Source organism: Microcoleus sp. A003_D6 (genome assembly GCF_036702825.1).
Classification (GTDB): domain Bacteria; phylum Cyanobacteriota; class Cyanobacteriia; order Cyanobacteriales; family Microcoleaceae; genus Microcoleus.
Map to the genome: position 1 here is coordinate 1 of NZ_JAUBWA010000017.1, position 57671 is coordinate 57671.

Here is a 57671-nt window from a genome sequence, read left to right on the forward strand (position 1 = left end):
ATTGGTCGTCTTCGATATTTAAGATTTTTTCCTGAGCTGATTTTATACTTAAAGGAACTCTAGTTATCCATTTCATTCCTCTCATCGCGATGATATTATCTTTGGTATATAAGGCACTATCTGCTACATTTATTCCTTCAAATGTCCAGGATTTTTTGAATTCTTTTAATCGCTCTACAAACACACTTTTGTCATCGATATTTCCCGAGTCTATTTTCAGATATAATGGTACGTCTCCGTCTCCTGTACAAATCATGTCAATTATAAATTGCTTGAGGTCTGGTCGATGATCCCTCGAATATCCATGTTTGAGCTCTATGGCTTTCATGTCTGATTCAGGCTCAGATTCTTGAATTTTCTCGAAGGGCTCTATCTTGACTGAATCCACTTCTTTTTCTGACGCTTTTGTGTACTCTCCATGTACATACATTGAAGTTCCATCCAAATGTATGCCCCACATTTTTACTTGAAATTTTTCGGCAGCTTTTAGGGCGATTGCTGTAAATAGTTCTGTTGTGCCTACTGCATGATATTTGTCTAATGCTCTCGCTAGTCGGTCATCATTTAAATGTGATGGTAATACTCCTTCCCCAATCAGATGTTCTGTTGCTTTGCCGATAAAAAACTGCTCAAATAAGTATAAAGGGGCGCTTAAAAACCCTAATCCATTCAAAATCATGGCTTTCATTATTTGTCCAGGAGTTAACATCTCTTTTTCTTTGATGCCCACTTGTTGATTCACTATTTCTACCAGTTCCATTTCATCGATAATTCCGGCTATTATTCCTAAATGATCTATATCTAGGGTTTGAATTTCGAGTGGGGGCTGATTCATGATTTTTTACACCTAGGTTGCTGACTCTATTATCTAATCTTAGCAAAATTTGAAATTTTTGCTAGGTATTTATTTCAGGGTTTCATGCCTCCAAATTTAAAATGATTAAATTTGTCTGAATATCTGCGGAATGTGGGTTTAAAATTAGCAGAAAATATGTTGTGGCAAGGCAAAATAGATGAAGTTATAAATCTATTTAAAGAGATGAGGAAAAAAGAATTTAAAACATTTTGTAATTATTTAGAGACCCATCGCTGCCGAATAGTCAACTACCAATACTATAAAGAAGAATCCATAAGTTCGATTGGTTCTGGAACAGTTGAATCAATTATTAAACGAATTGGATTCAGGGTCAAAATATCAGGAGCGCAATGGAATATTGAGAGTGTTCCCTCTATCCTTTCTCTTCGCTGTGCTTACCTCAACGGTCAACTTTCAATTTGATGTATTTGCCAAAGTGAGATGCACCCGACTGTAGCTCTCCCATGCCATCGATGTGACCGAAATTTCTTTTGATATATTGGAGTTGTTTCTTGATGGCTTTTTTTCGTGTTTTTCGTGAGGGCTTCCGGTTTTTCGCTACTGTTAAATATTCTTTTCTGGCTGTGTTTCTATACGTTCTTGGTTTTTTTTTGCTGGTGACTGGATTTGAGTATGTAGAGCGTCTATAATTTTTTCGGTATGTTCTCTGGCTTGATTTAATAGTCCTAAGTCTGTCGGATATTTAATGTCGGCTGGCGCTACCGTTGCATCTAATATTAATTTTCCTTGATTTTTAGGCTCATTTATTTCTGATGACTTTTTTTCGACTACTTCACCTGGTACTTCGGTCTGCTCTTTGACCATTTTTTCGTTGATTTTATTGACCAGGTTCACACCTATTCTCTGCCTAAAATGAACGAATATCAATGAGTCGAATGGTGCTTGACTACTATAGGTGGTCATGCCTATAAAGTATTTTAGGTATGGGTTTTCTCTGATTTGTTCGAGTGTTTCTTTATCGCTGGTTCCTAACCTTTCTTTAATTATTAATGCTCGATGATGCCATCCGAAAAGATTTAGCTGGAGCTCCCATATCTACGGAAAGATTTTGAGCATATTCTACTTCAAATTCTGACCAGGGAATTAGTTTTGCCATGATTACCCAACGATTATCATCTGACAATTGCCCCTCGAAGGGGAGGTCAAAGTTGGATGGCTCTTTTGGGGCCCTAGTCAACTTTTCGGTACATTACGAAAGTGATGGTGTGCTGGGATTTTGACTCATTTTAGCTCAGAGTCTTACACACGATCAGCGCCTAAACGAGCCAAAGTCTTTTGCTGTAAGGGTTTTAGGCTTATTCAGCAAGCCCTACGTACTAAAGCACCGTGTTATCCCACTGTGAAAAAACGGATTTCAAGGGCGCAAAAAGTCTTCAAAATTAGTTGTTTAATCTCTTCCTTATTGAGTTTTTGAGCAACAGCTTCCCGGATATTCAAAGGCAGCCACTTTTAGATGCACTCATTTTTTAGTCTAAACTACAGAAACTTAAGGCTAAACTTAAACTTTGAAAAAATAGTCCACACTATATCCCCTATGGGTTTCAGATATTCGATTATGCCTAAAACTGTCCGAAGTATTGTAGCTTGTGGACTAGCAGTTATTTTGTGAGTACGGCCGGCAACGTCAGCAGTGAGGTAATCCGAAAATACATTGAAGATCCTCATCATGCGTTAAACTGACGGAAAGATTGAAGGCGGTTCAAACCGCCGAGTCGCTTTCCTCTCAAGACTAAAGTCGCGCTCGTTTCACGCATTCGGCTATTCTTTTTATGAATCTTGAAGGCAAACGGATTAGCGAAAATTGGGCGAGGGTGGACAGGGAGCAGTATACTCCGCAAAAGGCGGAAAACGAGCGAGCAAAATCCTATTTTATAGCTCTAGCAAGAGTCAGCGTGAGTTGCTCCGAGGACAGTTGCAGAATATCCGTCGAATGCCTGAGCTACGGGATCTGGCGATCGCCAGACCTCTGGAAATGCTCCAAGCACCTCACTTGGGATATGTAATGGAACTTATTACGGGATTGAAGGATTCAATCTCCTGAAATACTTGCTTTCCTCGTTAGCGATCGGTCGGGCCAATTTCTTTAACCGAGAGGTATTGCGTAAGTCCTGACCTCTTGCTTTGGCTAGCCACATAATTTATTATGTGAACATCTTTCGTAAAACCCGTTAAGGACGCTACAAAACTCATGCGCACACCTCTACAAGTCAGCAAGGAAATTAAGCGAATTATCACGTTCGAGACCAACTCCATGGGCGAACCGATGTCGGTCGTGGTTTACAAAAAAAAGGGTGTCACAGCCCCCACAGCCCCCACAGCCATCACTATGGAAACAGCGACGACGAAAGCCAAGAGTATCCTTGAACAGGTAGTGGATTCCCAAATCCAGGCGGCGAATGAATTTAAAGCATTGAACGAGAAGGCAGGGCCTGACTGGCTCAAGGAACTCGGCAAGAACATCACGCTTGCTGTAGTCAAGGGTGGAAGTGCATTCGAGAGCAAGTAGCGCGGCACCACCGTCAGCAGGCAATAATAAGTAGAAGGCGAATAGAAAAAGGGGAACGCTATCCATGTCTTTACCTTTAAGTTTTGCCGCGTCTGCTCAAGATCGTATGCATTTCATTAACCTCGGCACTTGCAACGCCGTGGTTCAATGCGTTTTCTCGCTAGAAGACTGTCTTGATGAAACGCTACTTTCTAAAAGCGTGGACCTGGTACTCGAATCAGAACCAATTTTAAAATGCCAGTGGGTTGATGGCTTACTATCTCCTAAGTGGGAGCAAGCCAAATCAGACCATCAGGAGCGATTTGGGCTAATTCAGGCGGTCAATTTTAAGCAAGAGCTAGATGACTTTATGTCTGCTCCACTCGATCCTAAGACTGATAGTCTTACCCAAACCAGAATCTTTCGCTCCCAAGATCCTGATGGGGCAAATGATACATTATGCGTCAAGATGTCCCATGTGGTGTCTGACGTAAGCGGTCTACGCTATTTTATGTACAAGCTGGCAGAGACATATGGAAAACTGCGAGAGGATACCGTTTACCAGCCCCCTAAAACAGTCCCTAATCGCAGCAGTTGGCAAATTTTTCTTCGACTGCCCTTCAAACAAAAAGTCCGGCTCTTTCAGAAAGGTAAAAAAGATTTCGTCAAGAAGGGACAGTGGCGGATTCCTTTCAACAGCCCGACAAGCGGCGGGATGACGTATGTAACTCGAACCTTTGACCAGGAAAAGTTCTCAGCTTTGTCCCGGTACGCGACAGAGAACGGTACTTCACTGAATCAGGTGATGCTAACTGGGTATGCGCGAGCGTTGCGCCGTTTCACTCATGCAGAGCTAAATACTTCCCTGCCCCTGATCAATACCTTTGACCTGCGGCATTATCTGCGGCGTGAGGGGACTCCGGGTATCTGCAATCTCTCTGTACCACTGGTTCTGGATGTTATTTTCCAAGCAGAGGACTCATTTGAGCAGACCTTAGCTCAGTTGAAGTCAGAAATGCTCAAACAAAAAAAAAGCGTTCCAGGAGTTTTCCAAGGGCTGGCGATGGAAATGCTTTTTCTCGCACCGTTCTCTTACTTACAAAAGCTGTTCAATAAATTCTTTGCGGAAGCTTCCTTGTCCGGTGTCAGCATTCCGGTCTTTTCCGATGGTGGAAATGCAAATGTGGAGATTCCTGGTCATAACGTTCTAAATGTTTATGGTGTAGGTCCGGTCGCCTTTGCACCTACTTTCATGGTCACAGCTTCGACATACAAAAACACCCTGACTTTCGCGACTGGATTCTGCGAGGAGTCAATATCCCGTCAGTCAATCGCACATTTCTTTGACTTAATGGAGGAGGAACTTCCATTCCCCAGCGTTGTCGCAGCCGGAATCAGTTCCGTTCCCAAGAATTTAATCTCCTAACCAACTGAATTGTAAGAAAAATTTATGATTCGGTCTGTTGCGTTGTTTCCAGGGCAAGGTTCTCAGTTTCGCGGCATGGGCAGCGAGTTGTTTCCACGATACCCGCACCTGCTTCAGCAGTCGCACGAAATTCTCGGTTTCTCCGTCGAGAAACTTTGCCTCGACGATCCCGGGGGCGATCTCATCAAGACACAATTCACCCAAGTCGCCCTATTCGTCGTCAACGCCCTATCTTGGCAGGCTAAGTTTGGCGACACGGGTCGTCTCCCCGATGCGGCGTGCGGGCATTCCTTGGGCGAATATAATGCGTTGTTCGCAGCCGGTGTTTTTGACTTCGCCACCGGACTTAAACTTGTCAAGAAGCGTGGCGAGTTGATGAGTAGTCAGAATGGCGGCGGAATGGCGGCGGTAATCGGCTGCGATGCGGAACGTATCCGCAAAATTCTTGACGATTTCGCTTTCGATACACTCGACATCGCCAACTACAATTCCCCCAATCAGGTCGTCATTTCTGGGCCCAAGCGGGATATCGAAGATGTTGCGGCTGTGTTTGCGGAAGTCCCTGAATCGAGATACGTGGTCTTGGGCGTTGGAGGGGCGTTTCATTCGCGCTATATGCGCGAAGCTGGCGACGAGTTTGGAGCTTTCATCAGGACCATGCGCTTCAATGCTCCCCGTTTTCCCGTGATATCCAATTTTCTGGCCCGTCCTTACACTTCCACAGACTTGATTACGACCCTCACGAGTCAAGTTTCGAGCCCCGTGCGCTGGATGGATAGCATGAGCTACCTACTAGGACAGGGGGCTTGCGATTTCCACGAACTCGGACCGGGTACGACGCTCACGCGGTTACTGAACAAGATCGCCCCGGGCGTAGTTCAGGGGGGGCCGACAAAATGAATGCACGGATTGTGTTCATGTTTTCTGGGCAGGGCTCTCAGTATGCGGGGATGGGGCGCGAGCTTTACGATCGAAATCTTGTTTTCCGTCGGTGCATGGACGAGTTTTCCGAAGTGGCATTCCCGTTGCTAGGTGTTCATCTTTCAGATAAGATTTGTTCTTCTAGCGAGCCTGAATCCGACGTATTTGTAAAAACGAGGTATACAAATCCAGCCTTGTATATGTTCAACTACGCCGTCGCGGCAACACTCGAATCTTCTGGTGTAATACCCGATGAGCTGCTCGGCTACAGCTTGGGTGAGTTGACGGCAGCGGCCTACAGCGGGAATGTAGACCGATTCGATTTGTTCGTAAGGTTAATTCGGGCATCCTTCGCCCTTGAAAAGCATTCGCCCAGTGGCGGAATGCTGGCTGTACTAGATTCTCGTCAGTTGTGGGATCTCCACCCGGAGTGGTTTGGCAGTACATATCTAGCCAGCGTGAACTGTAGCCGGAGCTTCGTTGTCAGTGGCCCGGCTCACGTTTTGGACGAGTTGCAAGGCCGCTTAAAAGCCAGCGGCGTTCTCTTTCAGCGTTTGCCCGTGATGCAGGCCTTTCACTCGCCCTTGATCGACACGGCAAAGCCGTCAGTCTTGAAAGAAATTGATAATCTTTCCTTCACCGCCCAAGGTCGCTTCCCGATCCATTCCTGCGTCGCACCCGGAATGGTCGAGGAAGACTTAAGCAGTCCCCGGAGATTCTGGGACGCGATGCGCCAGCCTGTGTTTTTTGAAACGGCGTTGCAGCACATCGAGGCAGGTAAGCCGAGGCTATATATTGATGTCGGTCCTAGCGGAACGCTGGCGGCCTTTGCGAAACTTTCGGTTGGCGCTTTGTCGAGGTCGGAAGCTTTACCCGTAGTTGACCGATTCGGGCTCAACGAGAGGGGACTGCAAAACGCATTGATCAAGGCGGCAGCATGGCGTACTTCCTAACCCCTCCGGCACGTAGCGCGACGAATGTGACTCTGAGAAGGTCTGATTGTACGGTTCCCTGCCGTTTCAGCTCAGTCTCTGCATCCGAATATCCAGCGCTGGCGGAGCGGCGATCCAGCATTTTGTCAGATTCGGAGTTGGCGTATTTTGAAGGTCTGCCCGTTTTGAGACGGCGTACTTCCTATCTCTTGGGGCGTTTTGCCGCCAAGAACGCCCTCGCCTCCCTGGTTGGCGAAGACGATTACCGCTCCATTTCGATCGAACCCGGCATATTTGGTCAGCCCATCGTCCATCACCGGTGTTCGATAGGTTACGACATTAGCATTTCCCATAATAGCCAACAAGCCATAGCGATCGCGTTCGATGCCGGACATCCGATGGGGATCGATATTGAAAAGTTTGATTACACCCTTTACCAGACTCTGCTAAGCGCTGTCCCAGACGAAGAAGCGAGATTCTTGGATGGCAGCGACAACGCGAGCCCCCAACTGCTACTCGTTCTGTGGACGGCGAAGGAGGCACTTTCAAAAGCGCTCCGCTGCGGAATGATGACACCCGCCTCGGTATTGGCGATCGAATCGCTTGAGCGATCGCCAAGCTGTAGGTATCAGTCAGTGTTCCGTAACTTTGGTCAGTACAAAGCGCTTTCGTGGGTATCCGAAGCCACGGTAATTTCGATTGTTTTGCCGCTTCGCACCGAAATTGAGTTCGATCCATTTAAGTAGAAAGACGGTTAAAAAAGCATGACAAAGGACATAGCTGCGATCGGCCTCGCTTGCCGCTTCCCGGGGGCCTCCAATGCCGAAGTATTCTGGTCAAATCTGGTATCCGGATTGAACTCGATCGTGGAAATTCCGCTCGATCGATGGGATCGCGAGGCCTACGCTGACCAGATGGCGAGCAAATGGGGCGGATTCATCAATGGAATTGCGGAGTTCGACGCTGGGTTCTTTGCGATTTCTCCACGAGAGGCCCGCAATATGGATCCGCAGCAGCGGTTGCTTCTTGAGGTTGCGTGGCACTGCATCGAGGATTCCGGTGTTGCGCCTGCCCTGCTCCGGAGCAAGGGAACTGGCGTTTACATCGGCGCAATGACGCTCGACTACCTACAGACTGCCACAGCAACTGGCGTTGAAGTTGATGGATTTTCGTGTCTTGGCGGTTACAGTTGCATTCTTTCCAATCGTATTTCTCATGCCTTTGGTCTGAGCGGCCCTAGCGTGACCATTGACACTGCCTGCTCGTCTTCACTGGTAGCACTTCATCTAGCACGGCAAGCACTGCTCGCCGGCGATTGCGACATGGCCTTCGTCGGTGGAGTTTGCTTGAATCACAGACCGTGGAAACACCTATCTTTTTCGCGGGCCCGAATGCTGAGTCCTACCGGCCAATGCCGAACTTTCGACGCGAGCGCGGATGGCTATGTTCCAGGTGAGGGTTGTGGAGTGGTGCTGCTTCAACCCCTAGAAAAAGCGATTGCCGAAAATAACAGAATCCTCGGAGTTATCAAGGGATCGGCAGTAAACCATTCGGCTGTCGCGGAATCGATTACAGCTCCCAGCGCGGACAGGCAGACGGCGCTGTTGGTTTCCGCATACAAAAATGCGGCTGTTGACCCCGCGACAGTCACCTACATCGAAACGCACGGTACCGGGACTTCTCTGGGAGATCCGATCGAAATGGAGGCGTTAACGCGAGCCTTCAGTCCGCACTCAGAACGTAAAAGTTACTGCAAGGTGGGGTCGGTCAAGACAAACATCGGACATCTGGAAGCTGCGGCAGGAATCGCTGGCTTGGTGAAGGTGCTTCTAATGATGAGAGCGAAGGCGATCCCGCCGAGTCTGAATCTCGTTACGCCGAATCCACTCATCGATTTTGCTTCGTCCCCATTTGTTCCAGCGTTGGAACTCGCGCCCTGGACTCCGGCAGGGGAGGGCCTTCCCTTACGGGCTGGAGTTAGTTCCTTCGGATTCGGCGGCAGTAACGCCCACGTCATTCTCGAAGCACCGCCAGAAAGCTGTGTTTCTCCAGCTTTCCGTAGTCTCGGCAAACCCTCAGCACAGATGCCGTTCCTTTTGTCAGCGAAATCCGCGAGTAGTCTTGAGCAGCTTGTGACAATCTGGCGGGCATCAGCGGAACACTTCTCCCAGGAAATCGAGCTTTGGGACGTTTGTGCCAATCTCGCTTTGTCACGAGAGAGCTTTCCCTGGCGATTCGGGTTAACCGCTTCCAGTTGGGCTGAAGTCAAGCTTGCCCTCGAAAGGTTCGAGCCACTCCGCGCCAGCGAATCGGTGAATCACCCACCGCAGTCTCGAACGTTAACAATCGATTCGGAGTCGGTGAAGCCTCTAGTTGAGGGAATTGCTCTGACCGATGCCGACTTTGAAAGTGTTCTACAGCACGCCCGGGTCTTGTGGAGCCGACAGATCACTTTTACACGCTTTGTCGAAGCTTGGCGGGCCGTACTCCGAGAAGTAGGCCTCGAACTTGAAGATATATTTGCAGGAATAAACCCTAACGAGGGAAATAGAATTCCAGTATTTATTGCCATCCGAAGCAGCCTGCGCCGCCTCTGCCAGAAATGGAATTTGACCGATCGCTATCCCTCTGGCTCGTCGCAACTCGATGAACTCGTACAATTATTCGCCGAAGGTGTGTTCGAGCCGACAGATATATTAGGGCTGTTATCGGGAGAAACCTTCGCGATCGCTCGCACTTGGGTTAAAAGTACGGATCGCCAAACCTTAATGGGGACAGCTTCCTCTGTAAACGATACCTTGTCGCTGTGGCTGGCGGGGAGTGATGTGGATTGGCATGAGTGCTTCCCGGACAAATACCAAAAGCTCTCCCTGCCACTTTATCCCTTCGATAGGCAGGCATACTGGCTGCATCCCGAAGGGGAGCGATCGGCCTCGGCACCGCATCCTGTTTCGCGCACTTTCCGAGCGGATGACCCGATCGTTGAGGCACACTTCCTTAACGGTCGGTTGATTTTGCTAGCGGCCAGTATGATCTGTTTGGCTTTGGATTCCGCCCAACAAGCAACCGGAATATCTGTGCGAACTTTGTCGGACTTTGAAATTCACCATGCGGTGCAGATATCCCCTGGCGAGTCAGCGAACGATGCTGGGAAGGTTGAGTTGTCGGCCTCGGTTAATCTCTCCGACTCCACGCTACAGTTGATCCTTAAAGACAGAACTGTAGCCAGTGCAAAGATTTCAGCGATTGAAGATACCGATGGCGATCGCCAGTTAACACCGCAGAACTGGCTCCGCAAGTTTGAGGCTCCCGCGATTTATGCTACCCTCCGCGCCCGCGGATATCAGTACGGCAGGGCTCTACAGGTCATCCGCTCGATGTCTGTGAATGATGAGATGGCAGAGTTCCTAATAGAAACCGACAATTGGACAGCTCTGCTGGATAGTATCCTCCAGGCAGCGGTTTACCTGCGTACAATCTGGGAACCTACACAGGCACCTATATTCGAGGTACCAGCCAAGATACGTAATCTCTTAGCCCGCGATGTGGCTGGACCTTTCCAGGTGAGAGTCGAACGGCAACGGTGCAAGTTCTCGGCATCAGGCAGCGATGTCAGTGCCGAAGCCACGGACAAATCAGGATCGCTGGTAGCAGCAGTTTACGGTCTAAAACTCTCTGCCGCCCCGCTACTGTCACCCGAGATTTCTTACTTCGAGCCACATTGGATTGCGACCCCGCTAGTATCGCAGAACAGCTATGAAGGTCAAGGGCTGTCGATGATCTTCGCGGGTTCTGCGGCCCTTGGATTATCTCTTTTCCAGGCACTGCGATCCAGTTCGGCGGAATGCTGCCTAATCGTGACCGGGGAAAGCTTTGAACCGCTGGGCGGCGGGATGTATCAGATGGACTTCACAGAAGTCGGAAATTACGATCGCCTGCTGGAAGCGATCGCCCCAGGGCTTGCCGCATATAGCCCTGAAACACCGGTCACTGTGTACTGGGTAACGCACCAGACGGAACAAAAACAGCCCCTTGTTTCTACCGTTGCCGATCGGGTTGCACACGGTGTCCGCGGAGTTTTCCTCCTTACGCAGGCATGGACTAGGTTGTTTCCATCGATCCCTCTGCGCTTGGTGGCGATTACGTCCGACGCGCAAGCGGTAACGGAACACGATCGAGCTTTTGGATTCGCTTCAGCCGGGATCGAAGCGCTAGGGCGCACTGCGTCAATCGAGATCCCGCAGATCCGCTTTAAATCTGTCGATTTGGAATCTGCGATGTCCATTGGGGAGCGAAGCCGCGTTATCCTTGCCGAGGTAGCAGCTTCTTTCGACGGTGATGCTGTGGCATACCGGGGCGGTCTCCGTTACACCAGAAACATTAGCGAACTGACCGAACGGGCGGGCGAAGAGACCATCATTCCCGGAGGCGCTTGCATCTTAGTTACCGGGGGGAATGGGGCGCTGGCTGCCGAAGCTGCGCGCGCGATCGCATTGCAGACTCAGGTTCGCCTCATCCTGGTGGCACGTTCTCCAGCCAACAAAGACACAGACCGTCTGATTGCCGATATCTCAGACCTCGGATCGATCGCGGAGTACCATCAAGGCGACGTTTCCGATGCGGGAGCATTGGACATCTTATTCTCCCATTGGCAAGAAACTGGCATCAAGCTCCACGGAGTGATTCACACTGCCGGACAGATCGAAGATAGCCTCCTGCACAACCAGAGCGCGGCAGCTTTCGATCGCACCGTTGCGCCCAAGCTTGTAGCTGCGGTTTTAATCGGTGAAAGGCTGCGCGACCACCCAGTAGAGTTCTTCGTAGCTTTCTCCTCCACAACTCCGCTGACGGGAAACGCGGGACAGGCAAATTACGCTGCCGCGAACGCGCTTCTCGACTCATTTTGTGCCTATCGTTCCCGCAACTCTCCAGGGCGATGCACTGCCATCAACTGGGGGCTTTGGAAATCGAGGGGCATGGGGGCTGCGGCAAACCTTTCAGATCGATTTCGCAGTCTGGGGATTGAGCCGTTGACTGCTGCATCCGGCAGGTTCGCACTAATGGAAATCCTGACCCGTGAATTTCCTCTTCAAGTTGCTGTTACCGGGAAAGGAACCGCAAAGGATGTATTTGCGGGCTCTGCGGTCGGGTATCATCCTTCTTTGCCTCAACCAGTAGCGGCGATCGCCGCTAAAAGTGACAGCACTGCGATCGAGAGCATCGAGCAAGAGTTAGTCGAGTTAATCGCACGAACGCTCAATGCGGAGCCGGAGAATATCTCTCGACAAGAAGGGTTCTTCAGCCTTGGAGTCGAGTCCTTAACGATCGAAGAGATCGTGGCTGAATTGGGAAAGCGCTATACGGGTCTGCGACCTACGCTCTTGTTTGACTACCCCAATATCACCGTGCTTGCCGCGTATTTAGGAAGCCTTGCGCCCAGGGCAGCCGAATCCGGCGAGGTCAAAACCCTCAAGCTCCCCGCTCCGAAGGTTCCCCCCGCGCCCAGCGCAGCCGAGTCCGGTGAGGTTAAACCCCTCAAGCTCCCTGCTCCGGCAGTCCGCCGCGCGTCGGGCTATGAGATCGCGATCGTCGGTATTGATGGGCGGTATCCGAAATCCCCGGATCTCGAAACATACTGGAACAACCTCCTATCGGGCAGATCGTGTGTCGAGGAGATTCCAGCCTCGCGCTGGGATCATGCGCCTTATTTTTCGGAGACGAGACAGCCCAACCGCACACATGGCAAATGGGGCGGTTTCGTCGAAGGGGTCGATCTTTTCGATCCGCTATTTTTCAATATCTCTCCGAAAGAGGCTGAACAGACCGATCCGCAGCAGCGACTTTTCCTGGAAAGCGTTTGGCATACGATGGAGAACGCTGGGTACGGGAGCAGGAAATCGCGACAAGGGCAGCGCGTGGGAATGTTTGCTGGCGTAATGTGGCACGACTATTCCCACGTCGCGCGGGATCTGAGCGTGAACAACGACCAGTCAAGCGGTGCGGGCGCACTTTTCTGGGCAATTGCAAATCGAGTTTCTCATTTCCTCGATTTCACGGGGCCGAGCTTGGCGATCGACACGGCCTGTTCGTCTTCGTTGACGGCAATTCATCTGGCGTGCCAGAGCATCCTGATGGGCGATTGTGACATGGCCGTGGCCGGTGGTGTCAATCTAAGTTTGCATCCGTTCCGCTATCTTTATCTCAGCCAAGCAGGATTTCTGTCAAAGGACGGACTCTGCCGGAGTTTTGGACAAGGAGGCGAAGGCTACGTTCCGGGCGAAGGCGTGGGAGCCTTGCTGCTCAAGCCGCTGGAACGCGCACTGGCTGATGGCGACACCATTCAGGGCGTGGTACGCGGCAGCAGCATCAACCACGGCGGCCGCGCCAACGGTTTCACAGTCCCGAATGCGGGAGCGCAGAGCGATCTGATTGAACAGTCCTTGCGGAGGGCCGGTGTACGGTTCAGCGACCTTCAGTACATTGAGTGTCATGGAACTGGAACTGCCCTGGGAGATCCAATCGAGATCGGCGCATTGTGGGAGTTGGCCAAACGGGAAGGTTACTCCGGCGACAGGATTGCGATCGGCTCCGTAAAGTCGAACATCGGTCATCTGGAAGCCGCAGCCGGGATTGCTGGTGTCACTAAAGTGCTGCTGGCAATGCGCCACGGCGTGATTCCAGCGACGCTGCATTGCCAACCGCCAAACCCGAACATTCAATTTTCAGAGACACCCTTTGAAGTCACTGCGCGCAATCTAGCCTGGGTTCCAGGAGAACAGCCACGTATCGCTTGCGTTAGTAGCTTCGGCGCCGGCGGAGCGAATGCCCATGTTGTCCTCGAAGACTGGCGAAACCCATCGGCTGCCGCACCAAAAACTGGCCCCCAGACGATCGTCTTAAGTGCCAGGACGAACGATCGCCTCGTGGAGATGGCGAACAAGCTTCGCAGTTTTATTGAGTCCCACCACTCTTCCTTGGAAGACTTGGCATGGACGTTACAAGCGGGACGGGAACCGATGCGCGAACGACTCGCGATCGTGTCGCAGTCCTTGGAAGAGCTAAAAGACCAACTCCATGCTTTCGCCACCGGAAGTCTGCGTCGGGGCTGTTTCAGTGCTAGGGCATCCAATACTCCGGGTTCCTACTCTCCCTCCAACCCGAGCGGTGGCAAGCTGAGCAACGACGAGATTGCCTCGCTATGGACAAAAGGAGCTGATATCGATTGGGCTACCCACCGCGCGCCCGGCAGCCGCCGAATTCCTCTACCGGTGTATCCTTTCGCCCGGGAGCGATACTGGCTTGCACCTGCGAAGGATTTGAATACCCGGGAACCTGCTCGCCCGGAAGTCAAGGTCACTGACAACAGTCGATTATTTGCCAAGGTCTGGATTCAGGAAGAAGGCCAGGAGGAGACGCGCGGACGAGAACGGCTCCGGATCGGGGTGCTGTTTTCCGGTGAGTCTGGAACAGAAATCTATCAGCAATTGTGCAACTTTCCTGGGATCGAGTGCGTGAGGTTCCAGGAAACCGACTTCCCAGCGTCGGTGGAGCGCATGAACGAGATCGACGCGTTTGTAGACGCGCTCGACTTTGAACGAGAGCGGAACCTGCGTCCCTTTCCTCAAGCCAGTCGCTTGGCGATATACCAGTCACTCCTCGATTCTGTAGCTCAGCGTTCATTCCGACTGCTGCATCTTACCTGGGAACATGGTCAGTCAAATGACAAGACTCCCAATCTTGAAGGCTCGTGGATCGTGAGTTTGTTTCCGGTGTTGTGTTGCGAACATCGGTCTATGCGTGCCCGGACGGTAAAATTCTCAAGCGGCATGACTGCCCGGGAAGTCGCAGAGGCCCTGCGACGAGAACTGCGGCTCGACGGCGCGCGTGCCGAAGTCCGCTACCGGGAGGGCATCCGCACAGTTGCGGATTGGGAAGCTCTCCCCGTTCCACGTTCCCAGTGGCAGCTTGATGCAGCAAAGGTTTACGTTGTGACGGGGGGTACAAGCGGCATCGGAGCGCAAGTGGCTGCATGGCTCGCCACGAGGGGCGCGAGAAAGCTGCTGCTGCTAGGCGTTACTGCGTTGCCTCCGCGGGAGAAATGGTCCACCAGCCAGACCCAGGGCTATTCCGAAGCGGTTCAGGAAAGAATACGGCACGTCCAGGAACTGGAGAAATCCGGTGTTCAAGTGCGGCTCTTTTCGGGGAAGCTGACGGAAAGTTCGCGATTGCGGAGCTTTTTTGAAAGCAGTTCGCGGGAATTAGGCAAAATCAGTGGAGTTGTGCACTGCGCGGGCGTTACACCTTCGGGTGTTGGCTCTTTTGTCCGCAAGAACGTCGATGAAATCCTGCGGACATTGGAGCCAAAGGTAGACGGCCTGATCGCGCTGGCGGAACTCGTGCCACCCGTTAGCGTAGACTTCTTTCACTTGTTTAGCTCGGTGTCTGCTTCTGTGCCCGCTCTGGGCGCGGGGATATCCGATTACGCCTGTGCGAACGGCTTCTTAAATGCCTTCGCGGAGGTCTACAGGTCGGCGGGGGCAAACATTACCGCCATAAACTGGCCTAACTGGAGCGGTGCTGGTTCGGCCAGGGGGGAGTCCACCCGGTACCGGCAACTTGGCTTCAAGACACTGAGCGTCGGTGAGGCTTTAACTTTCTACGAGAGCATTGCCAGTTCATCCGTGCCTCCGATCGTACTTCCGTGTACGGTCGATGAGCAACTATTTCGTGTTGGGCAATTGGGAATGGCGCTCCCCTCCGATACGCTTCCAGTCACAAGGGCTGCCTCGCCGTCTGTGCCATCTACGCCGCCTGGGGCTGCTGTTGGCGCGTGGAGTTGGTTGGCAGACTGGTTTTCGAGGGAACTTAAGATCCCCCGCGAACGGCTTGATGGAACCACGAACTTCGCCGAATATGGGGTCGATTCCATTGTGCTCGCAGATCTCGCCCAGGCGATCGAGAAGCGAGCCGGATCGCCGATGGACCCGTCCCAATTGCTAGAACTCAGCAACCTGGACAGTCTGAGCGATTATCTGGCAGCCCGCTGGCCGGCGGAGTTCGGCTCGGCATCGGCTGCCGAACTAACGGAGTTCAGTGAGGCATCTGCCGCCCAGCCAGCCGTAGAGATCCGCCCGGCCGCCGCTCACGTATGGCAACCCACTTCTGGGCGCGAAGTCGCGGTGATCGGTATCGGCTGCCATTTCCCGGGAGCTGGCAATGCTACCGATTTCTGGGCAAATCTGATCGCGGGGGTCAACAGTATCCGCGAAGTACCAGCATCGCGATGGGATCACCGACTTTTGTACGGCAATGGAGAAGTCGGGAAGCTGACGAGCAAGTGGGGGGGGTTCCTCGAAGGTATTGAGATGTTCGATGCAGATTATTTCGGAATCCGGGATGTCGAAGCCGCACAAGTTGATCCTTCTATACGTCAGATACTGGAAGTCTTTGCCGAAACAGTTCGTCACGCTGGATATGAGGAAGCCGAGTTGCGGGGCAAGCAGGTAGGCGTATTCGTTGGAGCCCGCGCTGGAAGCTATCCGCAACGCTACGAGAACTGGTCGAAGAATAGCATTGTCGGCGCGGGCCAAAACTTCATCGCCAGCCTGTCTTCCCACGTCTTTGATTGGAAAGGGCCAAGTCTGGCGATCGATTCAGCGTGTTCTTCGTCACTGGTCGCTGTCCATCTGGCTTGCAGGAGCCTGATGGACGGGGAATGCAGTATGGCGGTTGCCGGAGGTGTAGACCTGCTGCTTGACGAACAGCCATACAGAATTCTGAGCGAAGCCAAGGCTTTGTCACCTGACGGACGTTGTTACACCTTCGATCTGCGCGCCAACGGGTTCGTTCCTGGCGAAGGGTGCGGGGCCGTGCTGCTCAAGCGCCTAGACCAAGCATTGGCGGACGGCGATCGCATCTATGCCGTCATCGAAGGCTCTGCGATCAATAACGACGGACGCACAATGGGAACCACAACACCCAGCCTCGAAGGGCAACAGCGGGTGATTGAAGCCGCTTTGGCCTCCGCCGGAGTCGATGGAGGTTCTATAAGTTTCGTTGAGGCTCATGGGACTGGAACAATGATCGGCGACCCGATTGAGCTGAAAGCGCTATCGAGGGCGATCGGGAAATACACCGCAGACAAAGGCTTCTGCGCCGTCGGCAGCGTAAAGACGAATTTTGGACACCTGTTGAGCGCAGCGGGCATCGCCGGTTTGATCAAGTCAGTGCTGGCCGCTTGGCACGGTCAAATACCGCCGACATTGCACTGCGATCGCCCGAATCCAAGATTTGATTTCGCGAACTCCCCCCTATTTCCGTGCGTGCGGGCGCAATTATGGAATCCAAGGCAGGAAGTCCGGAGAGCGGGAATCAGTTCCTTCGGGTTCGGGGGCACAAATTGTCACGTTGTCTTGCGTTCTCACAGCGATTGGGACTCAAAAACGCCACGGCGCACGCCCCTAGCTCCGCCCGAGTACCAGCGGAAATACGTGTGGATTGAGAAGAAACCATCTCAATCTGTTGCCCGATCCTCCATTGAAAGCCGTGCTACCATGCTCGGATTTGAAGAGATTTTGATGCTTTAAGAACTCGGAACGAGCAGGAATAAACTATCATTTGATTCAAATGGACGACAAAAGGGTGATGGATCAAAAAAACCTTACCGAACGGCAGTATCAAACGATTGTCCGGCATGAAGATCCCGTTGTGGGGGATCATCGTGTGTTCGATGTCCGCATTCTGCCAGGCGTATGTCTGGTAGACCTCATCTGCCGAATCGCTGTCAGCAGAGGTATCGATCTTTCTGAAATCGAGGTTCGGAATATCCTCTTCATAGAACCCGTAGCAACTACGGAGTCCTTCGACCGACGACTGCGAATCTCATTCCGGAGCATGGGCGAAGAGTCTGACGTTACGGTTGAGAGTCAGGCGGAAAAGGATGGCAAAGCTCTCGAAGAGGAATGGCGAGTCCATGCGCGCTGCAAGGTAATTCGCGTGTCATCTGGTGCGCCCCCTGCACTCAATGAAGAGGCGCGTTCGGTAAGTGGCGATCGCGTTGTCTTGCAGGCTAGTAGTATGTACGAGGTCGCCCGCACAGCCGGAATCGTACATGGCGAGTTCTACCAGCCGCTGGGATTATTGCACAGAAAACCGAGAGCGGTAGTCGCGCAGTTTCACTTGAGTGAGGTTTCTCAGTCTTACGAAAGCGATTTTTTGATCCATCCCGCCTATCTGGACGGTTCCACTCTAGTCCCCTTTTTCTTGAATGAAGAGGAAACGGAGCGTCTGGCGGGAAGCCCTTACGTACCCTTTTATATCGAGTCGTTCCGAATCTGGAAACGTGGGCCACAGACCTGCTACGTTTTCGTTCCTATGCCAGACTTGGATGCGGCGAGTTCATCAACGGTAAGCGAAGCGTTCAGTCGCGATATCTTTCTTTTCGATGGAGATGGCAATCCGGTTGCGGCGATGCACAACTGTTTATTAAAGCGCATTCGCGATGCCTCCGCGATCAGTCGATTGACCGAGTTGAAGCGGGAAGCGCCTACTCAAATAATGCCTCAGCCACTGGAGCAGACGAACCCTTATGGAGACTGGACTGACTATTTGCGGCATCGGGTCGCAGAGTTGGTGGGTAAGCAGACGACCCAGATTCCCGAACAGACCGGATTTTACGATCTAGGTCTCGACTCAACGCAATTGCTTCAGCTCGCTCATACCATTGAGCAGCAAACGGGGAAAGAGATATATCCGACGCTACTGTTTGAATACCCAAACATAGAGGCGCTGGCTGGCTATCTGGGCGAGCATTTTGGGAGGATGAGCCTCCTGGTATCAGAACAGGCGGCGGAAAACGAGCTTTCAGACGAACCAGTAAACTGCGTGCCTGCCCTTAGAGTCTTCGATTGGGAACCTTACCGAGGTGCGGGACGCAAGAGTGCGGATTCGATCGCGCCTCTGCTTGTTTTTGCTCGGCCGGAGCAATGGATGCGCCTGCGAAATACCCCAGCTTTCGATGCGACAAATCGTCTGGTGCTGTGGGCGGAACCGGGGCCGCGTTTTGTCGCGATCGGCGAGGGTCACTACCAGGTAAATCCTGCTCGTCGCATCGATTTCGACAAGTTTCTGGCAGTGGCGGGGGCGCTGAAACAACTGCATATAGTCCATCTTTGGAACCATGACATCCCTACCAGCGAAATGCCCGGGAGTTTGTCGGATTGGATGGTGACTGGATTCGAGAGTCTTGTATTGCTCGAACAGTCGATATTGGCCATGCGTCCGGTGCCGCGAGTCACGGTACTCTATGGGGCAGATCCGGATGGCCCCCCACAAGAAACCGCGATCGCCGCCCATTTTCGGACTGTGGCGATCGAGTATCCATCTCTTGCAGGCAGAGTTATAGAGGTTGGTTCCGCAGATCTGGCCAATGCCGTTTTGGAGGAATTCCAGTTCGGCGAAGCAGACCAGCCGTTTGAAGTTCGCTACCAGGCGGGAATTCGCCTTTGCAGAAATGCCCGTATCCTCTCTGAAGGCGACGGGCAGGTTGGTGATATTCAGATTCGACCAGATGCCGTCTATTGGATCGCCGGAGGTGGAAGCGGGCTGGGTCTGTTATTTGCCCAGCGGTTCGTGGAAGCAGGAGCAAGAGTCCTAATTACGGCGCGATCGCCAGCCAGTGCGGAATTGCAACGGGAACTGGATACCTTCGCGAAATCCCTTGTTTACCGTCAAGTCGATGTTACAGACTCCAGCGCGTTGCAGACCTGCCTGAGCGAGACGCAAGAGTCATTGGGCCCGATTCGAGGCATAATTCACGCCGCAGGGATCAAGGAAGATAGAATTCTTGGGAACAAGGATCTCGCGTCGATTGGGCGCGTGCTCGCTCCGAAACTGATAGGCACTTTGCAGTTAGACGCGGTGACGAGCAACCAGCCGCTCGACTTCTTCGTTCTATTCAGTTCGATTTCGGCAATGGTCGGAAACATCGGGCAGAGCGACTACGCTTATGCGAACGGGTTTCTCGATCGGTTTGCCGAACATCGCGAACAGCTACGGGCTAAGGGGTTGAGGAAAGGTAGAACCATCTCTATCGCTTGGCCGCCATGGACAAGTGGCGGTATGAAGATTTCCCCAGATAAGCAGCGGGAGATCCGTAAGCGCCACGGATTGGAAGTGCTACAAACGGAGGCTGGTATCCAGGCTCTGGAACGAATACTCAGATGCCCAGAGGCGCACGGGCAGGTGGTCGTCTGGAGCGGTGCGATCGCCGACGCAGAATCTGTCGCTGGTCAGATGCCGCGATCGCGCATTGAAGGTACGAGTGGTAAAGACCCAGAGCCGATGCCGCGATCGCGCATTAAAAGTACGGGTAATAAAGACCCAGAGCCAATTGCCATCATCGGGGTAAATGGGCGGTTTCCAAAGGCCACCAATCTGCGCGAGTTTTGGCGCAATCTGGAAGCCGGGCGAGACTGTATCACAGAAGTTCCAGCCGGCCGCTGGCAGAATGAATCCGGTGGACTTGTTACTCCTGGAAGGCAATGGGGCGGATTTATTGACGATTTCGATTGTTTCGATCCTCTCTTTTTTCAGATTTCACCTCGCGATGCCCGGTTAATGGACCCACAGGAACGGCTCTTCCTTGAGGTGGCCTGGGCGGCCCTCGAAGATGCCGGTTATTGCCGGGACAGGCTCAAGGAACTACATTCTGAAAGATCCGGCGGCGGCGTGGGAGTGTTCGCTGGCGTGATGTGGAACGAGTACCAGCTTTTCCGCCAGCAAACGGGGATGCTCCCCGCTTCTTGGTCGTTTTCAGTGGCCAATCGAGTCAGTCACTTCTTCGATTTCCATGGGCCAAGCGTTACTCTGGACACGGCGTGTTCATCTTCACTCCTTGCCATACACATGGCCTGCGAGAGTATTCGTCGCGGGGATTGTTCGCTAGCGCTTGCGGGTGGTGTGAATCTGAGTTTGCACCCTGATAAGTATCAACTGCTCGGACAGATGCAGATGTTGTCGCGCAGCGGGCGCTGTCGGAGTTTCGGAGCAGGAGCAGACGGTTACGTGGCGGGTGAGGGTGTAGGCGCTGTAGTGCTTTGCTCCTTGGCGCAAGCACTTGAGAACGATGACACTATCTACGGAGTAATACGCGGGTCGGCGACAAACCACAACGGAAGAACAGGCGGATATACCGTGCCTCATCCCGGGTTCCAGGCAAGAGCGATCGAGGAGGCCCTCCGGCGCGCGGGCGTTAGCGCGCGGCAAGTCTCTCACATTGAGGCGCACGGAACTGGAACGGCTCTTGGCGATCCGATCGAAATCGCCGGTTTGACGGCTGCGTTTTCCCGCTACACAGCCGACCGAGGCTTTTGTACCGTCTCCTCGGTGAAGTCAAACATCGGTCATTTGGAGGCTGCGGCGGGAGTCGCGGCGCTGATTAAAGTCCTGCTTGAGATGCGACACAAAACGCTGGTTCCGTCGCTGCATTGCTTGGAAACAAATCCGGAAATCAGGTTCGACTCTACACCATTCTATTTGCAGCGGGAAACGGCTCCGTGGGAAGTCGAAGGGGAACGAATCGCGGGAATCAGTTCGTTTGGCGCGGGTGGAGTAAACGTTCACCTGATCGTTTCGGAACCACCAGTAAGTTCCATTAGCAGTATCCGAAGGGAAGAGGGTACTCATGAAATAGTGCTTTCAGCCCGCACTCCGGAAGCGCTTCGGCGCTACGCTACAGCTATGGCGGAGGCGCTGACCTCATCAGATGTAACTCTTGCGAATCTTGCTTTTACGCTCCAGAGCCGCCGGGAATGGATGGAGGAAAAGATTCGATTCGCGGCATCATCCATTGTCGAATGTCGCGAAAGGCTAGAGGCGATCGCCCAAAATGAATCTCTGCCTCTGTGGAACGGGGAAATTGCGGAAATCCCGAAGGCCACGGGCACTCACGTCACCGGTTTGCCCACCTATCCTTTTGAACGTCAGCGCTATTGGGTTGCAGAAACGCCATCGGTCCAGGAAGACACCAACCGCCGGACGGCTACTTTCACCGAAAAAGACCAGATGCTGCAAGACCACCGCGTTGATTCGCGGATGGTGGTTCCGGGGGGCGCGTTTTTAACGATGCTGTTTGCCGCAGTGGGCAAAGGGACATCTCAACAGTGGAGCGGGTTGACTTTCCTCGAACCCGCGATCGTCTCGAAGGAGCCGTTGGAGGCTACTGTCGCCCTCGCAAACCAAGTTCCAGAAGGCTTGGTTTACCACATCGTCGGTGCGGATGGCCGCCAATTCTGCCGAGCTACCTGCGTCGGCGATTCCGCCAGAACATCACCCATTCCCGATATTGACAAGACGTTGGGTGTCAAAGATTCCTCTGCGATAGAGCTTGACACCATTGAAATCGATCGCCTATTTTCGCGACGTGGCATTGAATACGGGCCGTCATGTCGGCTGCTTGAATCTATTCGCGTGGAGGAGTCTCAAGCCCTGGGCAAGCTCCGCGCAGCCGGAGGAGAAGACTGGGCAATTATTGACGCTGCCTTGCAGGTGACAGGGGCGCTGTTCGTCGATTCCGGAAACCAGTTATTCGTACCCTATTCGGTGAACTGGCTGTGGCTTGATGGAGAACTCGCGTCGGTTCGCTATATCCGCGCCCACCGGATCGCTCAGACTGCCGAATCGGCACGGTTTGACATCTCGGCCACAGATTCTCAAGGCGCGGTCATCCTTCAGCTTGACGGCGTTTGCCTAATGACGGAGCGATGGAAGTCCGGCAGTCCAGACTTACAGTCCATTTCTTTGCCCGCTGCAGAGTTAGTGTCTCCAGAAGACCGACTGCGGTATTTCCAGCCCGTGTGGCGATCGCTTCCCCAACAGCGGATTGCATTTCCCGCCGTTTCGGGGCAAGGTGGAGTCGCGATCGTTTCGGCTGTCGGCAGTATTCCTGACTGTGTGCGCGAAGCAGCATCGATCGCACACGGAGCGATCGCGGAAAGTCTAGACGAGTCAAAACCTTCTGCTGTTTGGTACTTAGCGGACACGGGCGACAATGCCGCGATCGGTCTTTTCCGCTTAATCCTCAACCTGCGGAAGTTAGTCCCGGCTCCGGAACCACTGGAACTGCGGGTCCTGACGCTAGACGCAGGGGCGGTTTCCAAAACCGATGTACCTGTTCCCGGCTCCGCCAGTGTAGCAGGACTAGCCCGCACGATCGCCGCCGAGAACCCCCATTGGCGTGTATGTTGCTTGGATGTAAGCTCGCAATGGCTGCAAACCGGAAAGGCACAGATCCTGGTGGATGCGTTCGGGGAAGCATTAGGAGATTCCCGACGGTTTCGTGAACTCTCCTTAGATAAAAACGGTATCCGTGAACGGGTACTCGAAGCCGTGGAAGTCCCCCAAAGACAGGTGACTCTACGCCGTGGGGGTGTCTACGCGATCGCTGGCGGGGCAGGTGGCATCGGTGCTGCACTCGCGGAGCATTTTGCTTCAAAAACTTCGGTCTGCTTGGTGCTGTTGGGCCGACGACCGATTGACGCTACTATTCGCACCCTTCTCAAGAGACTCGAACAAGCTGGTTCGGAAGCTATTTACCTTTCAGGAGATATTACCAATCTCTCGGAAACCGCACGGATGTTTGAAGAAGCGCGATCGCGTTTCGGGTCGATCCACGGAGTTGTTCATTCAGCTCTAGTTCTCAGAGATGGCAGCCTGACCAATCTTACGGAAGCGGATTTTCTCGCCGCGTTCGAGGTGAAGGTGGCGGGCACGATCTCAATCGATCGTGCCACTCGCCAGGACAAGCTTGATTTTCTAGCGTTCTTCTCGTCTTTGAACTCGTTTGCGGGAAATCCGGGACAAGGTAATTATGTCGCGGGATGCGCCTACCAGGACGCTTATGCGGTTCTCATGCGGAGAGAGCGACCAGAAGTACGGATTTTTACCTGCAATTGGGGCTATTGGGGAGAAACTGGGATTGTCGCTTCGCCGGAGTATAGGGCAAGGCTGAAACGCCAAGGAATCGGCTCGATTTCGACCACCGAAGGTCTCGCCGCGTTTGACCGTATGCTCAGCAGCGATCTTGCCCAGGTGGCCATCTTCAAGGCAACGGATAGTTTGTGTAGTAGCCTTGGCTGCGTCGAAAGCATCAACACGGTTTCCGGAGATGCGATCGAGGGGTTTCATAAGGGCTTTGAGTCGCTGGAACTGTTGGCTGCTTCGGGACTCGCCAGGGTTCTTCGCGAAGTCGGCGAATCTGAAGTGGCTCCCAGATTTCGGCGGCTTCGAGCGGCCATCCTCACCTCCTCTAAAGCGGCGGCTACAAGTGGCATTGACGAATCCGCTCTCCGCCGCGACGCGCTTGAGGAACCCGGGACTGCTTCTTGGCTCCGTCTGCTCGATCGATGTCTCAACCAATGTGCAGCAGTTATGCGGGCACAGGTTAGCGCGACCGAAGTTCTTTTCCCTGACGGGTCAGCGGAACTCGTCGAAGCCGTTTATCAGGGCAATCCGCCTGCCGATCGTTTCAGCCAGCTCGTCGCTGAAGCCATCAGTCTGCGATCGCGAAATAACAAAGGTGCCACTCTGCGCGTGCTGGAGATTGGGGCGGGAACGGGCGCTTCCACAAAGGCTATATTGGAAAAGATGGGGCCCGAAACCGGAGGACTGGAGTATTGGTTCACGGACTTATCCCCGACGCTTGTCCGAGCTGCTGCTAATCGCTTTGGCGGCACCTATCCTTTTCTCAAGTTCAGCACCCTAGATATTGAGAGGCCGGAGGGGTTCGGTCTGCCGACTTCCTTCGATGCGATCGCTGCATCCAACGTCATTCACGCCACAAGGGACATCCGGCGATCGCTCGCCAATATTCATCGTTTGTTGAAGCCGGGCGGATTACTACTTTTAAACGAACTCACGAAAGTCTCAAACGTACTGACGGCGACCTTTGGGCTGACAGACGGCTGGTGGTCGTTTGAAGACGAGCCTGAGCGTTTGCCCGGTTCTCCACTGTTGTCGTCATCTCGATGGAAAGCACTGCTTGAGGAAACCGGCTTCTCACTGGTTGATACAACCGAGTCAGAGGATTGCCACACATACCGTCAGGCGCTATTTCAAGCCGTTAGACCTGCCGGGGTTCGGTCAGCAAGCCGACCGTGGGAGGATCGAATCCGGGAGCTTGTTTCAGAATGCTTGCAGATTCCAACAGCCCGGATCGACGACGACCGCCGATTCGCTGAGTACGGTCTAGACTCGATCAGCGCCGTCGATCTGATTCGCGGGATCAACCGCGTATTGTCGCTCAATCTGCGGACGACTGTTCTGTTTGACTATCCAAGCGTAAGCAGTCTGGCGAAGCATCTGAACGAAGAGCACCGCCCGCATACCGTGGACACCGAAGATTTGCGTACCTGTGAGCCAGTTCCGGCTTCAGCTCCCGTGGAACCAGATTTCCCAAGCGCTGTGCTGCTGACAAGTCCCAGTTCCGTAGCCGAACTACAACTGCAGACGCGAACCGTGGAACTACCCGAAGCTGGCAAAGTGCAGATCGCAGTTCAGGCTTGTTCGCTAAACTTCGGCGACCTCCTTTGTATCAAAGGGCTTTACCCGACGATGCCTCCATACCCCTTTACGCCTGGCTTTGAAGTTTCAGGCCGGGTCATAAGTGTGGGCGAAGGCGTTGAAGGATTCCAGCCAGGTGACGAAGTGGTGTCCATACTGGGAGAGTCAATGGGAGGACTCTCCGAGGTGGTGAACGCTGAAGCTTGGCTCACGGTGCGGAAACCGGCTCATGTCCCCCATGAGATGGCGGCGGCGTTTCCGGTTGCGTGGTTGACAGCCCACTGTGCGCTGGGTCGGGCAAATCTGCGCCCAGGTGAAAGAATTTTGATTCAGACTGCGGCTGGTGGTACCGGTTTGCACGCTGTTCGCATGGCCCTTGAGGTCGGTGCGGAAGTCTTCGCGACTGCCGGCAGCGAGCGCAAACTAGATTATCTGAAAAGTATCGGTGTCCATCACACGATCGCTTACCGCGAAACTGATTTCCGGGACGAAGTATTCAGACTGACCGAGAATCGCGGTGTTGACGTTGTTTTAAACACTTTGTCCGGTGATGCGCTCCAGAAGGGCATTGAAGTCCTTGCTCCTGGCGGCCGATATGTCGAACTGGCGATGACGGCATGGAAGTCGGGATCTTCACTGGATCTGTCGCGACTCGTAGACAACCAGACGATTCTCAGCTTAGACTTGCGACGTTTGCTGATGCGCCGATCGCCCGAAACCAGGGAATATCTCGACCAGATGGTAGCGGCTCTCGATCGAGGAGCGGGTGAGGGGATGGTCGATCGCGTGTTCCCGCTGAGCCAGATTCGCAATGCGTTCCAATACCTAGAAAGCCGGGAGAATATTGGCAAAATCGTAATTTCGATGGGTCGTGGAGTAGAAGCGATCGCCAACCCAGAACTCGCGCAGTCAGTTCCAACATCTCAAATTCGAGCCAACCGAGATCTGTCAGAAGCGATCGCCAACCCAGAATCGGCGCGATCACTTCCCACTGGTAATATCGCCATTGTCGGAATGAGTGGGCGTTTCCCCGGAGCGCAGAACATCGAGCAGTTTTGGTCGAACCTGCAATCGGGGATCAGCTCCTGCGGCGCAGTCCCCAAAGAGCGTTGGGAGCCAGAGACTCTCTCCCAAGAGACCGGTGATGCAGATTATACCCGATATTGCCAATTCGGGGCATTTCTTGACGAAGTTCATGAGTGGGATTCACTCTTTTTCCGGATTACGGGAGCGGAGGCTCAGTTCATGAGTCCAGAACAGCGCCTTTTCCTGGAGGAGGCCTGGAAAGCGATCGAAGATGCGGGGATTCCAGACCGCGAACTGGATGGCGCAGCCTGTGGGGTCTTCGCCGCCGCCAGCGCAGGAGACTATGCCGAGTGGCTCGAGCAATCTGGTATGGCACTGGACGGACACATCCTTACAGGAAATCATTCGGCAATCCTCAGCGCTCGCCTTTCCTACCTGTTGAATCTTAAAGGTCCAAGCATCACCGTGGATACGGCTTGCTCGTCTTCACTCGTGGCGATCGACTTGGCCTGCCGATCTCTGCTTTCTGGGCAGTGCAGTACAGCGATCGCTGGCGGAGCGTTCATCATGAATACCCCACGGTTCCATCTACTCTGTGGCAAAGCAGGAATGCTTTCGCCATCAGGAAAGCTCAGAGCATTTTCCGCAGGTGCGGACGGATTCGTTCCCGGAGAAGGCGTAGGAGTCTTGGTTCTGAAGCGACTAGAAGACGCAATGCAGAACAACGACCGGATTCACGGAGTCATCCGTGGAATTGCGGTAAACCAGGATGGCCAAAGCAATGGGATCACCGCGCCAAGCAGCCTGAGTCAGAGCGCCCTTGAACGAGAGGTATATGCAGTAAGCGGCATCGACCCAGCGACCATTACGATGGTCGAAGCCCATGGAACCGGAACGGCCCTTGGAGATCCCATCGAAGTAGAGGCGATCGCGCGGGCATTCCGCGAGAAGACATCCCGGACGGGCTTTTGCGCGATCGGCTCCGTAAAAACGAATATTGGTCATACAGTTTATGCTGCGGGTGTGGCGGCGGTAATCAAGGTACTGCTGTGCTTCCGCCACCGCCAATTGCCGCCCTCCTTGCACTTCGAGCGGGCTAATCCGCAGATTTCTTTTGAATTAACGCCATTCTATGTTAATAACGAACTCCGTCCCTGGCAGGCCCCGGTAGGTACGCCACTGCGGGCGACGGTTAGCTCCTTCGGGTTCAGTGGCACCAATTGCCATGCAGTCTTGGAGGAACCTCCATCTCCAACACTAGCGGCTGTTCCATCGGCATCTGAACCGGAGCTGTTCCTCGTGTCTGCGAAATCAAAGGAAGCCTTACAGGACAGGCTCGCAGACTTGGTTCGTTTCCTTGATGCTAACCCGATGGTATCTTTGCGGGAATTCGCTGCCACATTGGCCACTCGTCGAAGCCACTTCCAATATCGGGTTGCCTTCGTCGCGGATAGTGCCGACTTGCTGCGACAGCAGTTTTTAGGGGGAGCGATCGATACGCCTATCGAGTGGAGCCAAGGTCAACCTGGGGAGCTAGTCAGAAAGGCGGCGATCGCGATCGGAGTCCAACGAAAAAATCTGCTACTGGATCTGACCTCGGCTTACGAAGCATCGGCAGCAGTTGAATGGGAACTCCTCTATCCCAAGAACCAAGCTCGTCCCCTTTCCTTGCCTCATTATCCATTTCGCCCGGTACGTTGCTCACCTCTACCGTCTGGTCTGACTCCAGAAGTCTCATTGACGAATGGAGATGCCCCTGTTGAGATTGTCCGGGGATTGCTCGCGGATGCCTTGGCAATACCGAGAGAGAAACTGAACCTTCTCGATCCGTGGGACAGTTTGGGGTTGGACTCTCTGTTGATTAAAAAGCTGAACGCCTTGCTCTCGGAGAGATTTGGACCGTTGCCTTCCAGCCTGTTCTTTGAGCAGAGGAACCTGAACGAGCTCGTGCAATTTCTACTCAAGGAGCGTCCAGAGATGCTAAGTGGAACAGCAGTCGCGCCCCAGGCCAGTATCCACCCAGCACCAACACCCTGTGCTCCAGTAGAAATTGCGATCGTGGGACTTGCGGGCAGATATCCCGGAGCCAAAAATATAGATGAGTTTTGGCAACTGCTGATGTCGGGCGTGGACGCAATCCGTGAAGTTCCCGACGAGCGCTGGGATCACAAACTGATTTACGACCCCGATCGGGGAAATCCCACCAGCTCTTACACTAAGTGGGGCGGTTTCTTAGAGGATGCCGACAAATTCGATCCGCTGTTCTTCGGCATTTCACCCAAAGAAGCCGAACTTATGGACCCCCAAGAACGCATCTTTCTCGAAGTTTGCTGGCAGGCATTGGAGGATGCGGCTTATACTCCTTCGGGTCTGTCGGCGGGGCGCGTCGATCTGGGGGTCAAGGCAGGTGTATTTGTGGGCGTGACGTGGGGAAGCTATCAGTTACTTGCTGCTGAAGAATGGGCAAGGGGTCGCGTAGTCATTCCGGGAGCTTCGCACTGGACGGTGGCGAACCGGGTTTCCCATGTCCTCAATTGGAGCGGCCCGAGCATGACCGTCGATACCGCCTGTTCCTCCTCACTCGTAGCTGTCCACCTAGCTTGCGAAGCGATTCATCGAAGAGAATGCGATCTCGCCCTGGCGGGGGGGGTGAACCTTTACTTGCACCCTTCAAAATACGTTGGGTTGAGCCAGCAGCAATTCGCTTCGAGCGACGGACGCTGCCGGAGCTTTGGTATTGGCGGCGATGGTTATGTGCCAGGCGAAGGCGCTGGGGCTGTTGTTCTGAAGCCGTTGGCGCAAGCTGTGTCCGATGGCGATCGCATCTACGGTGTGATTCGCGGCTCTAGCGTAAATCACGGCGGACGGACGCATGGCTACAGCGTTCCGAATCCAGCGGCGCAGGCTGCGGCGATTGAACGCGCGCTCGAACAATCGGGTTTCGGGGCGGATTCTTTGAGCTATGTGGAAGCGCATGGTACGGGAACAGAGTTGGGCGATCCACTGGAAATCGTGGCACTAAGCCGTGTATTTGGTGGCAGGCGGGAGATTGGGGAACCTTGCGCGATCGGTTCGGTGAAATCCAATATCGGGCATTTGGAGTCAGCGGCAGGCATTGCGGGGCTTACGAAGGTCTTGCTACAGATGAAGTACGGAAAACTCGTTCCTTCCCTGCACGCTGAAACACCGAATCCGTCCATCTTGTTTGAGAACACCTGCTTTCGGCTGCAACGCGACTTGACCGACTGGACTCCTGGTTCTGGTTTACGGCGGGCCGGATTGAGCTCATTTGGAGCGGGCGGCGCAAACGCCCACGTAATTCTGGAAGAGTTCGTCTCTGACACGGATGCACCCGTTGTGAGGCAGCAAAAACCGGAGCTGATCCCAATTTCGGCTGCCAACGAGGAGCGACTGCGGTTCTTGGCATCCGCGATCGCGGATGCTATCAAGGCGGAACCCGATACCGATATTGCGTCCGTTGCGGCAACTCTACAGCGAGGTCGCGAACCGATGGCCTACAGGCTGGCAATCGTAGCTGATTCTACAGCCCTGCTGCTCGACTCCCTGCGCGACTGGTTAGCCGGAACACCTGATACTAGGACGTTTGCCGGAAAGCTCTCCACCCGCCAAGTGCAGGCCCCGCCCGCGTTATTGCGCCAGATTTGCCCACAAACTCAGCAGATGATTGACAGAGGCGATTTGCTTTCTGCCGCGAGGCGGTGGGCGGACGGCGCAGATGTGAATTGGAAAGCATCGGGTGCGATCGTATCATTGCCGGGATATCCGTTTCTCCGAGAACGCTATTGGTTGCCCGCAGGAGAGCCGATGCGAGGCTGCGCGTCATCAGTGCCACTTAAACCGCCCTCGGAGAGGTCGCACGGGATGCTGCTGGCGCGGCGCGTCTGGCGCGAGGTGCCAGCGAATCCATACGATGGCGGCTCTTTGATTCTCAGTGGACTAGGCATTTCGAGTCAGGAGTGGATCGAACTGCTGCAACAGATGCAGCCTGGGATTAATATCTCCGTCGGATGGCCAGATTCCGATCCGGCTCCCTTAGCGGTTGTCCGTGTATGGCACTTTTGCGATTCGCCCCAGGAACAGGAAGGGGCGCTATTAGAACTCTTAAAGTTGTGTAGGGCGATACTTCGTCAGGGCGATCGCGCGGTGGAACTGATCGCCGTCGCCACTGGTGCGAATTCAACCATGCAGGCAGCATTCCTACGTACACTTGTCGCCGAGTACCCGAATGTGGCTGCCGCCTCCCTCGCCGTGGACGAATTAGCCTTTGCTCCTACTTCCCTGCTACCGCTATGCGTTCGGATTCCAGCACTACAAGCTGGCCAAGCGAAGGAACTCTCGGTTCGCAACGGTATATTCCAAGAGCGCTTCTCCGAGGAACTGCCGGAACAGGATGAACCCGCCAAAACTGCATCCGCAAAATTCCGCTCCCAGGGTGTTTACTTAATTAGTGGCGGAGCCGGGGGAATTGGACGCATTCTGGCGCGGCACTTGGCCACCAAATTCCACGCCAAGGTTGCGTTGTTGGGAAGGAAACGATTTGGGCCTGAAAGCGTCCGCCTAATCCAGGAAATCAGAGAACTTGGTGGAGAGGCTATCTACGTTTGTGCCGATATCACCAGTGCCGCAGACGTGAAGGAGGCAGTACGCAGGACTCGTCACCGATTTGGAGCCATTCACGGCGCGATCCACGCGGGGGGAATCCTTGAAGATTGTTACATCAGTCGCAAAGAGGATGAATCGTTCCTAAGAGTGTTGGCACCAAAGGTGGAGGGCACTCTACTTTTAGAGCGAGCGACAAGGAACGACGATCTGGATTTTTTCCTCCTCTTCTCTTCCCTTGCCGCCGTTGTTGGTAATCCCGGTCAGTCCGACTATGCGGCAGCTAATGCGTTCCTCGACCAATTCGCTGAACATCGAGTTGGCAGGACTCTTTCCATAAATTGGTCTCTTTGGCAGGAAGGCGGTATGCAGATGCCAGCGGATATGCTTTCGGATATCTTTGAGCAAACCGGCATGGTGCCACTTCCTTCAGGTGAAGGGCTGGATCTAATCGAGAAGTTATTGGCGTTGGGAGAGACCTCGGTTATCGCCACTTGGGGGGACACGGCGCGATTGCGGAAATTCCTTGGTGTTATGGAGCGATCGCCACGTATTTCGCTGGAACCCATAGAATCACTGCTTCGCGAGTTGTTCGGCAAGGAATTGAAAATTGATCCAGAACGGATCGATCCCACAGCCGGACTCGATGTTTACGGAATTGACTCGGTGTCGATTCGGCGCATTACTCTACAACTAGAAGAACAGTTTGGAACGCTGCCAAAGACCCTGCTTTTCCACCACAAAACGATTCGCGAGTTAGCGGTCTATCTGACCAAGCCATCTCAAGTCACGATTCCCGCTTCTAGCAGCCCGGAACCGATTGCGGCGAACCCTAACAACGATGATAACGATGATACGATCGCGATTATCGGTGTGAATGGGCGGTTCCCAGGCGCGGATAGTCTTGACGAACTTTGGGAGTTGCTGCGCGACGGCAGGGAGTCCATCCGCGAAGTTCCGCCCGATCGATGGGATCATTCTCTGTTTTATGACCCGCAACCAGGGAATCCATTGAAGACCTATGCACGCTGGGGCGGATTCCTAAACGATGTCGATCGGTTTGATCCGCTCTTTTTCGGTATTACCCCCAAGGATGCGGAGTTGATAGACCCGCAGGAGCGACTCTTCCTCGAATCCGCTTGGCTCGCCCTTGAGGACGCGGGATATCAAGCGGATTCCCTGCGATGCGGCAGGAATGGGCAAAGCCAGCAGACAGGAGTATTCGCGGGTGTTACTTGGGGAAGCTACCAGCTCTTCGGGGCCGATGCGTGGGGCCGGGGTCACGCGGTTTTCCCGAATTCATCATTCTGGTCTGTCGCCAACCGGGTATCTTATACGCTAGACCTACATGGTCCAAGTATTCCCGTGGACACAGCTTGTTCCGCGTCTCTGAGCGCCATCCACCTAGCTTGTGAGAGCCTGCGCCGAGGAGAATGCGATGTGGCGATCGCTGGTGGCGTTAATCTCTATCTGCATCCCTCGAAGTTTGTTCAGATGGCACAACTCCGTTTCGCCTCAACGGATGGAAAATGCCGGAGCTTCGGAGCAGGCGGCGACGGGTACGTTCCCGGTGAGGGGGTTGGCGTAGTTATCCTCAAACGTCTATCCGCCGCCAAACGCGATCGCGACCACATCTACGCCACGATTCTTGGCAGTGCTATGAACCACGGTGGCAAGACAAATGGCTATACCGTTCCCAACCCTAGCGCACAAGCAGAAGTCGTTCGGTTGGCCCTTGAGCGGTCAGGGATTGCGCCCAATACGATTTCCTACATCGAAGCCCATGGCACGGGTACAGCGCTCGGAGATCCCATTGAAATCGACGGTCTGCGGGCGGCTTTCGAGACCTCGCCGGAAATCGGGAAGGGCATTTGCGCGATCGGCTCAATCAAGTCGAATATTGGGCATCTGGAATCGGCGGCAGGTGTGGCCGGACTGTTTAAGATCCTCCTACAAATGAAGCACCGTTTGCTCGTGCCGAGCCTGCATGGGGAAATCCCCAATCCCGCGATCGATTTTGAGTCCAGTCCCTTCCGCCTTCAAAAAGTCTGTGCGACATGGGAAAGCGAAGGACTGCGACGAGCCGGGATTAGCAGCTTCGGTGCAGGTGGCAGCAATGCCCACGCGATCGTGGAGGAATACCAAAGTCCCTGGCGGCCCGAAAGTGAAATCGCGCCCGAGTTGGTTGTCCTTTCAGCGCGGAATGAGCGGCTCTTACGGATCGCGGCGCGTAACTTGGCACAGCACCTCAGCCGCGAACCGGGAATACGGCTGGCTGATGTAGCTTTCACGCTACAGATTGGCCGCCGCGCATCTGAACATCGTCTCGCCCTGTACGCCGTTTCGATTGACCAGGTTCGCTCTCTGCTCAATCTATATCTTCAAGGCGGTAAGGCTGACGACCTATTCCTGGGAGTTGCGAACTCCTGCAAGGTCGAGATTGAAGCGCCTACGTTGGGCGACCTCCGGGAACTGGCTACCCATTGGGTAACAGGAGGAGCAGTCCAATGGGAAAATCTTCATCGGCTGACGGAACCCTGGCGCGTCTCGCTTCCCGGCTCCCCTTTTGATAGGCGGCGTTGCTGGATCGAGATGCCGGATGAAACCCTAGTCAAGCAAAGAGTGGTCGAGGAGCTTGTATATCGCGATGACCCGATTGTTCGCGAGCACCGAATAAATGATGTACCTACTCTGCCAGGAGCCACACTGCTTGAAATCGTGGGCCGAGCCATGAAAAATGCCGGTTTTGGCGTGGCCACATCATTTAAAGATGTGAACTGGATGCGACGAGCAGAGATTCATGCGGATTCGATGAGACTTCTAGTCTCGCTCTCGCTTGAACAAAACGGTGTGAGGTTTGCAATTCGGAACACTACGGGCGATACATACGCATCGGGCCGATCGATCCGAAGTGTTGAGGCTCTTGGTCCGCAGGCCGTTCCGGCTTCTTTCGCGGATCTCCTCGAACCTGGCGGTCGGGTCATTTCGCAGGAACTTTACTACGAAGCATTTGAGCAAGTAGGTGTAACTTATGGGCCACTGTTCCGGGGCATCAGAGAAGTTCGCCTGCTTGCCTGCGGAGCGTCAGCGCTATTTGACATCGAGGGATTAGAACCTACACTGTTCGGAGGTCAATCGGTTGTTCTCGACGCAGCATTTCAAACTGTGCAGGCCCAATTGCAGCGTGACGGGCGCAAAGCATCTCTATGGCTGCCGTTATCGGTCGAATCTGTTCAAATCTTCAGCACGCTTCCACTCAATGGGACTATACTGCTACAGCGGAGCGATCCAAATCCCCCGAATGTCGAAGGGATAGATATACCGATCGCGCGCTTTCAGTTGGTGATTCTCGACGACATCGGACGAATGGTGGCAATCGTCGAGAACTTCTGCGTAAAGTTGGTGAAGACTGTGAAAGCCGACAAGCCGCAGAAGGAAGAACTAGAACAATGGCTGCTTCCGGTTCTTGAAGGTCTGGCGCGCGGCGATCGCGCGGTTGAAGAAACGGATCGCTTGCTGCAAGATATTTCCATAATCGCGACAGGGCGAGGTGATAAAGATGAACAGATCTGAAATCTTAAGACTGGTGCAAAATGGAACGCTCACGCCGCGGGAAGCCGCCCGCCGTCTTGCCGAAAGTTTGACGGTGCCAAATGGCAAAGACAACCTGGCTAACGCCGACCTGACTGGCCTTATGTACAGACCTGTGTGGCGTTTAACGCCAGTGTTGCCGGATCGTTGCGTTCCGTCTGCAACTACTTCGATCTTCTTTGAAGAGCCAGAATCTGGTGATATCTCGGTTATGGGGTTTGCTCAGCTATTTCGGAACGTCCTTGGTAAGCAAGCGATCGCCACACCGATTGCAGGACTTTCCCAAGCGGACTTCGAGGCAATTCTCGGCGCGTATAGCGATATGCCGGCCATTGTCTTCCTCTATCGACCATCCTCCTGCGATTTGCTCTCGCTCGAATCGGTTCGCGATATGCAGACTGGAGCCCTATACCCCTTATTGCGCTTGATCCGCGCGATTTATTCCCGTTGGGGGGCTGCGGCGGCTTCGGAGCTAAAGATAATTACGTTCGACAACCATTCGATACTCGGTTCAGAGCTAGGATTCGGATCGAGTCATGCTAAACCAACAGGTGCGGCGTTAGCAGGTGTGGCGAGAGTTCTGCACCGTGAGTACCCTGGTCTCCGTGTATCTACGATCGATCTCGATACCAGCGACTTGTTATGGACTCAGCCAAAGGAAGCCGCCGCTCTTGCAGCCCGAGTTCTCGCTGACCCGGGCGAACGGGCTGGCGGGAACATTGCTTGGCGGCATGGCAGGCGGTTTGTCCAGTCGCTGGAGATGGTGGAGCCATTACCCAGCTTAGATGCGAGTCCGATGCTCACGCCCAACGGAGTTGTTGCGATCGCCGGAGGTGCAGGAGGCATTGGCAGCACCATAGCTAAATGGCTTTCAGCGCAGTACCAGTCCCGGCTGGTGTTGATCGGCCGCCGCGCGGTCAATAGCGAAATTCAGCAACTTCTCGGTGAGATTAGCAGCAACGGCGGTGAGGCAGTATATTTCCAGGCAGACATCATAGACCCAGACCAGACTCTGCGTGCAGTCAACGCCGGTCGCGATCGCTTCGGAACCCTTGATGCCGTCATCCATTCGGCGATCGTGCTCGGAGACTGTGCGCTGCACAGCGCCACTGAGGAATCCTTTCGCCGCGTACTCGCTCCGAAGCTGGAAGGTTCGATCAATCTTGCCCGCGCCGCAATCGAAGGTGGCGCGAAGCTACTGGCGTTTTTTTCCTCAGCAAATGTCTTCTACGGTAATCCGGGACAAGCCAACTATGTTGCTGGATGCGCGTTTAAGGATGCCTTAGCCCGCAAAATAGCTGCCTCATACCCGATCGAGGTCAAACTTCTGAACTGGGGATTTTGGGATGAAGTTGGGATTGTCGCATCCGCAGACTATAAATCGCGTATGGACAAGCTAGGAGTTTCTGGGATTACTCCGACTATTGGCTGCGCCACATTTGAACGAGTGATGCGAAGTTCCCTTGAACAGGTTGTGTCGATCCGTTGCGGACCGGAAATGCGAAAGGAACTGGCCGTCCCCAACGATCGCCCAGCACAACAGATGCCAAATGTTCATGGTTCGGCGCTCCGCGAGGCAATGAAAGCCCTTCGCGGCAGTAAAACTCCAGATGTGAGTCTGCAAATCACAGATGCCTTGGCAGCCCTTGAGGAACTCAGCCGGATGCGTCTTCTAGCCACTTTTCGCGAACTCGGAGATACCAAACTTCCTGTCGCTGAAGGCAGTGCCAAGCAGCTTAGAGAGGCATTGATTCCTGTCTGGCAGGTGGCGAAAGCTAACCGGGAACTGGTTGACCGTTCGCTCCGGTGGGAAGCGGAAACAGACATTGTTCGCAAACGGTTTCCGGAGTTGTCTCCGCACTTGGCGCTTCTTGAAGTCTGCGTAGCGAGTTACCCGCAACTGTGGCGCGGTGAGGTTGCAGGTCATGAGATCCTCTTCCCGAACGGTTCGAGCGACCTCGTGGCTCCAGTTTACTCCGGGAGCGATCTGGCAGAGAGCATGAACAGAACAGTTGGCTCCGCCTTGGAAGCTTGGCAAGAAGCACGGGGGCATACCAGACCGCTGCGGATTCTTGAGATTGGCGCAGGCACGGGGTCAACTGCCGCAGTGTTGCTACATTTGTTCGAGAACGTGCGGGAATTCGAGTATGTCTTCACTGATGTTTCGTCGGCTTTGGTTCGCCAAGCATCGGAGAAATTTAGCCGATATTCCCGTTGTAGTTTCCGTTTGCTTGATATCGATCGCGACCCAGCCACGCAAGGCTTTGAACCAGGTACTTTCGATGTTGTGGTGGCATCCAACGTCCTGCACGCAACTTGTCGGATGAGCGATACGCTTGTGCGTGCAAAAAAACTGTTGCGGACAAATGGATTGTTGGCCCTGATTGAAGCCACTTCCAGTCAAGTTTTCACCACTATGACTTTCGGTGTCACAAAGGGGTGGTGGCAGCATGATGCAAGTGATATGCGTTTGCCCGGTGGCCCCCTGCTCGATCGCTCAGGTTGGGAAGCAAACCTGGTAAGCGCGGGTTTTCGGGGAATTGAAGCTATCGGTTTCGGAGGAACGAACGGAACCGCGCCTTATCACGCAATCTTTGCGGAAAGCGACGGTTGGGTGCAGCAGCCCGCAACCAATTCTATCGTCGCCAGCAGCCACGAGGCTCCTGTGACTCCCCCCCCAACCTCAATCAATGGGACTTCCCTGACGGCGATCCTAGCAGCGCTCAAAAACATTTTTGCTCGTGTCCTGAAGATGGCTCCCTCCGAAATCCGAACAGAGGCAACCTTCGAGTCGCTTGGGGTGGATTCCCTGACCGTACTCCAGTTGACCGAGCAACTCGAGCGTGAATACGGCAAGTTGTCGAAGACTTTGCTTTATGAGTATCCGACACTCAACCGCTTGGCAGCGCATTTGCATCAGGATGCGAAGCATCAGAGTTCACCGCCCGTAGCTGAGCAATCGGCGAAGCCTCAGAGTCCATCGCCCGTAGCTGAGCAATCGGCAAAGCTGCCTTCTCGCCAAGGCCAGACGATGCCGATCGCAATTGTGGGAGTCGCCGGACGCTACCCGAAGGGCGACACGCTAGAAGAATTCTGGACGACCCTGGCAGAGGGTCGAAACGCTATCCGGGAAGTCCCCCGCGATCGGTTCGATTTCACCCCATTTTTTGACCCGCGAGGTGGGGAGCGCAAGAGCTACAGCAAGTGGGGCGGATTTATCAGCGATGCGGATAAGTTCGATGCGGGCTTCTTCGGCATATCGCCCCGGGAAGCGAAGGAGATGGACCCGCAGGAAAGGATTTTTCTCGAAACCGTCTGGGCTTGCCTCGAAGACGCAGGGTATCCTCCCCGCCGCTTAAAGACGGCGGCCGGCAGCCGGGGGCGAAACGACGTGGGAGTTTTCGCGGGCATCACCTATGGCACGTATCAGCTTTACGCGATCGACCAGTGGAATAATGGCGATCGCGCCGGAGCGCACTCCTCATTTTGGTCGATCGCGAATCGAGTCTCCTGGCTCTTCGATTTTCAGGGGCCGAGTATGGCGATTGACACTGCCTGCTCTTCGTCGTTGGCCGCTATCCACCAAGCTTGTGAAAGTATCCGGCGAGGCGAATGCAATGCGGCGATCGCTGGAGGCGTAAATCTGATCCTTCATCCGCTCCAGTTGGTCGGTCTGAGCCAGTTGCGGATGCTGGCTCCCGACGATAAGTGCCGCGCGTTTGGCCTTGATGCCAATGGATTTGTGGATGGTGAGGGTGTCGGAGTTGTGTTAATTCGCCCACTCGCAGATGCGATCGCGGACGGAGACCGGATTCGAGGTGTGATACTTGGATCGGCCATGAATTCAAGCGGACGGACGAGCGGATATACAGTCCCGAATCCGGCGGCACACGCAAGCCTGATTCTGGACGCGATCGATCGCTCCGGGATCGATCCCAACACCATCGGGTACGTCGAGGCGCATGGCACGGGCACCGCCCTTGGAGACCCAATTGAAATCGCCGGACTGACAAAGGCTTGGCGCGAACATACCCAGGAGTCTGGTTTTTGCGCGATCGGTTCGGTGAAATCTAATATCGGGCATCTTGAATCGGCTGCTGGCGTTGCCGGACTCACAAAAATACTTCTACAATTCCAGCATAAAGAAATCGCGCCATCACTTCACGGCGATCGCACAAACCCGCTGATCGAATTCGAGACTACACCATTCCGCCTGCAAACGCAGAAAACCTACTGGGAGTCTTCCTCTGGGCCGCGGCGTGCAGCGCTTAGCAGCTTTGGTGCAGGAGGTGCTAACGTACACGCGATCGTCGAAGAGTTCGAGGCTGCGACCGTTGGCGATCGCCCCGTAGAACCTAATGATGAGTTAATTATTCTTTCAGCGAAATCGAGGAAGGCTCTACTAGAATCGGCAGAACGATTGCGTAGCCTGCTGGAGTCGAACGTAACGGATTCTCACTACCTTGGAGATGTGGCATGGACGCTTCAGATTGGCAGGGAAGCAATGGATTACCGCCTCGCTTTCGTCGCAGCCTCGAAGAGTGAATGCCTGGATCGGTTGCAACGTTTGGCTGAGCAAGAAACCTCGGCGGACTCATTTTTTGAAGGGCGAGTGAAGAACGATTCGGCGACGGATGGGTCAGACAACCACGAGTATCTTCTTCAGTTGTGGAATGACAAGCGGTATCGCAAGATTGCCAGTTTGTGGGTGGCTGGTGTTGAGCCGGATTGGGCAAAACTGCCTCGGAACGGAACAAGGCGGATCGTTTCTCTCCCATCCTATCCGTTCGATCGCGTTCGATATTGGCCCGTGGCGATCGAAACGCTTGCCTCACTAGGGTCTACCACTGACATCGATACCGCAGGTGCGTGCAGGACATTCGTGCCGAGATGGTTTGTGCTTCCGGAGCGACCTTCCCCAACGATAGCAGACGGAAGGCACGCGATCTTGCAGCGCTCCAACTCTGCGATCGGGTCGGCTCTTGCTGGGCAATATCAGGACTGCGTTGTGATTTCACTGAACCGTTCGGATTGGCTCGATCAACTGGAAAACGAAACCTCCCTCTCCACGATTGATTTCCTCGGTGCGCTCGATTCTTGCGACTGGCAGGATGCTGTTGACGATTCCCTTCCTCTCCTCCATTTGATCCAGCACCTCGCGCGCTGGAAGTCTTCGCCCCCCCTGTTGCGGATCGTCACAATGCGCGCACAGAAGGTGTTACCGAGCGACAGGCTGACAAAGCCCTGGGCGGCAACTTCCATTGGCCTGGGGAGGGCCTGCCGGATTGAATTGCCGTCCTTGCCTGTGGTCTGCGTTGACGTGGAAGGAAAGGAACCAGAGGCGGAAGCGGCGCGGATTGCCGATGAAGGGAACCTCACTCAGTTTGTCGAGGTGGCTTGGCGCGGCGGGGAGCGATGGGTGCGCGGCATTGAAGAGGTTGCAGAGCAAACGCTTGAATCCGAAGATTCGCAGCAGAATCGGTTGCGAGAAGGTGGCGTTTATCTGGTCGTCGGCGGAGCATCAGGAGTTGGCCTTGAGATTTCCCGGTGGATGGCGACAAAGGCACGGGCACGGGTTGTTCTGATTGGGCGATCGGAGTTCAGCGATCGCCAGGAAGCAGCAATTCAGATTATTCGAGAACAAGGTGGAGATGCAATCTACATCCAGGCCGACGTTACCGATCGCGGGGCACTCCGCCGCGCGATCGACGAGACACGCCGGAAGTTCGGGCCTATTTCGGGTGCCATCCACTCAGCAATGGTACTTCTGAATCAACCGCTTGCCACCATGTCGGACAGAACCTACGAAACCGTACTCGCGCCCAAGGTAGCAGGAAGCGCAGCCTTCGCTGAGGCGCTCAGCGGGGAGAAACCGGACTTCGTTTTGTTCTTCTCGTCCCTGGCATCCCTCGCACCAACGCCCGGCAGCGCGAACTACGCCGCCGCTTGCGCCTTTGAGGACGCATTTGCTTGCTATTTGCAGGATTCCGGTAAGTTTCCGGCCCAGACGATCGATTGGGGCTTTTGGGGTGACGTGGGTCAGCTTGCGACCGCAGAGGGCCGCGCGCGGTTAGCCCAGCTTGGGGTCCAGCCTATGGGCAGTGCTGCGGGTGTCCAGGCATTCTCAGACATCCTGCGGCTGGGATTAACCCAGGCCATTCCTCTGCGAGCGTCAGCGAAGGTGCTGGAACTTCTTGGACTGCGGGATAATATTCGGCAAGTTTTGGGCAAGCTGGAAGCGACCTGCGCTGCTGCCGCCAAAGAAGAAGAGCAATCCTCCCTGGATCTCAAGCAAGGGGAAATGGCCCTGCGAGATCTGGACTCACTCAGCAGGCTTTATCTAACGCAGGTTTGGGCGCAGCTAGGGATGTTTCCTCAAAACGGCGAAAGCCTGAATCGCGACACGCTCCGCAGTCGGGCTTCTCTCTTGCCGAAGTACGAGCGCTTGTTGGAAGCTCACCTGTCGATTTTTGCAGCCCATAAACTGATCCGATTTGCTGGCAGCGACATTCTGGAAGGTCCTGAATTGGGTCCCACCCTGGCGGGACGACTTTCAGAGTCGATCGCCAGAGAGCATGGCGAATTCCTTCACCAGCATCCAGATATGGGCGGCTTCGCACGAGTGCTCGAAGCCTGCCTGAAGCCGGACGACTACGCGGCCGTGCTAGCGGGACGGAAGCTGCCGACCGAGCTTCTGTTCCCTGCTTCTTCGCCCGAACTCGTGACCGGTATGTACCGGAACAATCCCTGGGTCGATCGTTACAATAGACTTCTCGCTGAAGCCCTCGCTAGTTTCGTGGGCAGCAGCGGACAATCAGAGATGCGGGTGCTGGAACTAGGATCGGGAACAGGATCGACGAGTGAGTTTACCCTCCGCAAGCTCGACAGCTTTCGCGATCGAGTAACCTATGATTTCACCGATGTATCCTGGAAATTTCTCCAAGAGGGGAAGGCGGCATTCGGCACTAGATACCCATTTGTTAACTTCCGCCAGTTGGATCTCGAACAGTCTCCAGGCCAACAAGGCTTTGAGCTGGAATCCTACGATGTAGTCATAGCGACAAATGTGGTGCACGCGACGTGCAGTATCCGCAGGTCGCTTCAGCACATTTCGCGTCTGCTGAAGCCAGGCGGGCTGCTGCTTTTGAACGAGCTAACTCACAAATCGGATTTTCAAACCATTACAGTAGCCCTGCTCGACGGTTGGTGGGCTTTTGAAGATGCCGATTTGCGGATTGAGAACTCGCCGCTCTTGCTGCCCGATCGCTGGATGGCTGTGCTACAAGAGGCTGGATTCCAAAAGGGAAAGGCATTCGGCACACCCTATCAACAAGTTTTTGTGGTTGAGCGAGGCGACTCACAGGGTGCTTCCAAGGTGGCGCTGGATGAGGAGACTGAGGCAACACCGCAACGGATAAGCCCACCGAAAAAGAGCGTGGCAGAGGAAAAAACTAACATAGAAGCGATCGCGAGACGAATCGGCGCGATCGCCGCTGTCGTGCTGGAAATGGACGCGGTTCCGGAGACGGACAAGGTATTCGCCGAGATGGGTGTCGATTCCATCCTAGCCGCGCAGATCGCGAACCGTATGAATGAGGAATTTAAAACTGCGGTCACGCCTGCGGACTTCTACAGCTATCCGAGTCCCTTGGCAATGGCGGCTTGGATCTCCAGCATCCAACCTCAATTCAAAGAGCAGCAGCCCCCCGCTACAGACGCAAACAACGGCAGCGCGATCGCCGCCATCGGCATCCAGACTCAATTTAGAGAACAGCCAACAGAGCAGCCGCCCCCCCCTACAGACGCAAACAACGACAGCGCGATCGCTGTTATCGGTCTTTCCTGTCGGCTCCCGGGGGCTCGCGATGCGGAGCAGTTCTGGGAAGTGCTTCAATCCGCACGCGAATCCTATTCCGATGTTGCTAGAGAAAGGTGGGGAGATAATTCCAGTCGCCCTGTCTGGGGCGGACTGCTGCCAGAAGCGTTACATTTCGATCCGTTCTTCTTCCGCATCTCACCTCGGGAAGCAGTTCAAATGGACCCCCAGCAGCGAGTATTCCTTGAGGAAACCTGGAAGGCGATCGAAGATGCAGGCTACTCGCCAGAGAGCCTCGCAAATACTAAGTGTGGCGTGTACGCGGGTGCAGCGCAAAACTTCTACGGTTTGACTGCAACTGATTCGGGTGCTGCCGCGGACTCGATGTCTTCGATCGGCACATCAATGGCGATGCTGCCAGCGCGAGTTTCCTATCATCTCAATCTCAAAGGACCAGCAATTCCCGTCGATACCGCCTGTTCATCTTCTCTGGTGGCGGTTCACTTGGCCTGCCAAGGTCTACTAAATGGCGATTGTGACACTGCCCTCGCTGGAGGAGTGGCGATCTTACTGCTGTCTCCCACCGTTTACAAATTCCTTGATGGAAGCGGCATGATTTCGGCCTCCAACAGTTGCCGTCCGTTTGATAAGGATGCCGACGGCTTTGTTCCAGCGGAAGGGGCCGGAGTCGTGATGCTGAAGCGGCTGGCTGATGCGCTCCGGGACGGAGACCATATTTACGGAGTGATACCTGCATCGGGCATAAACCAGGACGGGCGATCGAACGGCATCACGGCTCCCAATGCCCAGGCGCAGAGCGAACTTGAAACCGCAGTTTACGAAAAGGGCCAAATCGATCCAGAAACCATTAGTTACGTCGAAACCCACGGCACAGGAACCAAGCTGGGCGACCCAATCGAGCTAGCGGCGCTGACGGGCACATTCCGCAAGTGGACTGAGGCAAAGCAGTTCTGCGCCATTGGGTCGGTGAAAAGCAATATTGGTCATACGATGGCCGCTGCGGGAATCGCGGGACTGATCAAGATATTGCTGAGCCTGAAACATTCCGAGTTGCCCGCTTCTGTGAATTTCCAAGAACCAAACCCGGCCTTTGATTGGACTTCTTCTCCTTTCTATGTTGTCAGCGATCGCCGTCCGTGGCTCCGCCCAACAGCAGGGCTGCGGCGCGCGGCCCTCAGTGCGTTCGGCTTCAGCGGTACGAACTGCCACTTGGTGATTGAGGATGGGCCCGAAGTTTCCGGTGATGACCAGGAGCGTGGATGCGGCGAATGGCGTATCGTTCCGGTATCGGCAAAAACATCGACCTCGTTGCGCCGCAATCTTGAAACTCTGGCTGATTGGGTTGACCGTCATCCGGCCGTGCATCTCGACGACATCGCATGGACTATGTCAATGGGCCGCCAACACTTCGAGTATCGTGTGGCAGCGGTTGTTCGAGAAACCAATGAACTAGCCCAGGCATTGCGTGTAGCCGCTTCGTCTGCTTTCGGAAAGGAGCCGACGACGCGGTGTGAAGCTGCGGCGCGGGAATTCATTAGCGGTCAAAACGTGGACTGGCGGCAGATGTGGACTGGGCCTCACGGCAGGCGCATATCGCTTCCCGCCTATTCCTTTGAACGAGAGGTATATGCGATCGCAACAGCCCCTACGACCCTCAGCACTTCCCCGCAAGTTGGTTCGGAAACGGATCTTCTTGACAAGGTAATGAATGCGGTAGAAGCTCGGGTCAGGAGTCAGGGAGATCCACTTGCCGGACGTGCTAGTGTCTTCGACCGGATCGACCGGATCGGCGCATTGGGCGTACTCGAAGCGTTTCAACGAGCTGGCGTTTTGCGCCATCCCGATAACACAACCTCGAAATCCGAGTTGGGGCGAAAGATCGCTCTTGTGCCTCAGCATGAAAGACTTTTTGATGCCCTGCTGGAAATCCTTGTTGCCGAAGGGATTGTCTTGGCATCTCCCGAACGGATCGAATTGAACCGCGCCAATGAGGAGTTTTTTGCTAACCGGATTGCCGCCACAATATCTGGTCTAAGCGCCGAACTGCTGGTCGAATGTCCCGAAACCCGCCCCTACCTCGATCTTCTGAAGAAATGCCTGGAGAGCTATCTGGAACTGCTCTCGGGGCGGTTGCTCGTAACCGACCTGCTCTATAAAGAAGATTCTTTGCCGCTGATTGAGGCAATCAATCGCAATAACCCCCTTGCCGACCATTTCAATGCCCTTGCTGCCGCAGCGGTGCGCGAAGCGGCGATCGAGCTGTCGGCCCGCGATCGCTCCATGCCGATCGCGATTCTGGAAATTGGGGCAGGTACTGGCTCGACCACAGCATCGATTCTGCAAGCGATCGCACCCTTTGGCGATCGCATTGAATACCACTTCACGGACATCTCACCGGCCTTCGTCCAGCGGGGACGCGATCGCTCGAGTGCTGAATTCCCGTTTACCCGATACGCATTGCTCGATATCGAAAAGGACTTCACCGCACAGGGTTTCGCGCCGGGCCAGTTTGCGATCGTCTGCGCCGCCAACGTCCTGCACGCAACCCGCAACATCAGCACAACCCTGGATGCAGTCAACCGCCTACTGCGCCCGCAGGGAATCCTTATCCTCACCGAGGTCTGCCGTTTTGAAGTCTTCGCCACCCTGACGTTCGGACTGACGAGCGGCTGGTGGTTGTTCGAGGACAAACAGAACCGGATACGACACTCGCCGTTGTTGACTACCCTCAACTGGAGCCGCTGCTTGTCAGAGCAAGGCTTTCCACGAGTGAGAACCTCCGGCCTGCGCCATCCAGAACAGCCTGAATCTTACCTACAGATCCTAATTGCGGCGCAGAGCAGCGCCCAAAAGCAGTTGCCGCCAACTCCCGAGCCACCCGAGCCAGTTCAGCCGGAGGATTCTCCGGTCTTCGTTCGCGCGATCGAAGGCAGCGAGGCTCAGGTTCGCCAATTGATGGGATCGAAGCTAAATACCGATCCCGCACGCCTGAAGCCAACCCTCCCGTTTTCCGATTTCGGTATTGACTCCATTGTTTCGGTGGAACTGGCCCAAGCGCTCAACGAAGAACTTGGAATCTCCCTTCGCTCTACAGACCTTTTCAACTACCCAACCATCCGGCAACTGGCTGCTCATATCGACGGCACATTTCCCGCGCGGCGAAGCATAAAGCAGGTGGAGCAAGCAATCAATGGTATGAACTCTGGGGCCAGCCCCGATCTCCATACCACCCCAAGAGAAGAGAACTCAACCCGCAAGGGATTGAAACCGATCGCCTCCCCTGACCGCCAGATTGCCATCATTGGCATTTCCGGCAAATTCCCCGGAGCAAACGACCTTTCCGAGTTCTGGGAATTAATCGAAAGAGCGAAACCAGCGATCGGTGAAATCCCCTTGGAACGATGGGATTGGCGCAAGTTCTATGACCCAGATCGCCTAGCTCCAAACAAGACACCCAGTCGTCACGGCGGATTCCTGAGCGGAATTGGCGAGTTCGATCCCGCACTCTTCAGGATCTCGCCTCGCGAGGCCGAACTGATGGACCCGCAGCAGCGCCTCGTTCTAATGGAAACCTGGGCGGCTCTGGAAGATGCTGGCTATTCGGATACGCGCCTAGACGGGAGCCGTACTGGTGTATTCGTTGGCGCATCCAGCGGTGATTATTCGCAAATCCTGATGGATTCGGGTCTCCCTGCCGATGGATTTATGTTTACTGGTAACGCTGGCGCAATGCTGCCCGCCCGCGTGGCATATATGTTTAATTTGAGGGGGCCAACCCTCACAATCGATTCTGCGTGTTCCTCATCGCTGATCGCCGTGCATACAGCTTGCGAAAACATTGAGAGCGGCAATTGCGACATGGCAATTGCGGGTGGAGTCAGCGTTCTTGCGACACCGCGGCTGCACTTATTACTCGGCAAGATCGGTATGCTGTCACCCAGCGGAGCGTGTAGACCGTTTGACGAAAGTGCGGATGGAATCGTACTTAGCGAAGGAATCGGTGTTGTCATCCTCAAGCCGCTTGATAAGGCACTGGCCGATGGCGATCGCATTCACGCCGTAATCCGCGGGTCTGGCACCAACCAGGGCGGCAAGACCAGCAGCCTCACTGCACCTAGTGGACCGGCCCAGACAGAGCTGATTCGGGAGGTTTACAAACGATTCGGATTGGCTCCAGGATCGATCGGCTATGTCGAAACCCACGGTACAGGCACACCACTTGGCGATCCAATCGAGATTCATGCTCTATGCGATGCCTTTAGGGAACACTCGATCGCTCCTGCATCGCTGCCGATCGGTTCTGTGAAGGGGCTAATCGGTCACACACTGACGGCGGCCGGGATCGCATCCCTGCTCAAAGTAATTCTGGCATTGAAAAATCACCGCAGACCGGCCTCCTTCGCGCCAACGGGCCTGAACCAGAGAATAGAGTTTGCAGACACTCCGTTCCGCGTCGATTCCCACAGCAGCGACTGGGTCACCACACCGAGAAGGGCTGCCATTAGTTCGTTCGGCGCCAACGGAGCCAACTGTCACATGGTTGTGGAGGAAGCGCCTGCGATCCCTGTGCGGCAATCGCCTGAATTGCCTGGTTATTTATTCGTAATTTCGGCACGGACGCGCAGCCAACTGATTCAAAGGGCCCAAGATATTCTCCGTTGGCTGGAAGATCGGGGAACCCGTTACGTACTAGCCGATATCGCGTTCACGTTAAACACAAAACGAAGCCATTTGGAATTCCGGGCTGCTTTTGTATCAGCAGACAAGGCGCGTCTAGCCGATTTGCTCCGCCGTTTCCTAAGCACCGGGGAAGGAGCAGATTTCTTCGTCACCAGAGAAGACGAACCCGTAACCAATAACCTGACCGGTTCTATTGAGAAAATGTTTGCGTCACTTTCCCGTTACATGAACGATGGCGAAGCGTATCGGCGATCGCTCTTGCCCATTGCATCGGCTTTTGCTAGCGGGGAGCTAACAGATCTATCTCTCCTGCATACCCAGGGAGGGCAAATTGTTGAGTTGCCGCCCTACCCTTTCGATCGCACTACATACTGGGTGCGATCGCCTGACACTGAACGTGACATTGAATTTTGGATGCGACATCATACGGTGCAAGGCGAGCCAGTGTTACCTGGAGCCGCGCTCCTGCAACTCATGGTTGAAGCTGTCGAAGAATCCACCGTCGAGCTAGCAGGTTTGCGTAATATCTGTTGGCTGCGTCCGGTAAAAAGCGGCATCGAGCTCTTGCCAGAGTTGCGCTGGAATGGCAAAACCCCCTACCTCGAATTGCAATCCGAAAGCCAAGACCAAAAATTGACCTTCGCTTCTGCGGAAGTGGTTCTCAAAACTACCGGGGGAACGTCACCGATCATCGCTAGTAGACTAGATCGCACCGCGATTGAGGCTCGCTGCCAAAGGACAATCCAAAAGGAAGAGTTCTATTCGCTGGTGGATTCCCGCGATGTAAGTCACGGTAGACTCTATCGCACCGTCGAATGCCTTTGGACGAGTCAATCCGAAGCACTCGGACTGGTCAGTACCCCCCAGGAAGAAGAGCCTTGGGTCAGTCGGTTCGCTCTGCACCCGTCCATTCTGGATGGTGCGCTTCAATGTGTTATGGGTCTACTCACCGACAGAGGCGCGGAAATGCCCGCGCTGTTGCCATCATCGATCGGGGAGCTAGCTATACTGAAACCCTTGACCACCGAATGCCTGGTTCATGTGCAACGCGCTGTAGACGCGATCGGAGATTACTCGTTCGATCTAAGGATTGCAGATCCTGCTGGCGAGGATTTGGTACTGATCCGGAATTTCACACTGCGTCCGGTGCGACAGTTGGGTACGGATGGTAAATCGGCTGTGGATGCCGTGCCTTGCTACCGACCTATCTGGAAGGAAACACCTTGGCCAGCCCAAATATCGGCTTCCCAGGAATCGATTTTGATCGTTTATCAGTCCGGCGATCGCGATCTGGCGGAAGCTTTAATCGAGCAGCACCCAGATGCAACAGTCTTTCATATAAACCCCAGCGATTCTTTCCGAGTAGTTTCCGCGCGGCACTGGGAAATCAGACCTCATGCGTTTGACCTAGAGCGTATATGCCGAGAAATGCAGCCTGTACAAACGATCTATTTCTTGGCTTCCGGCAACACTGCTGCCCCTTCCACGCTGGCGGAACTGGAAGCGATCCAGGATCGGGGAGTGGTTATGCTGTTTCATCTGGTACAAGCTCTGGATAGATCGCGCCTTTGGCAGGATCGGGCGCGGTTGAAGCTAATTACGCAAGACGTGCAGAATGTCGGCGCGGGCGGTGGAAAAAATCCCTGGAATGCCTCGGCGATCGGCTTTACCAAAGCGCTGTCGCGGGAATTCCCTAGCCTGGCAGTAACTTGCTTGGATATAGGTAGGCAGACTGTAACAGACCTTTCGGAGATTGCCAAGCAGATCGCGACAGAAGCGGAGTCTGCACCGGGCGCGGAGATCGCGTTCCGCGGTTCCCGACGGCTGATTCGCACCATCCAAGAGATGCGTTTACCCGCTGACGGGTATCAGCTTCCGATCCAGGTGGGCGGATGTTATCTGATCGTTGGCGGATTGACGGGTATCGGATTCGAGGCGGCAAACTTATTAGCAAATACGCCTGGCGTTAAGCTTGTGCTCACTGGTCGGCGCTCGTTGGATGCCGAGCGATCGTCTCGTCTCAAGCAGTTACAGCAGACCGCGTATATGGTCATCTACCGCCAAGCTGATGTCGCAGACCAAGCGGCGATGTCAGCTTTACTTGCCGAAATTCGCCAGACAGTCGGGCGACTCAACGGAGTAATTCATTCGGCGATCGTCCTCCGCGACGCGAGCATTCGCACGATGACTGAAACTGCGCTCCGGGAGGCACTTGCACCAAAGATCGCGGGAAGTTGGCTGCTGGAAAGGCTTACAAGAGACGAGCCGTTGGATTTCATCGCGTTCTTTTCTTCTGCCAACGCCCTCATGGGCAATGCGGGTCAGAGCAACTATGCCGCCGGCTGTACCTTTCAGGACGCTTTCGCCCTGTGGCTGCCGGAAGCTGGGCGGCGGATTCAGATCATCAACTGGGGGTATTGGAATGAAACGGGTATCGTCGCAACCGAGGACTATAGCAAACGGATCGAGAAACAAGGGATTCTGGGAATAGGAACTGCTGAGGGTGTCGAGACATTGCGGCGCTTGCTGATTCATGGTGTCCGGCAAAGTGTACCCGTTCGGCTGGGTGATGAGGTGCTGCGATCGCTCGATCGCAGCGGATGGAGTACGGAACGAATCAAAGAGTCCTCCGTGTCGTCGATTGTTGCCGCTTCCGAGTCCCTCGTCCGTTTCGTAATCAACTCGCCAATCGACCAACGCGCGATCGCTGCATTTCAGGAACTTGAGGAGTACGCACAGTTTCGCCTGTTCGCAACCTTTCGCAAATTGGGTGTATTCGGGTCCGGTGACGAGCGGTGGACCACTCAATCGCTCATCAGCAAACTGCGTGTTCATAGCCGTTACGAGCGAATGTTTGCTGCATTGCTCGACATTCTCTTGCGAGCTGGGTTAGTTAAGGAACGAAACGGTGACATTGTAGTTTCGCCCGCAGGACTTCGGTCTGAATTGCAAAGCCGGATCGAAGGTTTGCAGACTGACTCCAATCGACTACGGTCGAACTATCCCGGAATTGCACCCCATGTGGAGTTGCTGGAAAACTGTCTCGACTGTTACGACGAAATCCTGATTGGTAAATGCGATCCGCTAACCATTCTGTTTCCAGGAGGATCGTCTTCCTTGGTGGAGGGAATCTATCGTGGCAATGCCCTGATGGACTACTACAATTCACTGACAGCGGAGGCTGTCGGTTCCGCGATTGAAGCGATTCTGACTAAGGCACCAAACGCGATCGTTCGGGTAATTGAGATCGGTGCGGGCACCGGGGGTACTAGCTCCGCCGTTCTCAACAACCTGGATCGATTCGCCGGGTCGATTCTGTATACGTACACGGATGTATCGCCTGCCCTCGTCCGTCAGGCCCAACTCAAGTTCGGAGTTTCGCGACCATTCTGCGAATTCCGGGTGCTAGATATTTCCAAGGACATAGAGTCCCAAGCCTTTGGGCCTGGCTTCTACGATCTGGTGCTGGCAGCGAATGTTCTGCACGCCACCTCCAGCGCGATCGATTCTCTTCGCGAGACCAAGCGGTTGTTGAAGCGTGACGGACTGCTGGTTCTCAATGAAGGCACTCGCGTTCAAGACTTTGCGACCCTGACATTTGGACTTACGGACGGCTGGTGGTTGTTTTGCGATTCAGACCTCCGTTTACCCTATGCTCCTTTGTTAGGCGTGCATCAGTGGAGGGCAGTGCTGCGGCTGGCGGGTTTTCGCGGGATATGTGAAGCGAGTCCGGCTGTTCCCAGCGACGGGCAGGCAATACAATCCGTAATTCTTGGAGAGAGCGACGGATGGGTTGAAGTTCCAGAAAAAGTGGCGAAGGAAAGGAGTTCGGAAACTCCCCTGGAAGTGCCGGTGGCTGCCGAGACAACAGTTGGTCAGGCTGGGATTGTAGACTATCTCCGTGGGGTTTTCGCGTCTGTCTTGCGACTCGACGGCAAGAATCTGGCTCGTAAAGCAACTTTTGAAAAGTATGGAGTGGATTCGTTAGTAACTCTTGAGATTATCCGGGCTCTGGAAAAAGATTTCGGACAACTGCCCCAGACTCTTCTGTTCCAATGCACGTCTCTAGATGCACTAAGCAAGTGGCTGGAGGAGAACAAACCTGATGAAGTACGCAACGCAGTTCCCGCCTCGGCATTGAAATCTAAGGTCGAAGCACCGGCTGTGCATTTGCCACAGCAGCGCCGGAATTCCGGTACTGCTCCGATCGCCATTGTGGGAATAGCAGGGCGATACCCCGGAGGCGAAGGGCTAGAAGACTTCTGGCGGAATCTCATTGACGGGCGCGAATGTATTTCCGAGACTCCGCACGATCGCTGGCCGAATCGGGACTGCTTGGAGTCGGCAGGTAAGACGGAGAACAGTACCTCCTCCAATCGCGCTGGCTGGATTGACCGGGTGGACTGTTTCGATCCTCGCTTCTTCGGAATTTCGCCCAATGAAGCTGCCGGAATGGACCCTCAAGAACGGTTGTTCCTTGAGATCGCTTGGGCTGGGATAGAAAACGCCGGTTTGACACCTGCCACCCTGGTTCGCCTTCCCAAGAAGGCGGGCCGTCGCGAAGTGGGCGTGTTCGCTGGAGTGATGTATGGCGAGTATCAGATTCTGGCTGCGGAGGAGGCGCTGAACGGACACTTCGTGATGGCCGGATCGTCGGCATCTGCGATCGCGAACCGATTCTCTTATTTCTGCGATTTTCGCGGCCCAAGCATAGCCGTCGATACAGCTTGCTCGTCTTCGCTGGTAGCTATTCATCTGGCGGTTCAGAGTCTGCGACGGGATGAGTGCCGCGCCGCGATCGCGGGCGGCGTTAACCTCATCTTGCATCCGCGTCATCTGGTGGCTCTGAGCCGGATGAAGATGCTTGCCCGAGATGGAGTTTGCCGTCCCTTCGGTGCGGGCGCGTGTGGCCTTGTACCCGGAGAGGGTGTCGGAGTCGTGGTTCTGAAAACCCTTGCCGATGCGGAACGAGATCGAGACCGCATTCTCGGTGTCATCCGCGGCTCAGCTATGAACAGTGGCGGAAAGGTTTCCGGCTACACTGTTCCGAACCCGGAAGCGCAGACGGACGTTATCCGCGAGGCGCTACACGATGCGGGTGTCGCTCCCTCGGCGATTTCATACATCGAAGCGCATGGCACTGGCACGGAGTTGGGCGATCCCATTGAGATATCCGCCTTGACGCAAGCGCTGGGTCGGAGTGCTTCGCCATACTGTGCGATCGGATCTGTCAAAGCGAACATTGGACATCTGGAATCGGCTGCTGGCATTGCTGGTCTCACCAAAGTGCTGTTGCAAATGAAGCACCGGCGTGTCGCTCCCTCGCTTCATACCCAAGAACTGAATCCGCGGATCGATTTCCTAAAATGTCCAGTTTTCGTGCAGAACAAGGCTGCTGATTGGAAGACATCTGGTGACTCGCCTCTTCTGGCGGGTGTCAGTTCCTTTGGAGCGGGTGGAGTGAATGTTCACCTGATCGTGGAGGAATATCCAGCTCAACCAGTCAGCAGGAGCAGCATTGTGGAGCCGATCGCGCGACTTCAAGTCGTTCCCCTCTCCGCGATCGACGGCGAGCGTCTGCGCGTCCTCGTCAGCCAACTGCTTCAAGTATTGGAAGCACCAGAGCCGCCTGATTTCGAGGATTGTGTATTTACATTGCAGAGCGGGCGCGTGGCACTGCCGTTCCGTCTGGCTGTACAGGCAGCAAACAGCGCGGAACTAATTCAGCGCTGGAAACTCTTCCTTGATGGAACTCCTGTGCGCGAAGTGGTATTTGGTCGCTCCACAGACGACGAGGAAGAAATCATTGAAAAATGGGAAGGCAACCCGCTAGAACTGGCGGCACGCTGGGTAAAAGGTGCTGATATGAACTGGAACTCTATGTGGAATGGTCGCTCGCCGCGTCGCATAGAATTACCAGGATATCCGTTTGAACGTAGGCAGTGTTGGTTCCCACGCTCCGCAAGTGCAGCACCAGAAGCAGAAGCTGATACACCGATCGCCCTGTTTGCTCCTGAATGGGTGCCGGTAGCAATGAACAAAAGTCCGAAAGATCCATTAGATACACTGCTCTGGATTGGTACTGCCCCAGATCGAAAGTCATTAACTGCGGAATTCGCAAGCTTGGACTGCTGGAGTAGTTCTAGTCGCGCAATTTTAGCGATGCCGGGAATCGATTTCGATCCGTTGACCAACGACCGGTACCGGATCAATCTGGTTCGCGAACAAGACTATGACACCTTGCTGGAACACCTCAAATCCAAGGGGAATTTTCCGTCTCATGTGGTATTGCGATCGACGAAGAGTGCAGCGATCGGCGTGGACAGCGCGGGAGACTATGTGCGAAACTCACTCAACGGCACACTTCATCCACTGTTTTGCTTTTGCCGTGCGCTGCTGCGTTCAGAACCCGCTGAACCCGTGAATATTCTATATGTCGGTGGCGTGGGTGATGAGCAGCCATTCACGGATGCAGCGGCCGCGATGCTTGCCACAGTCGCCCAGGAGAGCACCCGGCTCCGGCCCGCGGTTCTGGCGGTCGGAGATGCGATCGCTAGCGATGCAGCAGCCATTCTGGATGCGGCTTCCACAATCTGGGAACAAGGCGGCTCTTTCTCCTTCCATTTAGATGAACGCGGACTTTCTGCGCGCGGACTCCAAAGAATTGAACCAGGCGTATGCGACGCAAAGCCGATCTGGAAAGACGGGGGATGTTACATTATCACCGGCGGGCTGGGAGCGATCGGCAGAACACTAGCGGAGAGTGCCGTCCGAGCTGGCAATGTGGCGTTGGTGCTGGCGGGGCGATCGCCGCTCGATTTAAACAAGTCGGGAATCCTGGAATCGTGGCGTGCTTTAGGCGCGAATGTGACCTATATAGTAGCTGATGTTGGCGAAATTGCTGGTGTCCGCTCAGTTGTCAACGCGGCGCGGAGTACAGGGTTTCCGCTGCGCGGAATCGTCCATGCTGCGGGTATGGTCGAGGACTCACTGCTAAGCCGAAAGGATCGCATTTCCTTCGACCGGGTGCTACGCCCGAAGCTGCATGGAGTCACCTACCTCGATCTGCTGACACGGGAAGACCCACTCGATTTCTTCCTCTGTCTATCTTCGCTGAGTTCAATCCTTGGAGTACCGGGGCAATCGGATTACTCGGCTGCGAATGGATTCCTTGACGGATTCATGCTCTGGCGAGAGAGCCTTCGCCAATCGCAACTCAGAAGCGGGTACAGTCGTGCAATCAACCTCCCGTTCTGGCAGGGCGGAGGCATGAGCCTCAGTGAGGACTCTCAAAAATGGATGGAGCGGTTTGCGGGGCTGCGGCCGCTGGCGGCGGAAGATGGTCTGCGCCTAATCGAGTGGACGCTATCGCAGAATGAACCCCAAATCGCCATTGTGCCGGGAGACCCGGAGAAGTTTAAGATCCTGTTGAGAAGCCGGACGGCGGTTGCGAAGTCTGGCAGAGCAACTGGCAAGATTGCGGGAAGCCGGACGGCGGTTGGCTCGATTCTTATTCAAATCATTTCAGGGCTGCTCGGGCTTCGTCCCGAAGAAATCGATTCCCTTTCGCGGCTCGGTGAATTAGGATTCGATTCCTTGCTACTTGCCAGGCTGGGCGAGGAACTACAGAAAAAGCTTCCTGGGCTTTCCCTCAACCCTGCCGTCTTTTTCGAGAATCCAACTGTGGAGTCCCTCTCGGCGTTGCTGGGCAGTGCAGACTTGAGCGAAATTGAACCCCGCGCTCCAATGGCGATCGCACAACCAAACCATGAGCCGGAACTTCGCACTTCAATGGCGATCGCACAACCAAAGCATGAACCGGAACACAGAAATGAACCGATTGCAGTCATCGGCATGGCAGGACGCTTTCCGGGGGCGCGAAACACGGAACAGTTCTGGGAAGTGCTAGCTTCGGGATCGGATTGCATCACGGAGATTCCTCGATCGCGCTGGAACGCAGATTTGTATACTGGCAAGTCGGTATGTAAGTGGGGAGGCTTCCTTGAGGATGTGGATCGTTTCGATCCATTGTTCTTCCGGATCTCGCCACGGGAAGCCGCATCGATGGACCCGCAGGAACGGCTATTTCTGCAAACCGCCTGGCACGCGATCGAGAACGCTGGATATACACCCGCCAAGCTTCGCGCGAGTGTCAATGGCAGTTCCCGTCGCATAGGGGTGTTTGCGGGAATTACGTGGGGAAGCTATCAACTTCTCGCCGCTGAAGAGTGGTCAAGAGGCAATATGGTTTTGGCTGCTTCTTCCTACTGGTCAGTCCCAAACCGCGTCTCATGGTTTCTGGATTGCACGGGACCGAGTATAGCCGTTGATACTGCTTGCTCCTCCTCCCTTGCGGCGATTCATCTTGCCGTACAGTCGCTCAGACGTGGGGAGTGTGAAGTCGCGATCGCAGGAGGAGTCAATCTTGTACTCCATCCCTCAAAGTATGTTGCACTCAGCGGACTAGGGTTCCTTTCGGCGGACGGTCGATGCAGAAGCTTTGGACGGGGAGCCAACGGCTTTGTCCCAGGAGAAGGAGTGGGCGCACTGCTCCTCAAACCGCTTTCCCTCGCCGTTGCAGACGGCGATCGAATTGACGCTGTAATTTTAGGTAGCGCCATGAATCAAGATGGGTTAACTACCGGCTACACAGTCCCGAATCCCGATGCACAGGCAGAACTGATCGGTCTAGCCCTTAAGGATGCTGGGGTTGACGCGCAAACCATTCGTTATCTCGAAGCTCATGGGACGGGAACGGCGATGGGGGACCCGCTGGAATTGCGGGGGTTGGAGAAGGCATTCCGCCGCCAAACCAGCCAAACGCACTTCTGCTCGCTCGGTTCTGTGAAATCCAATATTGGGCATCTGGAAGCGGCTGCTGGCGTTGCGAGCGCGATTAAAGTCATTCTGCAAATGCGCCACGGCACCTTGGTTCCGTCTCTACACTGCGGCGAACCGAATCCGGCTCTCGACTTAACCCATAGTCCGTTCGTTCTTCAGTCGAAACTGGAACCTTGGCAGGGGAATCGGCGGGCTGGTATTAGCTCCTTCGGGGCGGGCGGAACCAACGTCCATATCATTCTCGAAGGCTACAAATCGCCTGTAGCCGTGCTAGCGGGTGCTGAAGATCGCAGTCCGGAAATAATTCAGATATCTGCACGTACTCCAGAGGCATTGCGGAGAATGGCTGTGAACCTTGCAGAACATCTCGAAATACGCGGTGCCAGCCAAACCTTGTCCGATATCGCGTACACGCTCAGACGGGGCAGGGTGGAAATGGAACATCGGGCTGCGATCGCTGCGAATTCTGTGGGGGAAGCGATCCACAAGCTGCGCGGGTGGCTCACTGGAGACTCATTAGAGGCTCTGCCGGAACCAGCCCAATCATGGGTTTCAGGCCAAACTGCAAACGAGTCCGCGCCGCAACCCGACCTGTCTTGCCGACCCGCCGTCCTTCCAGGATACCCGTTTGAACGGGAGAGGCATTGGCTCCAAACAACCGCGCCATCTCAAGCGGCGGACAGCCAGCAAGGCAGCCCAAAGATCCTCTGTCCAGTCTGGCGCCCATCTCCAGCCAACCAAGGTACGGAAGTATTTGATCTGCTGCTATTCGCGCCAGATATTGAGATGGCGCACAAGTGCCAACGCGATTTTGCTCTGTTCCGGCGTGTGACGGTTGTATTACCAGGGGACTCGCGGTTTGAAGCACTAGAATCCCGAACCTTCCGAATCGATCCCGATGAGGGGCAACACTATGAACGGCTCCTTTCTGAGTGTCCCACTGCTAAGGGCATTCTTCACTGCTGGGACTTGGTTTCGATTGCTAATTCTGGCAGCGACTACGGTCCGCTTCGCCGGATATTCCTTCTTGCTCAGGCCTTGCTCAAGGTAAGACCTGACCAGATGGACATTCATTACTTTTTCGGCGACCAGGATCGGGAAATCGCCGATCGCGACGCGGTCGGTGGTTTCCGTCGCTCCATCACGGCTGCCTGTCCGGATCTCCGCCTCAGAACCATCCGGGTTGAGGCAGCCGCGGCAAATTGGCCGTCGATCGTGAATACGGAAGCACAGACCGACTGGTCTGACAACGAGATATTTTATCGGCACGGCGCGCGCCTTATCCGAGAGTTTACTCCACTGGATCAAACAGCCCCGGCATCGAAAAAGCTCGTGGAGCAGGGCGTTTATCTGATTACAGGCGCAGCGGGTTCGTTAGGTGCCAAGATCGCATTGCACCTCGCCCAGACCTGTCGCGCGCGTATCGTTATGACCGGGCGATCGCCCCAATCATCAGCAGTCCAAGCTGCGATCGAGTTGCTGCGGAGTGCGGGCGGCGATGGCGCTTACTTTCAGGTAGACGTAGCATCTGAATCGGAGATGCGAACCGCCCTCGCGAAAGCCGAAGTCTTGCTGGGCCGTGTCCAGGGTGTAATTCACTGCGCTGGCGTACAGGGCCGGGACGCCCTTGGCGATATGAGCTGGCACGATTTCGAGACCGTTCTGCGTCCTAAGTTGGAAGGAGTCCGCGTGCTGCACAGGATTCTCGACTTTAGGAGTTTAGATTTCGTGGTCTTCTTTTCGTCCCTCGCATCGGTGGTAGGGGATCTCGGCAGTTGCAACTATGCTTGCGCCAATCGGTATTTGGACGCATTCGCTGAGTCCGTAGGGTGCATTTCGATCGGTTGGCCGCTTTGGGCGGATGGCGGAATGAATCT

General features: G+C 54.6%; 9 protein-coding genes and 4 pseudogenes (1 of these 13 running past the window's edge). 11 read left to right on the forward strand and 2 right to left on the reverse strand.

Features of this window, described 5'->3' with window-relative positions:
* The coding region (locus tag QUB70_RS07395) for an IS1634 family transposase (RefSeq protein ID WP_332979338.1) at positions 1-835 on the reverse strand (835 nt) is incomplete at its 3' end.
* 108 nt (positions 836-943) lie between these two features.
* Here QUB70_RS07395 and QUB70_RS07400 point away from each other — a divergent pair.
* Positions 944-1279, forward strand: a pseudogene (locus QUB70_RS07400) (ISKra4 family transposase); the annotation flags it as partial.
* Between the two features lie 16 nt (positions 1280-1295).
* On the opposite strand, the pseudogene QUB70_RS07405 reads toward QUB70_RS07400, so the two are convergent.
* A pseudogene (locus QUB70_RS07405) lies at positions 1296-2067 on the reverse strand (transposase); the annotation flags it as partial.
* A 382-nt stretch (positions 2068-2449) separates the two neighbouring features.
* Here QUB70_RS07405 and QUB70_RS07410 point away from each other — a divergent pair.
* The 10 genes and pseudogenes from QUB70_RS07410 to QUB70_RS07450 form a co-directional block, all read left to right on the forward strand.
* Positions 2450-2557 (forward strand): annotated as a pseudogene (locus tag QUB70_RS07410) (transposase); the annotation flags it as partial.
* A 508-nt stretch (positions 2558-3065) separates the two neighbouring features.
* Positions 3066-3383, forward strand: a complete 318-nt coding sequence (locus QUB70_RS07415) for a hypothetical protein (protein WP_332979340.1) — start codon at positions 3066-3068, stop codon at positions 3381-3383.
* A gap of 64 nt (positions 3384-3447) precedes the next feature.
* Positions 3448-4788: a condensation domain-containing protein gene (locus QUB70_RS07420; RefSeq protein ID WP_332979342.1), complete on the forward strand. Its 1341-nt coding sequence runs from the start codon at positions 3448-3450 to the stop codon at positions 4786-4788.
* Positions 4789-4812: 24 nt separating this feature from the next.
* Positions 4813-5688 (forward strand): ACP S-malonyltransferase, encoded by an 876-nt coding sequence (gene fabD, locus QUB70_RS07425; protein ID WP_332979344.1) that lies wholly within the window; start codon positions 4813-4815, stop codon positions 5686-5688.
* Entirely contained in the window at positions 5685-6662 is a 978-nt protein-coding gene (locus QUB70_RS07430) for an acyltransferase domain-containing protein (RefSeq protein ID WP_332979345.1), read from the forward strand. The genes fabD and QUB70_RS07430 overlap by 4 nt, the downstream gene beginning before the upstream one ends.
* On the forward strand, positions 6647-7387 hold the full coding sequence (locus QUB70_RS07435; RefSeq protein ID WP_332979346.1) for a 4'-phosphopantetheinyl transferase family protein: 741 nt from the start codon (positions 6647-6649) through the stop codon (positions 7385-7387). The genes QUB70_RS07430 and QUB70_RS07435 overlap by 16 nt, the downstream gene beginning before the upstream one ends.
* Before the next feature lie 18 nt (positions 7388-7405).
* On the forward strand, positions 7406-17227 hold the full coding sequence (locus tag QUB70_RS07440; RefSeq protein ID WP_332979348.1) for an SDR family NAD(P)-dependent oxidoreductase: 9822 nt from the start codon (positions 7406-7408) through the stop codon (positions 17225-17227).
* Between the two features lie 58 nt (positions 17228-17285).
* The gene (locus QUB70_RS07445; protein WP_332979349.1) at positions 17286-34418 is read left to right on the forward strand and encodes an SDR family NAD(P)-dependent oxidoreductase; all 17133 of its coding nucleotides are present in this window, start codon (positions 17286-17288) and stop codon (positions 34416-34418) included.
* A gap of 814 nt (positions 34419-35232) precedes the next feature.
* Positions 35233-35775 (forward strand): annotated as a pseudogene (locus QUB70_RS32635) (ketoreductase domain-containing protein); the annotation flags it as partial.
* Between the two features lie 660 nt (positions 35776-36435).
* Positions 36436-57671: the 5' portion of an SDR family NAD(P)-dependent oxidoreductase gene (locus QUB70_RS07450; protein ID WP_442927730.1), read on the forward strand. Its footprint extends 3400 nt past the window's final position; the window shows 21236 of its 24636 coding nt (coding positions 1-21236); it begins with the start codon at positions 36436-36438; its stop codon lies beyond the right edge, outside the window.

Excerpts from the sequence above, each read along its gene's own strand:
- QUB70_RS07415 (WP_332979340.1), top strand. The coding sequence starts at position 3,066 with ATGCGCACACCTCTACAAGTCAGCAAGGAAATTAAGCGAATTATCACG.
- QUB70_RS07420 (WP_332979342.1), top strand. The coding sequence starts at position 3,448 with ATGTCTTTACCTTTAAGTTTTGCCGCGTCTGCTCAAGATCGTATGCAT.
- fabD (WP_332979344.1), top strand. The coding sequence starts at position 4,813 with ATGATTCGGTCTGTTGCGTTGTTTCCAGGGCAAGGTTCTCAGTTTCGC.
- QUB70_RS07430 (WP_332979345.1), top strand. The coding sequence starts at position 5,685 with ATGAATGCACGGATTGTGTTCATGTTTTCTGGGCAGGGCTCTCAGTAT.
- QUB70_RS07435 (WP_332979346.1), top strand. The coding sequence starts at position 6,647 with ATGGCGTACTTCCTAACCCCTCCGGCACGTAGCGCGACGAATGTGACT.
- QUB70_RS07440 (WP_332979348.1), top strand. The coding sequence starts at position 7,406 with ATGACAAAGGACATAGCTGCGATCGGCCTCGCTTGCCGCTTCCCGGGG.
- QUB70_RS07445 (WP_332979349.1), top strand. The coding sequence starts at position 17,286 with ATGGATCAAAAAAACCTTACCGAACGGCAGTATCAAACGATTGTCCGG.